Annotated in this window: 64 protein-coding genes, 1 tRNA gene and 1 pseudogene (1 of these 66 cut by a window edge); 17 read left to right on the top strand and 49 right to left on the bottom strand. The window is 52.6% G+C overall.

From position 1 onward, the window contains the following. Positions 1–263, top strand: partial view of a c-type cytochrome gene (locus tag ACPGUT_RS05730; protein ID WP_423989362.1) — the 3' portion only. It extends 163 nt beyond the left edge of the window; 263 of the gene's 426 nt are visible here — the last part of the coding sequence; its start codon lies off the left edge, out of view; its stop codon occupies positions 261–263. A gap of 28 nt (positions 264–291) precedes the next feature. Here the strand turns inward: ACPGUT_RS05730 and ACPGUT_RS05725 are convergent, their stop codons facing one another. Beyond that, complete coding sequence (locus ACPGUT_RS05725; RefSeq protein WP_423989361.1) at positions 292–858, bottom strand: Crp/Fnr family transcriptional regulator; 567 nt, start codon at positions 856–858, stop codon at positions 292–294. A 64-nt stretch (positions 859–922) separates the two neighbouring features. Here ACPGUT_RS05725 and ACPGUT_RS05720 point away from each other — a divergent pair, with 64 nt between their 5' ends. Next, positions 923–1,444, top strand: coding sequence for a hypothetical protein (locus tag ACPGUT_RS05720; protein WP_423989360.1), 522 nt, complete (start codon positions 923–925; stop codon positions 1,442–1,444). A gap of 269 nt (positions 1,445–1,713) precedes the next feature. On the opposite strand, the gene ACPGUT_RS05715 is transcribed toward ACPGUT_RS05720, so the two are convergent. The 11 genes from ACPGUT_RS05715 to ACPGUT_RS05665 form a co-directional block, all read right to left on the bottom strand. Next, positions 1,714–2,520 carry a DNA adenine methylase gene (locus ACPGUT_RS05715; protein ID WP_423989379.1) on the bottom strand — a complete coding sequence of 269 codons (807 nt, stop codon included), beginning with the start codon at positions 2,518–2,520 and terminating at the stop codon, positions 1,714–1,716. 287 nt (positions 2,521–2,807) lie between these two features. After that, complete coding sequence (locus ACPGUT_RS05710) at positions 2,808–3,020, bottom strand: helix-turn-helix domain-containing protein (RefSeq protein ID WP_423989359.1); 213 nt, start codon at positions 3,018–3,020, stop codon at positions 2,808–2,810. Beyond that, positions 3,020–3,217 carry a hypothetical protein gene (locus ACPGUT_RS05705; protein WP_423989358.1) on the bottom strand — a complete coding sequence of 66 codons (198 nt, stop codon included), beginning with the start codon at positions 3,215–3,217 and terminating at the stop codon, positions 3,020–3,022. Before ACPGUT_RS05705 ends, ACPGUT_RS05710 begins: the two co-directional genes overlap by 1 nt. Positions 3,218–3,219: 2 nt before the next feature. After that, a complete protein-coding gene (locus tag ACPGUT_RS05700; RefSeq protein WP_423989357.1) occupies positions 3,220–3,417 on the bottom strand; it encodes a hypothetical protein in 198 nt (65 codons plus the stop codon). 164 nt (positions 3,418–3,581) lie between these two features. Continuing rightward, positions 3,582–3,980, bottom strand: a complete 399-nt coding sequence (locus ACPGUT_RS05695) for a hypothetical protein (protein ID WP_423989356.1) — start codon at positions 3,978–3,980, stop codon at positions 3,582–3,584. Continuing rightward, a complete protein-coding gene (locus ACPGUT_RS05690; RefSeq protein WP_423989355.1) occupies positions 3,980–4,777 on the bottom strand; it encodes a lysozyme in 798 nt (265 codons plus the stop codon). The genes ACPGUT_RS05695 and ACPGUT_RS05690 overlap by 1 nt, the downstream gene beginning before the upstream one ends. Before the next feature lie 97 nt (positions 4,778–4,874). Continuing rightward, positions 4,875–5,246, bottom strand: a complete 372-nt coding sequence (locus ACPGUT_RS05685) for a hypothetical protein (protein ID WP_423989354.1) — start codon at positions 5,244–5,246, stop codon at positions 4,875–4,877. A gap of 186 nt (positions 5,247–5,432) precedes the next feature. After that, complete coding sequence (locus ACPGUT_RS05680; protein WP_423989353.1) at positions 5,433–6,455, bottom strand: phage late control D family protein; 1,023 nt, start codon at positions 6,453–6,455, stop codon at positions 5,433–5,435. Further along, entirely contained in the window at positions 6,446–6,655 is a 210-nt protein-coding gene (locus tag ACPGUT_RS05675) for a tail protein X (protein ID WP_423989352.1), read from the bottom strand. Before ACPGUT_RS05675 ends, ACPGUT_RS05680 begins: the two co-directional genes overlap by 10 nt. Beyond that, positions 6,655–7,077 carry a phage tail protein gene (locus ACPGUT_RS05670; RefSeq protein ID WP_423989351.1) on the bottom strand — a complete coding sequence of 141 codons (423 nt, stop codon included), beginning with the start codon at positions 7,075–7,077 and terminating at the stop codon, positions 6,655–6,657. The genes ACPGUT_RS05675 and ACPGUT_RS05670 overlap by 1 nt, the downstream gene beginning before the upstream one ends. Before the next feature lie 11 nt (positions 7,078–7,088). Further along, positions 7,089–9,899 carry a phage tail tape measure protein gene (locus tag ACPGUT_RS05665; protein WP_423989350.1) on the bottom strand — a complete coding sequence of 937 codons (2,811 nt, stop codon included), beginning with the start codon at positions 9,897–9,899 and terminating at the stop codon, positions 7,089–7,091. 48 nt (positions 9,900–9,947) lie between these two features. Here ACPGUT_RS05665 and ACPGUT_RS05660 point away from each other — a divergent pair, with 48 nt between their 5' ends. Then, positions 9,948–10,166 carry a hypothetical protein gene (locus ACPGUT_RS05660; RefSeq protein ID WP_423989349.1) on the top strand — a complete coding sequence of 73 codons (219 nt, stop codon included), beginning with the start codon at positions 9,948–9,950 and terminating at the stop codon, positions 10,164–10,166. 151 nt (positions 10,167–10,317) lie between these two features. Here ACPGUT_RS05660 and ACPGUT_RS05655 read toward each other — a convergent pair whose 3' ends face one another. The 25 genes from ACPGUT_RS05655 to ACPGUT_RS05535 form a co-directional block, all read right to left on the bottom strand. Next, positions 10,318–10,677, bottom strand: coding sequence for a hypothetical protein (locus ACPGUT_RS05655; RefSeq protein WP_423989348.1), 360 nt, complete (start codon positions 10,675–10,677; stop codon positions 10,318–10,320). A 12-nt stretch (positions 10,678–10,689) separates the two neighbouring features. After that, positions 10,690–11,196: a phage major tail tube protein gene (locus ACPGUT_RS05650; protein ID WP_423989347.1), complete on the bottom strand. Its 507-nt coding sequence runs from the start codon at positions 11,194–11,196 to the stop codon at positions 10,690–10,692. 97 nt (positions 11,197–11,293) lie between these two features. Continuing rightward, positions 11,294–12,472 (bottom strand): phage tail sheath subtilisin-like domain-containing protein, encoded by a 1,179-nt coding sequence (locus tag ACPGUT_RS05645; RefSeq protein WP_423989346.1) that lies wholly within the window; start codon positions 12,470–12,472, stop codon positions 11,294–11,296. 143 nt (positions 12,473–12,615) lie between these two features. Beyond that, positions 12,616–13,161, bottom strand: coding sequence for a DUF4376 domain-containing protein (locus ACPGUT_RS05640; protein ID WP_423989345.1), 546 nt, complete (start codon positions 13,159–13,161; stop codon positions 12,616–12,618). Between the two features lie 2 nt (positions 13,162–13,163). Continuing rightward, a complete protein-coding gene (locus tag ACPGUT_RS05635) occupies positions 13,164–15,041 on the bottom strand; it encodes a phage tail protein (RefSeq protein ID WP_423989344.1) in 1,878 nt (625 codons plus the stop codon). A gap of 9 nt (positions 15,042–15,050) precedes the next feature. Further along, entirely contained in the window at positions 15,051–15,701 is a 651-nt protein-coding gene (locus ACPGUT_RS05630) for a phage tail protein I (protein ID WP_423989343.1), read from the bottom strand. Beyond that, the gene (locus ACPGUT_RS05625; RefSeq protein ID WP_423989342.1) at positions 15,694–16,650 is read right to left on the bottom strand and encodes a baseplate assembly protein; all 957 of its coding nucleotides are present in this window, start codon (positions 16,648–16,650) and stop codon (positions 15,694–15,696) included. Before ACPGUT_RS05625 ends, ACPGUT_RS05630 begins: the two co-directional genes overlap by 8 nt. Next, positions 16,647–17,036 carry a GPW/gp25 family protein gene (locus ACPGUT_RS05620; RefSeq protein WP_423989341.1) on the bottom strand — a complete coding sequence of 130 codons (390 nt, stop codon included), beginning with the start codon at positions 17,034–17,036 and terminating at the stop codon, positions 16,647–16,649. Before ACPGUT_RS05620 ends, ACPGUT_RS05625 begins: the two co-directional genes overlap by 4 nt. Then, positions 17,036–17,278 carry a hypothetical protein gene (locus tag ACPGUT_RS05615; RefSeq protein ID WP_423989340.1) on the bottom strand — a complete coding sequence of 81 codons (243 nt, stop codon included), beginning with the start codon at positions 17,276–17,278 and terminating at the stop codon, positions 17,036–17,038. Before ACPGUT_RS05615 ends, ACPGUT_RS05620 begins: the two co-directional genes overlap by 1 nt. Positions 17,279–17,298: 20 nt before the next feature. Then, positions 17,299–17,592, bottom strand: coding sequence for a PAAR domain-containing protein (locus ACPGUT_RS05610; RefSeq protein WP_423989339.1), 294 nt, complete (start codon positions 17,590–17,592; stop codon positions 17,299–17,301). Beyond that, positions 17,592–18,062, bottom strand: a complete 471-nt coding sequence (locus ACPGUT_RS05605; protein WP_423989338.1) for a phage baseplate assembly protein V — start codon at positions 18,060–18,062, stop codon at positions 17,592–17,594. The genes ACPGUT_RS05610 and ACPGUT_RS05605 overlap by 1 nt, the downstream gene beginning before the upstream one ends. Further along, positions 18,062–18,835: a hypothetical protein gene (locus ACPGUT_RS05600; protein WP_423989337.1), complete on the bottom strand. Its 774-nt coding sequence runs from the start codon at positions 18,833–18,835 to the stop codon at positions 18,062–18,064. Before ACPGUT_RS05600 ends, ACPGUT_RS05605 begins: the two co-directional genes overlap by 1 nt. Then, positions 18,835–19,203 carry a hypothetical protein gene (locus ACPGUT_RS05595; protein ID WP_423989336.1) on the bottom strand — a complete coding sequence of 123 codons (369 nt, stop codon included), beginning with the start codon at positions 19,201–19,203 and terminating at the stop codon, positions 18,835–18,837. The genes ACPGUT_RS05600 and ACPGUT_RS05595 overlap by 1 nt, the downstream gene beginning before the upstream one ends. Further along, positions 19,203–19,583, bottom strand: a complete 381-nt coding sequence (locus tag ACPGUT_RS05590) for a hypothetical protein (RefSeq protein WP_423989335.1) — start codon at positions 19,581–19,583, stop codon at positions 19,203–19,205. The genes ACPGUT_RS05595 and ACPGUT_RS05590 overlap by 1 nt, the downstream gene beginning before the upstream one ends. 109 nt (positions 19,584–19,692) lie before the next feature. After that, on the bottom strand, positions 19,693–20,685 hold the full coding sequence (locus ACPGUT_RS05585; RefSeq protein WP_423989334.1) for a major capsid protein: 993 nt from the start codon (positions 20,683–20,685) through the stop codon (positions 19,693–19,695). 12 nt (positions 20,686–20,697) lie between these two features. After that, the gene (locus ACPGUT_RS05580) at positions 20,698–21,081 is read right to left on the bottom strand and encodes a head decoration protein (protein WP_423989333.1); all 384 of its coding nucleotides are present in this window, start codon (positions 21,079–21,081) and stop codon (positions 20,698–20,700) included. A gap of 2 nt (positions 21,082–21,083) precedes the next feature. Continuing rightward, complete coding sequence (locus tag ACPGUT_RS05575) at positions 21,084–22,139, bottom strand: head maturation protease, ClpP-related (protein WP_423989332.1); 1,056 nt, start codon at positions 22,137–22,139, stop codon at positions 21,084–21,086. A gap of 805 nt (positions 22,140–22,944) precedes the next feature. Continuing rightward, complete coding sequence (locus ACPGUT_RS05570) at positions 22,945–23,220, bottom strand: hypothetical protein (RefSeq protein ID WP_423989331.1); 276 nt, start codon at positions 23,218–23,220, stop codon at positions 22,945–22,947. Further along, positions 23,217–24,800, bottom strand: a complete 1,584-nt coding sequence (locus ACPGUT_RS05565) for a phage portal protein (RefSeq protein WP_423989330.1) — start codon at positions 24,798–24,800, stop codon at positions 23,217–23,219. The genes ACPGUT_RS05570 and ACPGUT_RS05565 overlap by 4 nt, the downstream gene beginning before the upstream one ends. A 2-nt stretch (positions 24,801–24,802) precedes the next feature. After that, positions 24,803–26,755: a phage terminase large subunit family protein gene (locus ACPGUT_RS05560; RefSeq protein ID WP_423989329.1), complete on the bottom strand. Its 1,953-nt coding sequence runs from the start codon at positions 26,753–26,755 to the stop codon at positions 24,803–24,805. Next, the gene (locus tag ACPGUT_RS05555) at positions 26,755–27,441 is read right to left on the bottom strand and encodes a hypothetical protein (protein ID WP_423989328.1); all 687 of its coding nucleotides are present in this window, start codon (positions 27,439–27,441) and stop codon (positions 26,755–26,757) included. The genes ACPGUT_RS05560 and ACPGUT_RS05555 overlap by 1 nt, the downstream gene beginning before the upstream one ends. A 168-nt stretch (positions 27,442–27,609) precedes the next feature. After that, a complete protein-coding gene (locus ACPGUT_RS05550) occupies positions 27,610–28,179 on the bottom strand; it encodes a phage tail protein (RefSeq protein ID WP_423989327.1) in 570 nt (189 codons plus the stop codon). Positions 28,180–28,409: 230 nt separating this feature from the next. Next, the gene (locus ACPGUT_RS05545) at positions 28,410–29,072 is read right to left on the bottom strand and encodes a hypothetical protein (RefSeq protein ID WP_423989326.1); all 663 of its coding nucleotides are present in this window, start codon (positions 29,070–29,072) and stop codon (positions 28,410–28,412) included. A gap of 577 nt (positions 29,073–29,649) precedes the next feature. Further along, positions 29,650–31,527, bottom strand: a complete 1,878-nt coding sequence (locus ACPGUT_RS05540; protein WP_423989325.1) for a DNA primase family protein — start codon at positions 31,525–31,527, stop codon at positions 29,650–29,652. Continuing rightward, entirely contained in the window at positions 31,520–31,729 is a 210-nt protein-coding gene (locus ACPGUT_RS05535; RefSeq protein ID WP_423989324.1) for a hypothetical protein, read from the bottom strand. Before ACPGUT_RS05535 ends, ACPGUT_RS05540 begins: the two co-directional genes overlap by 8 nt. Before the next feature lie 324 nt (positions 31,730–32,053). Between ACPGUT_RS05535 and ACPGUT_RS05530 the strand changes: the two genes are divergently transcribed. Next, positions 32,054–32,314, top strand: coding sequence for a BrnT family toxin (locus ACPGUT_RS05530; RefSeq protein ID WP_423989323.1), 261 nt, complete (start codon positions 32,054–32,056; stop codon positions 32,312–32,314). After that, positions 32,301–32,606, top strand: coding sequence for a BrnA antitoxin family protein (locus tag ACPGUT_RS05525; protein ID WP_423989322.1), 306 nt, complete (start codon positions 32,301–32,303; stop codon positions 32,604–32,606). The genes ACPGUT_RS05530 and ACPGUT_RS05525 overlap by 14 nt, the downstream gene beginning before the upstream one ends. Before the next feature lies 1 nt (position 32,607). On the opposite strand, the gene ACPGUT_RS05520 is transcribed toward ACPGUT_RS05525, so the two are convergent. From ACPGUT_RS05520 to ACPGUT_RS05505, 4 genes are all read right to left on the bottom strand, one after another. After that, positions 32,608–33,726: a DUF7146 domain-containing protein gene (locus tag ACPGUT_RS05520; RefSeq protein ID WP_423989321.1), complete on the bottom strand. Its 1,119-nt coding sequence runs from the start codon at positions 33,724–33,726 to the stop codon at positions 32,608–32,610. Further along, positions 33,726–33,917, bottom strand: coding sequence for a hypothetical protein (locus tag ACPGUT_RS05515; RefSeq protein WP_423989320.1), 192 nt, complete (start codon positions 33,915–33,917; stop codon positions 33,726–33,728). Before ACPGUT_RS05515 ends, ACPGUT_RS05520 begins: the two co-directional genes overlap by 1 nt. Then, the gene (locus ACPGUT_RS05510) at positions 33,914–34,231 is read right to left on the bottom strand and encodes a hypothetical protein (RefSeq protein ID WP_423989319.1); all 318 of its coding nucleotides are present in this window, start codon (positions 34,229–34,231) and stop codon (positions 33,914–33,916) included. Before ACPGUT_RS05510 ends, ACPGUT_RS05515 begins: the two co-directional genes overlap by 4 nt. 96 nt (positions 34,232–34,327) lie before the next feature. Continuing rightward, positions 34,328–34,786: a hypothetical protein gene (locus ACPGUT_RS05505; protein ID WP_423989318.1), complete on the bottom strand. Its 459-nt coding sequence runs from the start codon at positions 34,784–34,786 to the stop codon at positions 34,328–34,330. Positions 34,787–35,205: 419 nt separating this feature from the next. On the opposite strand from ACPGUT_RS05505, the gene ACPGUT_RS05500 reads away from it, so the two are divergent. Beyond that, on the top strand, positions 35,206–35,538 hold the full coding sequence (locus ACPGUT_RS05500; protein ID WP_423989317.1) for a helix-turn-helix domain-containing protein: 333 nt from the start codon (positions 35,206–35,208) through the stop codon (positions 35,536–35,538). Between the two features lie 246 nt (positions 35,539–35,784). Here the strand turns inward: ACPGUT_RS05500 and ACPGUT_RS05495 are convergent, their stop codons facing one another. Next, positions 35,785–36,507 carry a hypothetical protein gene (locus tag ACPGUT_RS05495; RefSeq protein ID WP_423989316.1) on the bottom strand — a complete coding sequence of 241 codons (723 nt, stop codon included), beginning with the start codon at positions 36,505–36,507 and terminating at the stop codon, positions 35,785–35,787. A 200-nt stretch (positions 36,508–36,707) separates the two neighbouring features. Here ACPGUT_RS05495 and ACPGUT_RS05490 point away from each other — a divergent pair, with 200 nt between their 5' ends. Both ACPGUT_RS05490 and ACPGUT_RS05485 read left to right on the top strand, forming a co-directional pair. Continuing rightward, on the top strand, positions 36,708–37,373 hold the full coding sequence (locus ACPGUT_RS05490; RefSeq protein WP_423989315.1) for an NYN domain-containing protein: 666 nt from the start codon (positions 36,708–36,710) through the stop codon (positions 37,371–37,373). Between the two features lie 489 nt (positions 37,374–37,862). Next, positions 37,863–38,117: a helix-turn-helix domain-containing protein gene (locus ACPGUT_RS05485; protein WP_423989314.1), complete on the top strand. Its 255-nt coding sequence runs from the start codon at positions 37,863–37,865 to the stop codon at positions 38,115–38,117. Here ACPGUT_RS05485 and ACPGUT_RS05480 read toward each other — a convergent pair. Together ACPGUT_RS05480 and ACPGUT_RS05475 are read right to left on the bottom strand one after the other, a co-directional pair. Then, a complete protein-coding gene (locus ACPGUT_RS05480) occupies positions 38,109–39,077 on the bottom strand; it encodes a site-specific integrase (RefSeq protein ID WP_423989313.1) in 969 nt (322 codons plus the stop codon). The two genes, ACPGUT_RS05485 and ACPGUT_RS05480, sit on opposite strands and share 9 nt — an antisense overlap. Positions 39,078–39,237: 160 nt before the next feature. Then, positions 39,238–39,324: transfer RNA gene (locus ACPGUT_RS05475), tRNA-Leu, on the bottom strand. Between the two features lie 190 nt (positions 39,325–39,514). Here ACPGUT_RS05475 and lipB point away from each other — a divergent pair. Further along, a pseudogene (gene lipB, locus ACPGUT_RS05470) lies at positions 39,515–40,180 on the top strand (lipoyl(octanoyl) transferase LipB); the annotation flags it as partial. Positions 40,181–40,197: 17 nt separating this feature from the next. Here the strand turns inward: lipB and ACPGUT_RS05465 are convergent. Next, positions 40,198–40,905, bottom strand: coding sequence for a hypothetical protein (locus tag ACPGUT_RS05465; RefSeq protein WP_423989312.1), 708 nt, complete (start codon positions 40,903–40,905; stop codon positions 40,198–40,200). A gap of 211 nt (positions 40,906–41,116) precedes the next feature. Between ACPGUT_RS05465 and ACPGUT_RS05460 the strand changes: the two genes are divergently transcribed. From ACPGUT_RS05460 to ACPGUT_RS05445, 4 genes are all read left to right on the top strand, one after another. Next, complete coding sequence (locus ACPGUT_RS05460) at positions 41,117–41,590, top strand: c-type cytochrome (RefSeq protein WP_423989311.1); 474 nt, start codon at positions 41,117–41,119, stop codon at positions 41,588–41,590. 52 nt (positions 41,591–41,642) lie between these two features. Beyond that, positions 41,643–43,697 (top strand): hypothetical protein, encoded by a 2,055-nt coding sequence (locus ACPGUT_RS05455; protein WP_423989310.1) that lies wholly within the window; start codon positions 41,643–41,645, stop codon positions 43,695–43,697. A 490-nt stretch (positions 43,698–44,187) separates the two neighbouring features. After that, positions 44,188–45,858, top strand: coding sequence for a cytochrome c oxidase subunit I (locus tag ACPGUT_RS05450; protein ID WP_423989309.1), 1,671 nt, complete (start codon positions 44,188–44,190; stop codon positions 45,856–45,858). Between the two features lie 32 nt (positions 45,859–45,890). Then, a complete protein-coding gene (locus tag ACPGUT_RS05445; protein WP_423989308.1) occupies positions 45,891–46,442 on the top strand; it encodes a DUF2244 domain-containing protein in 552 nt (183 codons plus the stop codon). A gap of 41 nt (positions 46,443–46,483) precedes the next feature. Here ACPGUT_RS05445 and ACPGUT_RS05440 read toward each other — a convergent pair whose 3' ends face one another. Then, positions 46,484–46,765: a hypothetical protein gene (locus ACPGUT_RS05440; protein ID WP_423989307.1), complete on the bottom strand. Its 282-nt coding sequence runs from the start codon at positions 46,763–46,765 to the stop codon at positions 46,484–46,486. Between the two features lie 198 nt (positions 46,766–46,963). Then, complete coding sequence (locus tag ACPGUT_RS05435) at positions 46,964–47,416, bottom strand: GatB/YqeY domain-containing protein (protein ID WP_423989306.1); 453 nt, start codon at positions 47,414–47,416, stop codon at positions 46,964–46,966. Between the two features lie 226 nt (positions 47,417–47,642). Here ACPGUT_RS05435 and carA point away from each other — a divergent pair, with 226 nt between their 5' ends. After that, positions 47,643–48,812, top strand: a complete 1,170-nt coding sequence (gene carA / locus ACPGUT_RS05430) for a glutamine-hydrolyzing carbamoyl-phosphate synthase small subunit (RefSeq protein ID WP_423989305.1) — start codon at positions 47,643–47,645, stop codon at positions 48,810–48,812. Between the two features lie 156 nt (positions 48,813–48,968). Next, a complete protein-coding gene (locus tag ACPGUT_RS05425) occupies positions 48,969–50,957 on the top strand; it encodes a glycosyltransferase family 2 protein (protein ID WP_423989304.1) in 1,989 nt (662 codons plus the stop codon). On the opposite strand, the gene ACPGUT_RS05420 is transcribed toward ACPGUT_RS05425, so the two are convergent. After that, positions 50,958–51,608: a GntR family transcriptional regulator gene (locus tag ACPGUT_RS05420; protein ID WP_423989303.1), complete on the bottom strand. Its 651-nt coding sequence runs from the start codon at positions 51,606–51,608 to the stop codon at positions 50,958–50,960. A gap of 125 nt (positions 51,609–51,733) precedes the next feature. Here ACPGUT_RS05420 and ACPGUT_RS05415 point away from each other — a divergent pair, with 125 nt between their 5' ends. Both ACPGUT_RS05415 and ACPGUT_RS05410 read left to right on the top strand, forming a co-directional pair. Further along, the gene (locus ACPGUT_RS05415; protein ID WP_423989302.1) at positions 51,734–52,396 is read left to right on the top strand and encodes a pyrimidine 5'-nucleotidase; all 663 of its coding nucleotides are present in this window, start codon (positions 51,734–51,736) and stop codon (positions 52,394–52,396) included. Positions 52,397–52,434: 38 nt separating this feature from the next. Beyond that, entirely contained in the window at positions 52,435–53,619 is a 1,185-nt protein-coding gene (locus ACPGUT_RS05410) for a UbiH/UbiF family hydroxylase (protein WP_423989301.1), read from the top strand. 89 nt (positions 53,620–53,708) lie between these two features. Here the strand turns inward: ACPGUT_RS05410 and ACPGUT_RS05405 are convergent, their stop codons facing one another. Further along, positions 53,709–54,839, bottom strand: a complete 1,131-nt coding sequence (locus ACPGUT_RS05405; RefSeq protein ID WP_423989300.1) for an aminotransferase class V-fold PLP-dependent enzyme — start codon at positions 54,837–54,839, stop codon at positions 53,709–53,711. Positions 54,840–55,072 lie beyond the last annotated feature (233 nt).

The raw sequence follows: 55,072 nt of genomic DNA, 5'->3' as shown, positions 1-55,072 counted from the left end.
ACGCCGATGGTGTGCTTCCAGCACCGCCACATGATGGGACGGGCCACACGTGGCATCACGATGATGAACTGCTGTTCGAATACACCAAGCTCGGTGGCGCTGCTGCATTAGAGGTCAGGGGTGTCACTGGTTTCAACAGCGGAATGCCCGCATTTGGTGAAACACTCACCGATGATGAGATATGGGATATCCTCGCCTACATCAGATCAACTTGGTCTGAACGGGAACGCGAAGTCCAAGCCAGCAGGACCCCACCACACTGATGGACAACTACCCGAAAAGCACTGGACGCTATGACAGCGTATATTTTCCACGACAAACACGGATCATGCGACCGTCGTCACACAGTCCCCGCAATGCGCGATAACAAGCTTCATGGCTAAGATTGATGCGGGTCGCCAACTCGGTGACCGTTGCATCGAAGTAGCCTGCCTTAACAGCCGCCAGTATGCGTTCTTTGGCTGACGGGATTGCCAGCAACTCGATATGTGCGCGGTACTGTTGAACCTGAACAGCAAGCAACCTTGTGAAACCTTCGGAGAACGCAGGATTGGATTGCATCGTTGCAACGACATCCGCCTTTGCGATCTTCATGACATTTCCAGCTTCGGTGCATACCGCATCACAGTGGTAAGTCGCCGAGAAGACTGATGCCTCCGCGAAAAACCCGCCCGACACTGCCCTGTGCAGGGTCAAGGTATCGCCCCCCAGCCCAGTTCGTTGCAGTGTCACGCATCCAGATACAACACGGTAAAGCCCCGATGTGGTTTGGTTCTGGCGAAACAGCACGTCACCTTTTCGCATGTCTAATGTGCGACGTGCATCGGCGGGTAGATGGGAAAAGGGATCAGAAAACATATGATCCAAATCATAAGTGATAAGTTTGAAATTGGCTAGGGTGATCAAGAAATAGGAGTGTTCAATGAAACTAGGTCTTTTATCAGCAGCGATGATGTTCGTCGCAACCAATGCCATGGCACAACATGCGCATGCGTCAGGATCACCTAGCGAAACAGGTCAATCCCAGTTCGCTGCGATTGCCGAGATCGTCACACTGCTGCGTGACAATCCCGAAACGAACTGGGCGCAGGTCGATATCAAAGCACTGCGTGATCATCTCGTGGATATGGACAACGTGACGACTAGGGCGTCGGTTGAACGAACAGTCGATGGAATGAGTGCGACGTTCGTGGTCACTGGCGATCAGGTGGTTGCAGCATCGATCAGGCGCATGGTGTTGGCACACAGCCCGATGTTGCAGGGGTCATCGGATTGGGCCGTCACTGCTGGGGAAATGGAAGGCGGTGCATCGATGCTGGTTCAGACTGGTTCAGAAGAAGAGTTGAACCAGGTGCTGGGATTGGGTTTCTTTGGGCTGATGACAATCGGTGCGCACCACCAACAGCACCATCTCATGATAGCAACAGGGCGATCACCTCACTGAACAAAAGCCCAAAGCAGACCTCCAGAAACTAATGTGGAAAGGCCGGTTTGTCCACTCACCGACGTTTCAAGCCGAAATAATGCTGCGCGATGCACGAATGGCCGCAATGACGGGCCGCACCGCAGCATCTTGGGGTGGTGGTGAAAGGCAGCAATGGGCCGATGGTGCGACTTTGCAAAGTACACTATCTGCCCATAGCGCTCCCTCCGAACATGTTGCTGCGAACGCCCTTCCCGCCCGATGTATCGCCGGGAAAGGGCATGTTTTTGCTACAGCAAGCCCGTCTTGATCTCGCGGTTTGAAATAATCAGCTCGCAGGCATCTGTTGCGCCAGCCTGAGCTACTGAATATTTCAGGCGCACTTCGTCAAACTGAAATGCTGAGAACACTTCTCTGATCTCAGGTGTGTCGTTGATCGAGAGAAGAAATGCCCCTTTTAGGCTTGCAAGTTGTTCTGCCATTTTTGCAAATTGATCACGACCAAACATGCCTTTGCCATAATCACTTTCACCACCAAAGTAAGGCGGATCCAGATAGAATAAGGATTCAGGACTGTCATAACGATCCACCAATGCCGACCAATCAAGGGTCTCGAACACAACACCCTCAAGGCGCTCATGTGCAGCATCAAGAATCGGTTCCAAACGAGACAGGCTAAAACGTGGCCCACTTGTTGGTGCAACACCAAAAACCCCATTCACCTGACCACCAAAGGCCAGTCGCTGCAGATACAGGAAACGCGCAGCGCGCTCGAGGTCCGTCAAGGTTGCTGGATCCACAGATCGTAGGCGATCAAATTCACGCCGTGACGCAATCTGAAACCGCATAACTTCCATGAGCTGCGGATAATGACGCTGCAAGATGCGGAATAGATTGATGATTTCACCGTTGAGGTCATTGGCAACCTCAAGACGCGGACGCCAAGAACGGCGCAGAAATACACCACCCATTCCGACGAATGGTTCAATGTATGTTTTATGTGGGATTACATCGATCCGCTCAATGAGAGTACGATGCAAAGTTTTCTTGCCGCCCAACCACGGGGCGACTGGTGCGGCAGCGCGCACTTTTTCCATTGTCATTTTGGATGATTCCAGATTAAGCCGCTGACACACTCGCGAGTGTCGGGCGGCGATATCTTAGCGGACGTCGATGCAGCTTTGTTAACGCATGCTGCATGGTATGCAGTGTTTCAGCACTGCTTACCCCCGCCCCTATATAGGGCGAAGATGGATTTATTTCTATTTTTCGGATGGGGTTTCACATTTAACCACATAGTGGCGTGCCACACTCAGCGTGACAGGCCGCAACGCAGCCTGAACCGATACGACCGGATCAATCTAAATGACAGGCGAACTGTTTATTATTTACCGTCGGGCCACTGTGACGGACGGTATCCATCTCGGAGCCATTCCAGAACCCGGCAAGCAATTGGATTAGGGTCACGCGACGTGCTGGCTGCACCATCGGCTTCCCACTTTCGAATTGTACGTGGATCAGTATCTAGTATTGAACCAAGCTCAGCCAAGGTTAGGCCGAGCTTTTGGCGCAGTTTTTTGAACTCAATATTGTTCATTATAAAACATCCTCACGATCAAAGCCGTCTTCTTCAAGAAACCGAATAGCCTGTGCTCTATCAGTAGTGGCGACAACAATAAAGCGACCACATGGTGATGGGCGTATGCAACACACCAGAGCAATCGCCCCCTCAATACGCTCTGCATATTCTACCAAATTACTACCCCAAGGGGCTATCACGTACAGAATATCCATGCTTATGCCTCCACACCGGATGTGTCGACATCGGCGTAAGCGTTAGCAGTGAACCAACCGCTTACATCAGTATAGGCAATTATTGTGCCGTCTAGTGCATAAGCTTCTTTTACTAAGGAGTGGGGTTTCTGCACCCATTCTGCGTTCAGTATTGAAACAATCTTGCAGGCTTTTCCGGGGGTCGTTTTGATGAATGACATTTTAAATCCTTTTCCGTGGCGGGCTTCGTTGCCCTGTACACTCAATATAGGGCCGTTGGCCCTATCACTCAAGTCGTAAACCAAGATTTACTCAGTAAACCTGAACATTTTGAAAGGGAAAAAATGACGTAGACCTGAAGAAGATCCCCCACCTGCAGAGATTATTATCGGAACGCCTTGATCGCACCGACACCCGATCCGACGTAGAACAACCATTTGATCATGTCGCCAGCCCATAGCTGCATTTGCGGCGTCGGCAGGTTCGCCACATTCCAGGCGAACCCAAACACACTGTCCAGAATGACCGCCGCCCACCAGAGCGCCAGCGGCACGATGAACATCGCTGCAAGGATCCAGAACCACGGGAATGACAGTTTGGCTTTGTTGTAATCCGCCATGATTTGCGTTTCTTGGACGGCCTGGCGCGCGAACTCGACGGCAGTCTCTGCGCGCAAACGGTCACTGTCGTTTGCCAGTTCTGCCCGGCGTTCCATGTGGCCAATGGCTTTGTCGACCATGCCACCGAACCCGATCTTGATCATGAACGCGATGATACCGGACATCACGCCAGCCCCCGCATGCAGAAACCATGTTCATCCGCCCGGCGCATAACAAGACCGCGCACGACACGCTGACCAGCCTTATTCCACCAGGTCAGCGCTTCGCACGCCCCAGCGATGTCAGACGCGTTCAGGCGGCGCACAGCGGTGCTGCGCCCCGCCCCAGCCTTGCCAACATTATAAGCAAGACTGGTAAACGCGACATCACGATGCACCGGCAATCGCTGCGAGATCGTCTCGGACGTCAGATATTCATGCAGCCCATCGCGATAGGCCATCAGTTGAACGGCCAACATCGCGTCACATTCAGCCTGGCTATATTGATCCCCCGGCTGCACGCCTTTGGTTTCACCATAGCAAACCGTCCAGACCCCAACGATGTCTTGGTAAGCCACCAAACGCAGCCCTTCCCAACGACCAACAAAGGGCACCGCGACCGCCAAGAATTGATCCGCATCATCATCCACCAACTCGACAACGTCAGGCCCTGCAAGCGGAGTATCACCGCCACGCCAATCACCAAACATCAGCGCCCCAACAAGGACCGCTGCGATCAGGGCCACAGGAACCGGGCTGCGCGTCGTGGTGCGATCAACTTTCGCCTGTGTCAGAAGCCGCCCAAACATCCCGTAAAGCCACGCAAACAGCGCCGCAAACCACCAAAGGCGCGGGTTGGTATCGACCCCAAAGCCATAGAAGATGAGTTCAGGCAGCAGCAGGAACGCACCCGTCAGGTAGAACCCCCACATTGAATGTGAACGCCATGCGATTTCTCGCCAGTTTTCAACAAGTTTAAACATTGATAGTCCTTTCATATGAAACAGCGCCCGACCATTCGGGCACAAAAAAACCGCTCGAAAGCGGGTGGGTATTTTCAGAAGATGGGCAAAGTCAGCTTTAATCTTTGGGCTTATTCTTACCCTTTGCAGGCAAAATCCTATCCAGCCCGCGATCTGTGATTGCGTCCGCGCGCGAACTCAGCCGAGACGCCACCTTCAAGATAAGCGGCAACACAAACGACGACACCAAGCCCGACACGCCCATGATCAACACCAAGGGGGCTTCAGGCATCCATACATCAGCGGCCGCAGCAGCCATGACCGACACAAACAGGCCTGTCGAAAATGTGCCGAGGAAGCTTAGAGGTTTTGCCCGTTGAACCATGCCGGTTTCAAGCACACGAGATGCTGCAAACGCACCCGCCAAGGCCATTGCGAGGCCACCCAAGAACAGCTCAGGCGCATAATGTTGCAAGCCAAGTGCTGACATCAGAAGAACCATCAATTCATTTATATATGTTGGTGGAGGTGACGGGTTCACAGCATTACTTCCTTTTTACTTTTGTAATAATTTCGTACATCGGGATGCGTCAGAGCCTGTCCCTGCATCCAACTTCCGACGATTGGGAACGCCACACAATTGCCCGCCTTCCAACATTCAACTATTCCGCCGCTTTCAGTTTTTCACTTTCAGCTTTGTGGCTTTCAACGTCCCCTTAAAGGAGGTTTGAAGCCCACTTGATTTGGAGAAATTGTGTTTCACCATGCCCAAAATGAACTGCTTTCCGTCAATCCCCGGTCGCACCCCAAGATAAGAGAGAGGCTGTCCCGCCATCAAACCTGGCCGACCTGAGATCGTACATGTGGTGTTCACGAGGCCACGCAACATTTCACGCGCAAAGGCTTGCGCCCCAGCCAGCGCCTCTGCTTTCGTTCCGAAGGCTTCGCGAATGACATGTTCACCGCTGGCGTCTGGATCACCGTCAACGACAACCTCTTGGCGTTTGGCCCCTGCCCGATCCTGATAGAATGCCTTCACCTTGCCAAACCGATCCACATCAGTTTCAGACGTCCGACAACTGTCCGCGATAATTGCCTCAAACACGATGACAGCAGCGGGCACCTCGACCCCATCTGCAGTCTTACCTACTCCACGTTCCAGCCAAAGCAGCGCACCATTCTTTATCGTGAACAAAGCCCCATGGCGCTTGGCCAAGCGTTCCAAAAACTGAAGATCGGATTCATCTTGCTGGCCAATCCATTTGTAGACATGAGACGACACAACATCTGATATCTTGACCTCCAGATCATAGGCACCCGCGATTTCCGACACGATGTCTTTGACCGATCGATCATCCCAATGCCTCGATCTTTGCGTCTTCATTTCAGAGCGTAGGTCTGCAGAATGCCCGCCAACAGAGATCGTGTAAGGGTGGCAATTGTAATCCACGCTATCGATCACATAGGATCCAACAAACCCGCCACCCCCGTCATTTGGTTGGATCGTCACATTGGCAACGGCTCCTCGGCGCGGACTGTCAAAATGCGGTGCAGCATCGTTAAACACCAATCGCAACGTGTCTGAACGGATGCCCTCGCGGTCAATGATTTCAAGGCTTATCAGACGTTTGAAAAACAACCCCGATACAGGCACACCATCGATATCAACATGAATCTTTGGATGCGTAATTAGTCCCATAGTTTCACCGCCCCCTTGGATTTATTCAGAACAACGTCTGGCAGTGTAATTCGCACACCAGCAGGTGGGCGATGTGCAATGGGCGTAATATCCGGGTTTGCCTCCAGAACCCTTTCAACGGCACCAGCCTGGCGACCATAATGGCGGGCGCAAATCAAATCCAAAGCATCATTTTCTTTGGTGATATATGTGGACGACATCACATCCCTCCCAAGAGAGAGCGTAAAGAAAACCCCGACCCCATGCGTTTCAATCCAATCGAATAGGCATTCCGCCTTGGCGCACCATGGCGATCATGTACCGTGCGGTCTTCATCAACGGTTTGGATGGCATGATTACCAAATACCTTTCCGCCTAAACTCACGAATATTAGCGGAAACCCGTTTTTCGCGGCCAGGCGCACCCCTTCCAAAGTTCCAGCCCCACCCCATTCAGCGGGGAACAAAACCCCGTTGATGGTGATGGTTTCAGAACGCGGGCCAGTCCATTGCAGCGCGTTCAGGCCACCTACGGTTTCAAGTTCCGCCCAGGTCGTATCCAGCTTCCGACTGACATCTGTGTAGCTAAAGCCATGTGACTTAAACATAAACGGCCCAAGGGCCATGGTGACGGGTCCAGACATATGATGTCTCCTTAATCAGAAAAGCTTGCAGCAAGGGTCGCCGAGATACGGTCTCCCAATCGCGCCTCCAAAAGATTGACCAACCCTTCAGGATCAGAAACGCCTGAGGGTGCCGTGATCTGAATGCTGCCAATTTCCACGCGCGTTGTGGTGGATTGACCGACTGGTGCCCCGCCAGAGGGCATCGCCGCAGCCGACCCCGCAAGTGCCGAAGATGTAAGTGCAGCAAGACCAGCCGCTCGAATACGGCCACCACCCTGTAGAGATTTGCGCATAACACTTTGCGCCTGGGCGACATTCAAAATCCCACCCGATGTTGACGGCACAAATATCTCAGAACGTGGTGTATTTTCATTCACGAGATAGGGCCGCCCTGCAGCAACAGGACCACCCAATGCACGCTCCCCTCCATAGCCTCTGTCAGCGCCACGTTGAAAGGGAGCCGCCCCACCTGGCACTTCAGAAGCAGCGCCCGGCACTGCGGCGAACATACCCCCAAGATTAAAATCGGGTATAATTGCGGACCAATCCCATGAAGGTAAAAGATCGATCCATTCAAAGTTGAACCAACTCATCCAAGGAATATCCTCAATGATATCGCGCCATGTCGCTTCCCCGCGAAGAACTTTCCAAGCGGACATCAAAGCCGTAGCGGGCAAGAACACAGTCCAGCGGATCTGATCAATAATCCATCCCCACTCAAACCCCGGCGTCAAACCATTGAGCCCTTCAACAAGGCCGTCGCGGCTGAGGTATTTATCCCAGCCAAGCGGTTTGATGATGGAATTCCAAGCAAAGTATCCAATCTCTGCAGCAAAAATTGCCCAACCAATAACAGGGATAAACCGCAAGGCCCCACGGCCCAACCATTTGAGCGGTGTAATCAACCGCCCCCAGCCCGATGCATTCATGCCAAACCGCCCCAAGCGGCCAAACATAGATCCCCAGTTAATTGCAGGAATTAAACTTGCGCCCCAACGTAGAGGAGTAATCAGTCGTGCCAACCTAAAACGGCGCATTCGTCCAAGCCGCCCAAATCGTCCGGTCAAGTTAGAAACCCCACCGCCAGCAAACATTGCACGCGCACCAAGGCCAACCAACCCAAACCGCAAAACGGCCAGAGTGCCAATAAGCCCCGCAGCCACGGTCAACAAAACGCCACCGGCGACAGCCATGGCCCCAAGGGCAAGGCCACCGATAACCAACCATTTCGTGAGCTTTGGGTGCTCCTTCGTCCAGATCACCATCTTATCAATAAACACCTGAGACTTTGTCAGCAATTCATTGAGAGCGGGCAAAACCACCTCACCAACACTCACCCCCAATCGTGTCATTTGATTGCGCGCCAACTGCATATTATTCGCCGTGGTTTTCGATCTCTCAGCATATTCAGCCTCTGAGCTTCCAAGGTATTGCGTCTCATCCGCAACCATGCCCAACATCTCAGGCATGAGTTCCATGTTGTTCAATAGTTTGGTCAGCTCACGCGCCTCATCACCAAACAGGTCTGACATCGTAGAGGCCCGCAGATGATCCGGAAGCTGATTGAGGCGCTGCAACACATCCATTGTGGTGCCCACAGCGTCCTCCTGCATACTGCGTGCCACCGCACCTGCATCAAGGCCCAGTTTTGTGTAAGCCGCAGATTGACGGTTGGTCGCGCTTTCACCTTTTGTCAGCGCCCGCCCCATATTGCGAAATGATGTTCCTGCCGTATCCGCCCCGGCACCTGCCGCGATCATCGCCGCACCAATCGCGAGTGTTTCCGTACTATCGAACCCAAAGTTTGCACCGTCGGCACCTGCGCGGTTTAGAAAGTCCAACGTCTGGTCGGCCCGCGCTGCAGAGTTGTTTGACAGATGGTTCATTGCATCAAACAGCGATCCAGTTTGGTCCAGATCCAGATCCATAGCCGTTTTTATGCGGGCCATCGATTCACCCGATTGCCCCGCGGATATATCAAAAGCCACGCCAATTTTTGCAGCCATTTCAGCAAAGCGGGTCAGTTCATCTTGAGCCACGCCGGATTGCCCACCTGCAGCAACAATTTCAGCGAGACCCGTTGCAGCAATTGGGATCCGTGTCGACAGCTGCAAAATATCCTCAGACATGGTTTTGAACGCTTCAGGACTTTCAAAGTCCACGACTTTGCGCACATCTGACATCGCGGATTCAAATTCAACCGCTTGCATGATCGGAGCCGAAAGGCCTGAGATGATACGCCGCCCGGTTGCCATCGCGGCATTGCCAACAAAGCTAAGGTTTGCAGAGCGCGCCAAGGTGCGATCCATACGCGCACGACCCGCAGTTAAGCGATCCTGCATGGTCTTCAGGCGTTCCATGCGCTGCGTTTGGCGCGCAAAAGCGCCGCTGGCTCGATCCAGATCGTTGCTCAGACGGCGCTGTTCCCCTGCGAGATCCCCAGTATTGATACCCGCAGAGCGCAACTTGCCCTGCAGCGCTGATAATTCCGTTTTGTTTCGCTCGTGAGTGCGACGCATTCTCTCGTCAGCGCGTTGCGCACGATCGAACTCTTGCGTCATCTTCTTGGTTGGATTTTCGGTCGCATTTATTTCCGCGCGCAGCTCTTTTAGGCGCTGGCGTGACTTCCGCACTGCAGCCTCGGACTGACTGAATGTGGATTGCGCAGATTTAAAGTCTTCAATCAGGCGCAAAGGGCCACGCAAATCCTGCAGTCGCCCCATTTCCGCACGCACCTTGGCTGCAAAGCGACCCGTAACACCCGACATATTCCGGATTTTTTCTGAATATTCGTCGACTGCTTTAATTCGAAGTTCAGTCGTGATCCGCTTGCCAGCCATTGTGTTGCCCGCCTTGAGTTTTTGTCAAAAAATGCCTAGATTAAAGGCATGGATATTTTTGCGATGTTTTTTGCTGTTTTGATGATTGCCGCCGCTATTGGTGCGACAATCCCGCTTGGGGTTTATGCGGGGGGCATATGGGGCGCTGGAGCCTTTGCATTGCTGCTTGTCACCCTGTATCGCGCCTTCACAGATGAAAACGGCCCGGATGGATCGATCCAACCGGGCGCACTTAATAGCTTTCAGCAACCGCTGTCTGACGACTAAGCCTATTCAAACTTCAGACGGGTTGCATCGAACACTTTTTGTGCAGCTGCATACCACTTCTTAAAGCTGGAAATCTTCATCGCCAGAACTTGTGGCAGTGGCGTCGAAAATACCGACGCCACAAAACCAGCGGCAAAGCGCAGATCTTCTGCTACTTTGCCGGGGGTTCGTTTCCCGAAGGCTCGTCCCCCGAGATTGGATCATCTGATATGCCATCCTCATCAGCACCCGATGCAAAACCTAACACCTTTTCAAGGACTTCATTGATCACATCAAGATCGCTGCCCTTGATCTTACCGACGACCTTGTCAGAAACATCCGCTAGGCGCGCAATCCAGAACCGGGTCACCCGCCCCGCATCAATGACGGTCGGAGGTTTTGCAAAACTCGCCTCCAGTTCAGCGTAAGCGAGTTGCGCATCAAGGTCTGGTTCATCAAACAACAAGATCGAATGCGTCTCATCGCCGAGCTTAACTGGGCGTTTCAGGGTGACTTCAATTGGGAATTCCATTTTCATTCTCCCTTACAGCAATAGCGCAGAACGGATGTCGCCGGTTTGACTGACACCATCGATGCTGACGTCAAAATCATCGGCTTCAATCAGATCACGTTGGCCGATCTGAAACTTGAAGTAATTCCAGACAAATTCGAACTCAGCCTCAGCCTTGTCCCCCGGCTTCCACGTTCCCCCGGCGAAGGATTTCATAAAGCCACGCAAATACAGCGTCGCGTTATTGGTCACCCCGTCCTCATCCACAAGCGCACCGGTCACCATGAATGGCTTATCCGATCCGGGTTTCCCGGTTACTTCTACGATTGTGTCTGGGTCAAACCCTGTAAGCTTGAACTTGAGGTCGTCAGTTTCATATCCCATTGCGAGTTGGCGTTCACGCACCATGCCTGCATTGCGAACGCCCTCAGTTTTAACTTTGAACGCGGGGATGCCAACTTCGGACATCTGCCCGGCCTTAACATCGTTATTCACCCAAATAACGCAATTGCGCAAAATATAGGCTGGAGTAGATTTCATTGTATGTCTCCTAGAAGGCCGCTTTCGCAGCAACAGGCAAGCGCCCTAGATAGGCGCCTGCATTATTTCACTGGAATAGAACTCAAAGGAACTTGACCTAAGCCGCGCCCTTCAGCGCAGTTTTTGTCAGTTCCAGATAATATTCGATATTGCGATGCGCGATGAAACGGATGTCTTCCATCGGTGCAGGCGGTTCAAAATCAAGCGACAGCATAATACGGCCAGAAGCCAGTTGAATTGGAGAATTAAGGTCATCATTCAACCAAACCTTGCCACCAAGGATAGCCCCTTCGGCCACAAATGTCCGCATTGCGGAATTGCCCGATTCAATCATCAATTTAAGGTTTGCCGCAGAGAATGGCTTATCGACAAACTCCATATAGGCTTTTTCAATGGCCTCATTGATAAAGTCAGCCGTGCGCCGAACAGCAAGGAATACCCAAAGGTCATCCCCCGTCGCCCCCCGATTGCCCCAAGTAATAAAGCTCTCTCCGGTATTGAGGACCGTATTCACATGGTTTTCATTCAGGTAGTTTGAATGCGTGCCATAGGTGACAGGCCGCGATACACCGCCAATGCCATTGATTGGCCTGTTCGACAGTGAATGCCAAAAGCCCAATGCCTTATCAACACGCGCCTGCACACCAGCAAACCGCGCAGATGCAGGGCGACCAACATAGGCATCAGTGGTCGTGTCCCAAACCAAAACCTTTGGATCCACAACATAGACCCGCTGTGAACCGATCAGCTGACGATACAGGATTGCAGTCGCATCATCTGTATCTGGCCCATCAACGAACGCCACAGCGCGCAAGGCGTCCAATACACCGACCAATTCTGCAACCACCGGATTTGCCACCAAACCGTCACCCGATGTGAAGCCAGGGGCCGCAATCAAACGTGGCTTGATGCCCAACATCGGTTCGCATTTCAGAAGCGCATGCACACCCGTGCGAGCCGTGGAGTCACCAACAAGATTGGACATGGTCGCCGCAAGATCCACGCCTTCTTCAACGCGAATAACAATGGTGTAAGCCCCAACCTGGTCAAACACATCATCGATGGCGTCCTTCAACGTGCCGGCATCACCAATCCCCTCAGCATCCGTGGGCGTGCCTTTCAAAAGCACCGGGGTGTTCAACGGAAACTTAATTGGATCGGCATCTGGTGCCGTCCCCAACAAGCCCACGACCGCCGTTTGCGCGACTTGCACAAGAACAGGTGTTTCATTAGATTCCGACAGTCGCGTGCCGTGGTGAAAGCTGAGATTAGCCATTGGTCTCTCCTTTGGACATAAGAAAACCCGGCACGCTGGCCGGGGAGATATTGCGAAGCCGCCATATGAGTGAATTAAAGTGGTTCGGTGAATGGCCGCGTGATCAAGTCAACTGCGCTGTTCACCCGTTGAAAACATGCGCCTTATGCACCGCCCCAATATTTATCATCCGCGAAGCTCTGCGGAATTGGGGACATGTCTTTCAGCACCCGTGCCGCGTGAATGTGACGTGATTTATGGGCCATTGCTGCGTTGCCAAATGCCACAACTGTCAGTGGCGACATAGGCACTTGCGTATTGTCAGAGGCCAGCCAAACGAAAGGCGCTTTGGGATCGATCCAATTCACGTCTTCACCTGACTGCCCCGCCACCAATGCCCCGATGGCAGCGGTCGCAGCACCTGTGATATTGGCAAGGCTTTCAGGGTCAGCCTGGAAGATATGGCCCTCAAACTTAAAACCTGCCGTGATGCGCCGATTGCGTTCTTCTGTAATCTGCTCAGGGGTCACTTTAACGGCTGGGATCGAATATTCCCCCTTATCATTCACAACATGACCCGGCCCAACACCCTCAGGCGTTGCGCTATATTCAGCGCCATAGAGGCCGTATTTGACGCGAAACTCATCTGTCGTTTCCACGTCGCGCCATGTTTGCACCACAGTGCCGTTCTCAAGCTTTGAGACGTTCATGTTCACACCTTCCATATTGAAACACTTGAATAGACTTCAATGCCCGAACCGGGGACTGTCAGGCCGAAACTGTTTGCGGAGGTATTTCGCGTGTAGTGGCGCAACGTAAAATCACGGCCACCCGATGGCACAACCAGGCGGCCCTCAACGATACTGTCCGTTTGGAAATTTAAATTTGCCGCCGCATCGACTGAAAATGCATTGGATCCCTCCAACGCGACAACATTATCGGTGGCGTTGAACAAATGAGCTTTATGACCAAACACCCGCGTTGCGGGCGCACGGGCGCGAATGTCATAGGTGCCCTCTGGCAATGTGATCGTGTTCGCCAAAAGAGATGCGCCGGGAATGTTGTTTGCCACCACCGTGTTCAGGTCTCGGATAGTGTTCACCTGCGCGATCGCATTGCCACCGTTGGTGCCCGATGGTTTTTCGTCACGCACATGCATCATCTGGGTTGATCCAGTCGATCCCCCTGTTCCCGATGGGTTGGCCGCAAGATACTGAGCAACCCGCAAAGGGGTCATCATCTTGGTGTTATTGGTTCCAGCCTGCGCCTCAAGCAAAGTGGCGATAACGGGCGAAGCGCCCCCGGTGCCGCCTGTGCCAGAACTCAAGGGCTGATCGGCGGCTTTCATGCAGATAAGGGCCGCGATGTTGCGCGGGCGGGTTTCTGATCCGCCAGTGTTATTTGTGACGCTACCGTCGGACCTTGACTGCCCCGTATGAACGACACCATTACTCCCACTTTGGTCGGTCCATTCACCATCCAAAGTGTGACTGTGCGCTTTAAATTCATCCGCCTGTGCTGATCCCAGCACACGCCCCACATCCACGCCACGCCCAGTATCTAAACCCCGCATGAATTCACCGCGATAATCCGGCAAAAGCGGATCACCACTGACATCGGTCACAACACCAGCTTGCGCCAAAAGATGGGTGCGCAATTCGGGATATGCGGTTGTTACAGCCGCGCCATCACAGATCAGCCAACCCGGTGGGGCTGTATCAGCATGGAACCCCGCGATCTGACCAATTGGCACGCCCGCAGCATTCACTTGGGTGGAAAGCGCTGCGATCTGCCCGGTGATGGTTGCGGCAAAGTTCGGATCATCCCCCAGCGCCGCCGCCAATTCATTCAAAGTATCCAACGCCCCCGGTGCACTATCAATGACAGCGGCGACCACGGTATCAATCAGGCTTTTAGACCGCAATGGCGTCATCATCTTGGTGTTGTTGGTCCCCGCAAGCGCCTCGGCTTGCGTCGCCACAACCACTTGGGCGGGTTGCTGTGCAATAAGTGTATCAAACAAATTCTTAGACCGCAGAGGGGTCATAAGTTTCGTGTTGCTGGCTCCGGCTTGCGCTTGGGCCTGCGTCGCAATGTCAGCAGCCAGTGTGATATCAGAAACAAGATCACCGCCACCCGTTAAGCCAGCTCCTGCCGTAACCACACGCGATGCAGGTACAAGAAGTGAACTTGAGCTCACGGTCAAAACGATATTTTGAAGGTCCGAAAACAAAACACTTAGACGCAAAGTCACTGCATTTGTATTCACAGCCTTTGGCACAGCAGGATCATAACGCGCGATAGCGATCATATCACCATCTGCATCAAACAGACCGGCCTCGCGGATTGTATACGGCCCTTCGGGTTCAGCCAGCAGAATTTCAAAGAACGCGATATTGGGGCTGTTGGGAGACTGGCCTTGAAGTTGCACTGGCTTACGCCCCTGCTCACTCAAGAGCGTCAACTCAGGCCCTGCAGGAAAACGATCCCCATCCCCCCATGCGATATCTGTGATATTCAAAGCCGCGCCGCCTGCCAGCGCCAGGGCTTCTTTATTGCGACCGATATCGGTCAAAATTGCATAACTCATTTTTGCCTCTTAAAGAACTGACACACCAGTATCGGCGTGTATTTGAGTGGATGGATGAACAACGACGTAACGCCCCGCAGAAAGCGCAGGAGCTGCTGGAATAAGCGGACTGGCATCCGCAAAAATATGTGTTGAGGGGAAAGCGCCTATAAACACCGGGCTTTCTGCACTGACAACGGCATTGATAGTCCAGCCGCGCGAAACCGGAGCATTGCCTCGAATGACCGCATGAACATTGGAGACCGCCAGCCCCCCGGTGATAAAATCCAACTGCCAAGGCGATAAAGGTGCGTCCAAAATTGCACGCACCAAAAACGTGCCACGCACACCAGAACCAGCCGGTTGCCACCATTCAACGATTTCTGCGGTGACCCCGACTGCGGCCAAGGAAAGCTTGATCGCATAAGGTGTTCCCTTAAAGCGATGCACTTCCGAAGATGCTTGAACAACATTCTGGCGCACCTCAAGCGGCCAGTCAGCCCCCCAAGCATCAACTGAGTTTTCCCAAGCCAAGTGCTCAAGAAGCGCCTCAGAGACCTTCCTTGGATCCTTTGAGATCGAGGCAACAGGCAGCTCAAACAAGCGTTCTTCCAAGATATCCAATGCCTTCGCGATATCCGTGGCCGTCTTTGGCAGTAAGGATTGCGACCGATCAAACATCACGCCATCCCCCAGGGGCTGCTTGCGCGATGACCGACATCGATGTCAGATATGGCGCCTCAAAAGGACCAATATCGATATCCATCACTGGCTTTGTAATCACCACATCTTTGACACCATCCACACTGAGAGCTGCCGCCAGGGATGTCCGATATAGTTTTCGCCCAATGCGCTGGCGATTATCAACGAAAGCATTGGCTGAAGCTTCGGCTTGCAACAAAACCGCGTCCATCGAAGCCGATGATGAAACATATAAAACGGCCTCGATTTCATATGACACAGGAGTGGCCGAAATCACGGTCAATTTGTCAGCAACCGGGCGGCGCTTATCAACAGTACAATTGTCAAATACAGCCTGTAAAAGCCCCGCATCCGCAGTGCCATTCCCGACCGACGATAGGACAACCATTTTGGGTTCTGCAGGCGGTATTGCAGGGATTAAATTATGATCCGGACCATAGACTGCGACATCAGAAACACGATCATCCGCATCCAATGCCCAATAAACATAGGATCCCTCTGTGCCGTGTGGTGAATATGATTCAACGACCAATTGGATCCGCGCCCTAAACGTTTCATCCCGTTCCATGATGATGTTATCGGGGTCAGTGTCATCTATTACTTTGCGCAAAACACCCCGGTTTGCACCAATTTGATCAAGATCTGTGCCACGGGCCGTTGAAAGAAACACTGATTTTATGGCCGCGTTGATCTGATTTGACAGGTATAGTTCGCGCGCCGCCGCTGCTTCATTCAGATATCGCATTGGACTGGCTGCAATGTTACGCGCCAGCCCCATCACATCAGCAACTTTGGGGGCATCAAAGACCTGCGAAAGTTGCGCTTCTAACTCGACCAGACGTGCTTCCAAGATCGCATCAAAATCAAGCGATGTGATTGATGATACATCCGGCAAAGTTGAAAGATCGAGGGCTGAAAAACGGCTCATGCGGCAAGGCTCCAATTATCCACCCGAGTGCCTTGCACTCGAATAATCTGTGTTTCACCACTTACAACAGTGCTGTCGCCAAGATGGGCATTCGGCAGATAACTACCGGTTAGTTGCAGGCTCATAATGCCGTCAGCACCCGCTGAAAGCGCAACGTCTGTTAACTCAAAGCGCGGCTCCCACCGGTCAATCGCTTCTGCAACAGAAACGTAAAGCGCGATGATGTTGGCATCATTCATGGGCATATCCACCATATTGGGAACATCAGACCCGAACTGGCGCATAAAAACGCGCGTATTCAGGCGCGTTACCAGAATGGTTTCAATGCTTTGGGCAACATGCGCCCAACCATCGATCACAGCCCCCGTATGGTGATTAAGGTCCATTACTTACCTGGCTTTCCCACGGCTTTTCCCGTCGCGTGTTCGGTCGGTTTTTTGACCATCGGATCATCCAACCCGCCAACTTTCTCTTTGCGCGGCCCGGGAATTTTCAAACCCGTGCCGTAGGGGGCCAGATAATATTTTGCGGCGCGCTCAGTCATCTGAACAGGATCACCAACCTTGCGGTGTTGCCCCTCGATAAAACGTGTTTCAGTCACTTCATAGCTTTTCACTTTTGCAGTCATGGTATTTCCCTTTCAGATTATTAGCCCCCCGCGAACACATCGCTGGAGGCGCTGGCCACAGATGACCCACAGCTCACCGGGTCACCAATTCGACCAATTTGTTTGCCATTCACGTAGACAGTTCCTGAACCTGCCCCCAACACGCCAGCATGCGTTTCTGGAATTGCAGGACAGGTATGCGCCCCCCAACCATCGCCTTCGCGATGCACAGGGATCGAATTGACATAGACGTTTGGACTGCCTGAAACGCTTGCACGAGGCGGCCAACAGCCATGGCCTGTGCAACTGTCGCCCATGCGCGTAACAGCGGGCATCAGTTCAGATCCACGCGCGGTGAAGACACCGTTACAGATGCAGCCGTCATCACGAGGCTACTCGCACCAACACTTATCGACAGTGTGTCACCACCAGCAGTCACTGAAATTTTAGCCGCCCCCACCGAAAGCAAAACGAACTCATCTCCCGCACTGGACGGACGGCCATTCGCATCAGAGTTCAAACTCCCCTGAATGCTTGCATCATGAAGATCACCACTTTCAGATGTGATCTCTACCTGTTGCCCAGTTGACGGCGGGTTATGCGTTTTATTCGCCCCTGCCGATGCTTCAACCCATGGTATCCAGCCCGTAAGCATGGGTTCCGCGCCATCGGTTAACCGCACGCGAGCCAACCCATTTTCCGCATCAACATCAGCGATCACCCCGGTTCGGCTTTGAGATCCGATGCGGCGCTCTAGGTCCGATATTCGCCGCCGTAGGTCATCAATGGTTTCCGCCACCCCCATCAGCTTCGGTCCACCACGAGTGTGGGCGGCGCAATTGGCGTGCCTGCCGTGACACCCGCATGCGGATATAACGTCAGCGACTGAGCATCCCGTGTCGTCATGCCTGTTAAAGCTTCATAATTCGGACCTTGCGCCCCATTTGGTTGACCCAAGAGCAATTGGAAAAGGTCCAACTGCTTCATATTCTGCGCAGCCATCAGATCCATAAGACGCTGCCAAGAACTGTCCGCTGCAAACACCTGCCCCAAAGGTGGATCGGCATAGGCTTCAACCGTCAGTTTCACCTGGCCACAAGCAAGGCGTACATTCTGAGACGCATTGCTTGAGCGCACCACGTCTTTAGAAATCAACATGCAAAGGCCACCAAAGACCTGCGCCCAGGGATTATCCGAATCCGTCAAAGTTCGACAAATTTGGCACCCAACCACATCAAGGACGGCCTCAAATTGGGCATCTGTCGCAGGAATGCCCTGAATGATTTCAGTTTCACCGGTTGCTTTGTTCGTTTCGCCCATTGTCAGGGACACACCGCAGTTGAAAATCAACTCAACCCGACCGTTTGCACGCAACCCAGTACTGCCCAGATCAACGGCTTTCGCCGCATCGGAATACACCGCGATAAACGGACGTTCCTGATCAGAACGCAACGCACCATCAGCCGTCAGATCAATAGCAGAAATCTGGCTGTCCAACACGTTGTCACCAACCAAAGTTCCACCCGCTTTAAGCGCTTCAACCGCTGCTATGCGCAGGGCCATCAAAGCCAATGACATCAAGCATCTCCCAGTTCACAGATCAGGCGAAGATGCGAACGATCATCAACTGATAGGATTTCAAAAACAGGCTCACCCTCACGATCTAACGCAATAAGCTTGTCACCCTTGCGTAACTTCAAATCTGGATAGGTCACCCGATCAACGCGCAGATATCCCCCCGCAGCCATGATCCCTGACTTCGCACTGCTTCCCCGCCCGAAGTTCATCTTTTCCGGATCTCGATCACCCGTTCGAATAACCGCGGCAAATTGCACTTTTGGCCGATCAGGATCCGTCAAACCCGATGCAAGCGGAAGATGTTCCAGCAGTTCTGCCCAAACATCATCCACTTCCTCCCTCAACTCATCACGCAGGGATTTATCCATCAGGCTTGCAGTTCAGCCAAGGCATCTTTTGCCGCCGTGAGTTCAAGCTCCGCTGCTTCAATCGCCTCAACGCCCTCAGCATCATCAAACAACGTCTGAGCCTCTGTCACAGTCAATTGTGCAGCGGCAATCAGATCAACCAATTCTGCAGCTGCGATCTCATCAGCCGTCGGCGCATCAGGTTTCTTCGCGGCGGCTTTCTTTTTCGGCGCGTCACAATAATCCGCGATGCGATCTTGAACGACGCTGTCAGCATAGAAAGCCGGAACATGAACTGGCTTACCGATCTGAACCTTCATATCCTCATCTTCGCCAGCCATCTCAGCCGGGATGATCGCAGCGCTTTTGAAAGCCACCCATTTCTTTTTCACATTTGCCATGATTGTCTCCTGTTGCGGTTGAATGCCAATGCGAAACCCGCATGAGGATTCAACCAAAAGCCCGGCGCATTTGCACCGGGCCTGAGTTTGGTCAGTTCAATAAATCTGTTTAGATTATCAGTTTGCGCAAAACGCCGGGCTGCGTACAAAGCGAAATCGCGTTCATCTGACTGTCCAGATGATAACCTTTGTCGTTGTATTTTGCCTTCATACGCGAATAACGCGGCAGGCCCACAGTGTTTGGCAAGCCATTCCAGTCACCCGGCGCAAAGCGCGTGATAAACAGATCAGGCACACCAACGGGAAATGCCCGTGCTTCATTATCGGCAATGAATGCGCCATTTGCGTTTGCAGCCTTGGCACGTCGACCTGTGCGAAAACGCTCAAAGGTGACATGGCCGATGGTGAAGATATCCGGGGCCCCATCGCGCAACCGGTGACCTTCATTGTCAGCAAGGTAGGTTTCGCGAACCTCTTTCTGATCCCAAAGAGCCGCATGGAAGTCACGCCCACACATAGAGTGAATATGGCCATAAGACGCATCCAGGGTATCTTCGATGGCAAAGACCACGTCGCCTTTAATCTTGCTTGCAATCCCTGACACCTGGCTGCCCAAACCCAGCACGATGGGCGCAGGAACAGCGATGCCAAATTCATCATACAGGTTGTGCAAAATCTTGCCTTTGCCCGACAAAATGATGCCTTTTGCAGCGCCAACACGTTGGTGTTCCAAAGTGACATCCATTGAACGCGCATGGCGTTTCAATTTACCGTCAATCCGGTTTTCCATGACCTCAAGGTCACCATCAGTGCCAAACATACGAACGCCTTGGACCTCATCCGCATTCACAGAGTCATTGATCTCGAAGTGGTCAACTTCAAATGTGCGGCTTTTACGATCTTCATCATCGATGGTTTGTCCAGGACCACCACGCGCCGTTGGCTCGATGATATCCAGTTTGCCATCCAGTTCTTCCACCTTCACGGAAGTTGTTGGCACACCTTCTTCATCAAAAATCCCAAGCGCGCCCATCTGACCGGGCACAAAGGGTTGGTTATTCACAGACGCCGTCAGCGTTACAATGTCGAATTCTTCTTCCATAGGAACTCTCCCTTAGCGCGCGCGGATGCCAACAGCGTTAAGCTGGGCAATCTTGGCGTCAATTTTGGCTTGATCATCAACTGACGCTTCAAACGTCAGCATTGGCAATTTGACTTCGGCGTCACGGTCAATCGCTACGACCTCGACATCGGCGTCCGTGGCATCCACGGAATATCCGAGAATGGCGGTGGCCACTTCGGCACCTTCAATCCCCGCCACCAAAGCATTTGGTGAAGGAACAAAATGGCCCGCTGTTGCAGTCAACTCGCCGATTGGCGTACCTGCGCCAACTTTCCCGGTTCCTGCGGGAATGGTCACACTGTTGCGTGAAATCTGGCCCGAACCTTCCGACAGAAGGAACGCAAGGGCACGTGTTTTCAATACCTTATGCGACATTGTCAAACCTCTTTCTTGGCGACGCGAGCGCCGTAAATGCTTGCCATATCGATGGTTGCGGTGGCTTTCTTTGGTGCCGGGGCACCGCCACCGGGCTGTGCCAAATCAGCGGCAGCAGAGCGGCGCGCCTGATATCCCTTAGGATCGGCAGGTTCTTCGCCTGCAGCTGCTGGCGCATCCAATGCGGCGGCTTTCAAAGCCATGATCGCTTCATCTGCCGGCATGTCAGTGTCAAAGGCCAAATGCTTGGCAAGACCATCAAAGCCCTGCGCTGCATCATCTCCCGTGATGGCCTTAATCCGGGCCTTCACATCGTCAGAGGATACCGTTGCCGCCGTTGTTTGCTCGGTAGCTGGTTCCCCTGTTCCGGGTTTTACTTTCATAGTGGATTTCTCCTTATGTTTGGGTTGGTTTTTGGCCGCGGATGCCGCTTTTTGTGCTTTTGGTTTGAGGGACCAGTTTTGCTTTTTGGCCATCGCGACAAGTTTCTGCGGGGCATGGGCGTATTGACGAAAATCAAAGGCCGTCACTTTTGATGATTTCGCGTCGACAGCATCCGTGGCAAAGCCCCGCTCAACCGCTTCTTCACCTGACATCCACAATTCCGCCTTCATATCTTCACGGATCGATGCGACGTCTTCACCAGATTGCTCTGAATAGATTTCAGCCATCAGCCCAGCCAGTTTGTTCAACTGTTCAACTGACTTTTCGTGCTTCTCTGCATTGCCCCAAGTGCTGCCAGCCGGATCATGGATCATCATCATCGCCCCAGCCCGCATTGAAATGCTGTCACCGGCCATCGCAATGATGGACGCCGAAGATGCAGCCATTGCATCAATGACAATGGAGACCTTGCCTTTATGCGCTAACAGCGAATTATAGATGGCGATCCCATCGTCGGTATAACCACCGCCAGAATTGATCCGGACGGTAACATCCGCATCCCGCCCCAGTTCAGCCAGCGCATCGATGACGTCACCAGCCGTAAAGCCGTCGCCCCAATAGTTCTCACCAACGAACCCGTAAAGCACGAGTTCGCCATCCACTAAAATGGTCATCATTGTCTCCAAGATTGATTTGAACTGAAAGAAGGCTTAACAAGCTGTATGTTCAACGAAATCTATTACATTCTTTCAGTCGCTGGTGTGTTTGCTGTTCTTGATGCTATGGCGCCGCCAAAATCAAAAATTCAAATCGCAGATTTTGTATTCGGCCTACACGAGGTTTCCGCATCCCAATTTGAAAAATCTTTAGTTTCAATTTGGGTGAGCATATTCTTTCAGGATACCAAAATAAAATGGTCGAAGGTATTTTTACTCTCTATCTTCACCACGTTGGTTGTCGTTTCTGTTGGAAATTTCTTTAGCAAAGGGTTCCTGTACCGTGTCCTAGAAAATCCGCCATTTCTGGTTTTTCTGATTTTGGGCTCAGTCCCGCTAATGATCGTAAACTTATATATAAGTCGAGCGATCTATTTTGGACCTACACACCATATCCACCCAATAATTCAATTGAGTTTGGATTTACTTTTTTGTGCTATCAGTTTTCTGGCCGTTTATCTTTCTTTTGTGCTGTTAAGTCCTTATTCGAGAGGTCTTGCTTACTCGCTAGGCGGCTTGGAAATAAGGGACATTACCGACGCTTCGTCCATATCCTTGTTTATGAGTTTTATCTCATCAATGATATTCCTATTGATGAGGATCATCATCGTTTCGACATGTTTCGCCATTAGGTCATTTGTTCTTATTACACGCGCAAATTTCGAGATTGCCACATGGACCAACGCTTATTCAAACCCTTTGACGTATCTAGCAATACTGTTCTTACTATGTATGAACATCTTGCGCTGGATAGGAGTCTTCATCAGCACTTCCCTATTCTAAAGCGTTTTGCGTAACGGGTTCGCTTTGCGCCGCCACCTTGCCGGGCGCATTCACTTTCGTAATGTGTAGTCAACGCAGCCAAGCGACGATCATTTGCCCGCATGAACGTGACTTCTTCACCATCGATGCGCACTGTTTCGCGCACACCACCAACCGCCAGCTTCAACTGCATTTTCTTCAACGCCGTCACAACATCGCAAGGCTTAGAAATATCAATCAGATCTGTGCCAATTTTGACCGTACTGGTGATCGTCATTCCACGGCCTCCATTTGCACAACCTGCTGATCAGGCTTTGCCGCATAAGGTGAATCCATTCCGGCCTTTAAATAACGCAGGTGCTCCCGTTCACGTTCTTCAAACAGTGCATCGCTATCAACGCCGAGATCCCCGGTTTCAATCGCGATTGAACTTGTGCCGTTTTCCAAACGCTCACTTGATGCCCGCGCAGCCTTCCAATCATCTGCCGTGGGCTTGGCTGGCCCTTGCCATGACGCGCAGCAGATACGGCGACGATTGGCACGAAACGCGCCATAGCCTCCTTTAAACGGGATACGCCCCTCGCCGATTTCTTCATCAAGCCAGTTTTCATATGACATCTGACAAATCGGGGCCGCGGTACGTTCACGCCGACGCATCACAACAGACCAGATCGATGAGTTCTCCATCCGGACACTGGAATATGTTGCGGCGGTGTAATCCATGGTTAGGCCACCGTAGGAACAACCGATTGTCCGCGCCATGTCGCGCGCCAAGCTATTTGAGAATGGCAGGAAGTCTTTGCCTGGCACATTTGCGGTTTCTAAGGCTAGTTTTTCCCCTGGTCCTAAATGAGACACCTGAGGATCAGCACCAACCGAAATCCGGCTGTCAGCAGCGGCCCCCAAACTGCCGGACAAATACCCCAGATATTCCTTACCAAATGCGACACCATCATCGCCCTGCTCTTTTAAGACCTCCAACGCCTCATATGCGTCCGCACTTGGCGTGTCGCTGGTGATCGTAATGGCGAAAATCGTTTGCAGCAGCGCCATTTGCAGCGTTGCATCATCCAACATTTCCGCTTGGATATGCTTGCGAAACGCTGGTGCCAGCTTTGAGATCCCGCGCACATCATCTGCATCCATCGGGTCAAAGACATGCAAAACCATTGGCCGACCATCGGTATCAAACGCTGCATAATCCCGCTTAGATTTCACACCATCTGAATTGGTTTCAAAACGATAAGAAACCGGACGGCCCTTGCCATCATGACGGACCCCCTGAAACAACCCGTCATGCGTGCTTGTCTCCTGAACCAGTTTTTGCGGCGATACCATGCACAGTTTTGTGCCCGTCGTAATGCCGTAATGGCTGCGATCAGCGTCATCAAAGAAATCAAAAACCCCTGTGACTTCCCCAAATGCAATGTCCCAACGCAGGGCAATATCAACCATCTGCGGGCCATTTAGTTTGCCGCGCATGTCGCATTCTTTTTTGTCGAGCCAATAAGCTTTCCAACGGCGTTTTAGCAACCGGATGAAAGCAGCCTTTTCCGCATCATCATAACCCAAGCCCGTCAAATCAGGGTCCGGCGTCAATGTAAGACCAACCCCAACTGTGTCGGCAATGACTTGATCACAAGCCCCTTTCAGGCGACCTGAGTTCTGAATCAAATCCATCGCAAGGCCCGCACTGCGCGACCATGCCCGGCGAATATCATCCCGGCTGTTGGTCAATGGTGCAACGCGAGATGCAATGGCGCCGCTTTTTGTGTCCCGCAAATAGCGAGCTGTCGTGCGATTGGCAGCAGAGGATGCCACCAATGGCGTCCCATCAGGTCGAATTAGGCCAGTCACAGCTATCTCTTCCTCCATTTGTTCTGAATGCGTTTCTTCTCAGCATCCGGATCATTCTGCGGTTCATCTTGTACGTCAGCCGCCACATTGATCTGCGTGGCCAAAAGTAAATCGTCAAAATCTGCCTGAACATCTTCTGGCGGGCATTCACGTTCCGCCATTAAGCGTTCCCACTCCGCATCTGGGAGGCTGCGAACCCCCAATCGTGTGGCTGCGGCTTCAGCCTGCAAATGCGTGTCCAAGCCTTCGTTTGCCTGGCTAGGATCTTTCACCCAAAGATAACGTGTGAACCCCGACTTGGCTTTTACAGCCTGCCGGGATTCCGCCGTAATCTGGCGATAAAACTCATCGTCCAAACCTCTCGGCAAGCCAATAAATCCACGCTCTAGCGGATCCTCTTTCTTCAGATTGCGATACAGAGCCATCTTCATGACCGCAGATGCAAAGTTGTAAAAACGCTTTGAATAGCGAACAATCTTGCCGCGCCGGTTGCGCTCTTTTTTCACCTGCGCCAGCAAAGGCGCGCTTTCAGGATGCACACCGCGCACCATGATCACCCGACCTGCTGGATGCTTGCGCGCCCAATCCCAAACGTCCTCGGTGTAGGCATTGCCATCTATCGCCAGAAGATCAATCTTGATCTTGCGACCATAAGCATTCCGAAAGCCTTGTTTCAGCAATGCATTCAGGTTTGACTGGCAGATCTCATCGGAGATATGCCCGTTGTAGACGCCGTATTCCACCACGGCCCGGCGCTTGTTTGGCCCCCAGGCAACCACCTGCCATTCAACACGATCCCCTTGGCAATCCACTCCACAAGTCAACAACGGATAGCCCGCTGGAATTGTGCCGTGATCATAATCGGCCTCAGATGCCCGGTCCCGAAGATCCTCCCATGGTGGAGATTCACCAAGAATCCGATAAGCCTTACCGACAACGTCATTCCAAAATGTCTGTTCTTTCAGCGGATCGCCCTTGGCAGCCAGCCAAGAACGCGCGATACGCTCAAATGATTGCAACGGCGAATAAGCAGACCACAGATAAAACGAACGGTGGAACCGCTTCATTTTTGGATTGGACGCCCGCCACTCAACATATGGGATCATTTCGGCGCGGTGGTGGTCTTCAATTACGCACCCACATTCAGGGCAATTAAAATGCGCTTTCTCTGGATGATCTTCATCCAAGTTTTGGAACATGTTCTCCCATTCAAGCACATGCATGTGCCCACAATGCGGGCATGGAACATAGGGGTATTCTTGGCTCCCGGCCTCAAAGTTTGTAGTGATGCGACAGCCTGGAATAACCATTGGCGTCGAGATCTTGAAAATCTTGGCAAACTCACGGCCCTGGCTGCGGCTGTCAGCTTGGTTCTCAGGATCCCCAGCCGAGTTCATATCCCATTTTGCAAGGTCATCCTGAACTTGTCGGCTCATGGATACCTGCGAAAGTGACGCGGGCGAGTTCGCACCAGAAATCAGAATGGCACCGCGACCATCGCGGCGCTCTTTATAGGTTACAGAATCCTGCCCATCGCGGGCTTTCATCGGAAAGATATTGCGAAGAGACGTCGTGCCTTTCAACATCGGCGACAGTTTCATCTTCGACCAACGCCGCGCGTTCTCTTCAGTCGGGTGGACATAGAGAATATCACCGGGATCCATTTCCATGGAACCACCTGTGAAGATGTTCGCAAGCACCGTACCACCAAGCTGCGCGGATTTTGCCAGTGAAATCAGGCGACATGCATCCTCTGGTGACAGAGCCCTCAGTATTTCGTCGAAATAGCGAAAGCGTTCACGGTTATAAGGGCCGGAAAACTCGCTTTCACGCTCCGAGAACACAATGTTGTCTTCTGCCCATTTCAGGTAGTCGACTGGCGGCGGTGGATCCAACACATCAGCCAAGACGTCATGCAGCATCCATTCCGCGTTTGTGACTGCGATATCTAGCATCACCCATCCAATTCTACAGAGGTCATCGTGGCCTTCTCTAATTCCGTGATCCGCGCCTGTTCCTTTTGGGTCGCGGCCTTGCGAACCTTCCGAAACTCATTCTTTAGCGTATGCAAAACATCGCGTTGCGGCACGTTGAACTGTGACGCGGTGATCGCGGCAAAATCAGTCAATGCACCTTCAAAAATCTGCAACATCATGCCCGCCACACGGGACATTTGTTCGCGCGCATCATCCGACGACATCAGCAAGCCCTGCTGGAGTGCTTCTTCAGAAGCACCAATGCGGTTCTTGCGGTGTTGTTCTTCCAACCGCGCGCGCTTCAGCTGGTCTTCAACGGTATCAATCTTTGGTTGCTTTTGTGTCGGGGCTGCGGGCGGTTCAACAGCCACGGCCTCGGGTTTAACGGGCAAAAGATCAGGTTGAACCTCAGTCGGCACCGCCTTCTCATCCGCAACCGCCTCGGTCGACGTCCGCGTTTCAATCCCATTCCCAAGTGACTGCCCGATATCTCGGTTTTGTCGCACTTGCTCAACGGCCAAAGTAACATTGATCTTAGCCTTGCGTCCTTCCCCAACCAAAGCCGCAGAAGTAATCGTTCCCCGCTCCAACCATTTACTGACTGCAAATCGAGAAACCCCCATATGCTCTGCAAACTTTGCCTTTGTCAGAAGTTGAGGCTGCATGTTGACACCACCCTTACAGGTTTGTTGACAGGATGTTGTTGACACGCCCCCAGTTTGTTGACGCTTCACAAAACCCGTCTGACTGGCGAACCCTCGGGCAGCTCACGCCCCGCGTGCGGCAGAATAGATCTACGGTCCCTAAGTTTTTGGGGGCCGCTTACTTAGCATTTATGCTTTGATCAGGCGGTTGATTTCATGGTCAAGGCGGCGTGGCAGAACGTTCGACACCACATCATCAAAAGCTTTGGCCGTTGCGCCTTCAACCATCTCGATTGGGATGAACACACCTGACTTCAGCTTTTCTAATTCAGTGCGACCACCGATGCGTTGGAAGACATGACCATTCAATCCCTGCGCAACGACACGGCCACGATCAAAGCTACCACCCTTGATGAATGATCCTTCAAACAATTCACGCTTACCACGCACATTGGCAGTCACGCCCCGCAGGGTTTCGCGCGCTTTGAAGTATTTCAGTGACACGTTGCCGCCCGATGCCGTCAGGCGATACTCCAAATCTTGCCATGACGACCTATCGACCTTCACAGCTTTACGGATGGTCTTTTGCGGCAAGCCTGTTTGCTTGGAAAGTTCCCGAACAACCTTCGTGCGCGCCATATCCCCAGTGCGATTTAACGCCCTATTGATTACTTCACGGGCAGGTTTCTCCCCCAAAGCCCCCAACAAATTGTCGAATTGCTTCAAGCCTTTGACGTCAACCTCACCAACTTTGAACATTGAACACCTCGCTTCATAAGCTATCAGGCAGATCCTGCCCTGCGAGCATTACCCCGCGATACATGGCGCACCTCCTCAGTTGGATTGGTTAGATCCATCCACTCAAAGCAGTTCTTTTCAGACAAATTGACATCTACAAAAGCAAAAACGCCCGCCGGTTTCCCGTGGGCGCATTTCGTGATGATAGGTATACAGTTAAATCCGGTGGTCCTAACTGTCAACACCCTTTCTCAAACCCCTTGCATGCGCCCTAGAGCGGCACAGAGAGCCGCACGAAGCGTCATTCTGTTTTTTCCGGTCGCACGCCAGCCATGGGCTTCTAACACGCCGCTGAGGGGCTTTTCTGCGATACACACCATATCGACAAGCACAGTGGACGTGATCATCTTGCGCCCAATCTCGCGTAATTGAATGTCGCCAACCTTGATACCCGCCACATTGGCCGCAACCCGGCGCTTCGTTTCCATTGCCAGACCCTCACCAATGGCCGCGCGAAACAAAGCAAGGCGTTCTGTGTCGCGCATATAGGCGTCCATGAAATCAACCTTACCTTGCCCACCAATATGATCACTAAAGGTGCTGGAACACTTGATGCCAGAGCCCTCAATCCGTTCGCAGAGATCCCGGTAGTCGCGGGCGATTTCCACTTGCGCTGCAGTGAATGGGACAACGCCGCCCTTTCGCCGTGTGGCCTGTTCGGTCATGACGTCAAAGATATCACGCGCGCGCCCAGGGCAGCCACTGCGATACGGCATGGTCGACAATTCAAAGTCACCCTCCCCCTTCGACAAGACCTGAACTTCACGAAAGGGAACAACCTCGCCACGGCCCGGCGCGACCGGCAATTCCTGACTACATGTGTCTGGCGCAGTGCCAACCGCGATTATGCGCAACCGTTCAACCTTAGCCGCCCGTTTGCGGCAAACATGGCAACAGAGATGAGCTGGGAACTTTACCCCCTTTTTATCAGTGCAACAGGCTTGGCTTACCGCTTTTTGTTTCATCGCTACTCTCTCAATTCAAGATATTGTTGTTTCGTTGTTTTTTTAAACAAGATGTAGAAGTTGTTTGTGAAGGTTGGGGCGCTTGGGGCAGAACTCGGAAAAACGGGGCAGAACTATGCTGGCATATTCGAAGTTGTAACCATCTGAAAACGCGCAAGAAAAACGCAAGGCGGGGCGCGCGGGGCGCATAGGGCACAAATATGTGACTTACACGTGAGGCTTATTTCCCCCAGACCCCGGAAGATACACGCACGCGCGAACCCCGCCAAGTTCTGCCCTATGCGCCCCAAGCGCCCCAAAACAACCGCAAACGATTGTAAATACGTGTAATTTTCTAAGGGAGTATTCTTGAAGATACGCCCCAAAACGGGGCAGAACTTTGAGACCTGCCCCGAAATCAATCGAATTAGAATGTAGGGGTGCGGGGTGCGGGCGGCGCTTTGACTTGAATATGCCGCCCGGCACATCACAACGGGTGGTGTCCGCTGGACGACGACCCGTCGTCGTCATCATTTCGTAACATCGGAAGACCCTTTTGGTCTCGCGGAGCCGCATCAAGGCGCGCCTGCATATCTGCAGTCAATCGAACGCCTGTGTATCCCCAGTTCCCATTGCGCTTGTGTCGCGTATAGGACTTTCTGCTGGCCGGGTGCATATATTTGCCCGCCCGCTCTTTCAATTTGCGCTGGAGGTTTCCCGGTTGCCAAGCATGTGACGTGTTTTCAAGCAAATACAGATAACAGGCATCCACGAAGTCACGCGCGCGAAGGAAGTCACCTTGACCATCCATCACACAACCCGTGGCAAGGAAATCACCAACCGGGTCGCTGTCTTTGCGATATTCTTCGGTCGCCAGGACAACCTTCTCAGGTTCTTGCAACCCACCTTCCAGATAGTCCTTCAGACCCGCAATCATCCAGTTCAGGATTCCGTTGCGTTCTTCGTCAAACAGCTTGTCGCCAAGCATCTCGTCACGTTCATGCGCCGGGATCTGAACATCAAAGGGCATCAGCAGCGGACGCCGCCAGATACCATCATCCGTGCCCCGGATATCCAGCTTATGGTTGCCGGTGAAGGTCAGCTTGAAATACGGCGTGAATTCAACGAAATCAGAATGCAGCGTGCGCACCAGCATTTCATCGCCACCAGTCATCTCTTTGACCTTCTGTTCCTGCAGGCGCTCACCCTCTTCCGGCTCATTGGTCAGCGCCGCACGGGCACCAATCAAACGAAACAGATCAGGCGTGGCATCAGAACCAGATTTGCGGTTCTTGCCCGTCAGGCTTTCGATCTTCACCATCGTGGCGTAATCGCCCAGCATGCGGCGCATCAGGTTGGTCAGCAATGACTTACCGTTTGCCCCCATGCCATAGCAATATAGGAACTTTTGAATCGGCAGTGCTGACATGGACAGCCCAAACCAGCGCGCAAGAAATTCGCGGTCTTCCTTATCCGGCATGATGCGTTCAAGAAACGCGTCAAACTTCGGACAGGTGGCCGATGGGTCATATTCCACAGGCATCATTTTTGTAATGTATTGCGGGCGGTTCTTGCCAGCGATCGACACTTCGCGCTCATGCGGCAACTCAACAACACCCGCACGCTTTGGCGCTGGCTGACCAGCTGGCGTAAAGGCCGCGTCATGTTCATCCACTTCGACCGAGAACCGCAGCAAGCCGCTTTCCGTGTTCACCGTCATTGGGTCCGCGTCGAGATCCTCAACAAGGCAGTGCAGACTGGTGACTGTTTCTTCCAGCATGCATTTGATTTTGCCGTTATTGCCGGATGAGTTTGCGAATGTCAGGTGCCGTTGTCTGGTGGAACCCTTGCCCCACAGATCAGACGTCAAAGACGCCTTTTCTTCTTCCAGCTCTTTTTTGCGCTCAGCATCAATTTCACCGTTCAGCTGCTCTCGAATATTCTCAAGCTTCTGCTGCTTGCGCATCTCGCCACCATTCAGCGGCACAAACGGGATTTCAGCGTTAATGCGTTCATGAATGGTCTGACCGAGGCGGCGCACTTCGATGCCGTCTGGGTCCAACTTCCAGCGGCGACCATCCCAGATATGCCAACCGACACGCGGCACATATTTGGCATTCTCGCCGCAATACAAAGCAAACCGCTGGCCATTGCCAACATCATTCAAGGGCAGTTTTGCCCCATCCATTTCAGGGACAAAATCATATGGATCGATATCATCATAGTCCGGGGTGTGGGGTGGTGCGCCTGCGCCCTGCCCTGCTTCCGGTTCATCCTCTGGTCGTGGCAGCAAGCCTTCCACAGGCTCAACCATTTCTGGGTTTTCAAACGCCTTGCGCACATTGTTCAGGCCATCTTCAGACATTCTGCGCCTCCTTCACTTGAAGGGTGAGGCTTTTGGTCAGGGCGCTGATCGTGCCGCGCAAACGGCGCGTTTCGAGATCCCGCGTCGGGATACCGTCGAATTCTTCTGTGACGATTTCAAGCGCGGAAACCGTTCCGGCGATATCGTTCAGCTTAAGGTCAAGGGTGGTGTATAGGTCAAAATAGGTATCATTGGCAGGCATCATAGGCCTCCTACGGTTGGATTTAACCGACCGCCGAGACGCCAATCTCTGGTGGCCAGATGACACAGGATTGGCGTTACCGCCCGTAGGAACGGCGAACCCGAGGGTTCTCCTGCGCATCTGACCATAATTTAAGCCGCGTCGAGTTTCGGCGCGGCTAGCAGAGCACCTACGTATAGACAGGACGCCAATCCCGACAACAGAGCATTTCCCCTGCTGCACGGTCACATTGCCTGCTTCAAGTGCATTAGTCAATATCGGAACGACACCATTTAATGTATATACGCTATTGCAGGTACTGCATTTAATGTATATACAGTATATATGGAAACATTGATCACATGGGACGAGCCGAAACGGCAGATGAACAAAGCCAAGCACGGCTTTGACTTCGCTGATCTGACGCTTGAATTCTTTGAGGCCGCACATATTGGTGACAGCCGCGACAATCGCAAGTTTGCCATTGGTAAGCTGGACGATGGCACCATCGTGGCCATCTTCGCTGAACTGGGCACAGAAGCCATCTCGGTGATCTCCATGCGCCCCGCCAGCAAAAAGGAAAGGGAAGAATATGCCAGAGTTTGACCCGGCACATGCCGCAAAACACGGATACACAAAAGCAGATTGGGATAACGCCGATAGCCCGGAACTGACAGACGAAGAACTGTCCCTGTCCCGTCCGCTTTCGGAGGCTTGCCCCGAGTTAGCCGCGAAGATTGGCGCTGAGATAAAGCGCCGGGGCCGCCCTGCTTTGGACAACCCAAAACAGGCTGTGTCAATCCGCTTGGATGCCGATTTAGTCAAAGCACTAAAAGACAGCGGCAAAGGCTGGCAATCACGTGCAAATGAAATGTTGCGCGCCGCTGTGGGGATGTAAGTCATTCAGCCCCCACCAGCATATCATTCAAATCAACCCCCGGCCCGGCCTTGACGATCCCACCGCGCAGGCCGGGAACAACAGTCATCGCTCGAAGCAAGCCAGACATCAGTTTTGCATGTGTCATATTGGGTTCGCTGTCACCGTCCATGATGAAGTAAAGGCGCTTCACCCAGGGCGGCGGCACAAAGGCATCAAGGTCGTCCATATCCGGCAGGCCGGAATAACGCTGGCCTTTGATCTTCTGCATTTTTCCGGACATATTGCCCAGGTCCACGCCCGCCCAATAAGCAGCCCCCGGAAACGGAACAGCCAGCATCGCGGTCAGCGTGGTTTCAATCCCCTCGCCCATCACCAGCGTATCAAAGCCCTTCGGCTCAGACAGGCGGATCGCGCCAGACTTCTTAGAACCGCGCACCATCTTTGCGGGCATATCTTCACCATGCCATGTGATCGATGCCTTGCCATGCAGCGCTTGCGGATCGATCCACGTTTGATGAACTGCGGTTAATTCGTCACGCGGGTTTAAGATGCCCGCAATCATGCAAGGCCCGCGATGCACGACCTCATTCTTGCCGTTGATCTTTTTGACGTATGGATGATCATCAATGAAGCGCAGCGCATCCGGCATACCGATCGGCAAATCATCAACATCGATGCCGCGTGCAGCCAGATAGGCAGGGACAAGGCCATCATGCCCGTTTTCCGCTGAATTCCACGTGCCAAGCGCAACCTCAATAGAACGGCGGCGATAATCTTCCTGCTGCTGTTTCTGCTTGCGATCCGCTTCCGCAGCTTTCGCACGTCGACGTTCCATTTCAGCCGGATCGATTTCAGCCGGCGCATTACCGCACATAGCAGTCAGCGCCCCTTTGAAATCCAGACCGAGAACAGCCATCACCAGGCCGACTTGATCGCCGCCCGCAATCCCGCATTTCCGGCACAAGAAAGCACTTGATTGAATGTTGATTGCGAACCGGTCACGACCACCACACAAAGGACAAGGCCCGATGCGCTCTTGCCCCATAGATTTAAGTCCAACAATGCCCAAGCGGTCGATCATCTCAACCATTGGGATTGCCTTGACCTCAAGCAGGCGCGGATCATCTTGATAATCCATCAGCGCCCCCGTTTCCAGTTGTCACCAAGAGCACGTGCCAAGGCTTTATCAAGGCGGTCTCGGAATTTTTGTGTCGCTGTGCTTGTGGTTTCCCCAACACGCACCGGCTTCAATGCCACGCGCAAAGTGAATGCCTGGTCAGCTGTCAACGTGACGGTAACGTCATCGCCGTTGCGGCGAACCCCGCTCATTGCAGATCCGCCCGGTCTTGCCAGTCGTGGCGCTCTTGCTCAATTTCGTCCAGAACCCTTTCTGGTCGGCGCGGATCATCATTCGGAAACAAATGCTCCAAATCAGATTGGAACCGCTCTGCCGCAGAAACCGGATTATCGGTCACGTGATCGATAAAATCAGAAAGCGCCTCCATGCACTCGACCTCATCGCGCATCGAAACAATCGACATTTCAGCAAGCTTCAGACGATCCCGAACCGAAAGCTTGCTGACCTTAGCTTTCAAAGCACAGGTCGAAGCCAAGGAAAAAAATGCGGCGCGGGGATCAGTCATTGGAACCCTCCATCAGATCTACCAACGGCAAGACTTCAACATTATTGAAGATGCCTTCTTCATCGTCACAACGAATGGGATAATCACCGGACTTGATCATTGATCGCTCCCGGGGGCCGCAAGATTTACCGGCCCCTCCAAGCGGTTTCGGGCTTGCTGTAAAGCCAACATAGCTTCGTCAATTTCAGTGATTGCTTGCGCCTTTTCATTGGCGCAACTTGATTGCTCTGCGGAAAGAATGGCCGAAATGGCCTCGCCGCTTTCCTTCGCGATGATCCCCGACTGCGCCACGAGACAACCCTCAGCCATCACAAGGCGACCTTCCAACCGCCGCTGCATCAAACGCGTCACAGGAAAGCGCCCAGAAGCATCCTCCAGCGCAATCACATCAGCCACGGTCCAATCCAGCACGCCGGATGCCTTTTTGCTGATCGTGCCTTTACTTGCGCCACCACCCCAGCGGGCATTGATGGTTTCCGCAACCGCATCAAAACAGCCGAACCAATCAACGATGGATTTCATATTTGCGCGTGAGATTTTGCGGAGGTCAGGCATCAGAAACCCCGTTTCCTATGCAGGAACACTGTGAAGCAGCATAGTGAAAACATGAAACAGAACGAACGATATCAGACATCAAGCCGTACCTACGCAAGCAGGTGCTATGCCGTTGTGAAGTTTAGAAGGCTTCATTGCAAACAAACGCTTAAATTCTGGGCAGTCCGTTTTTACGCCATGCGGCTCACAGAGCTCCTCAACGACATCGCGCCAAGACGCAGGGAAGCAATCTGCAGCAATGGCGTTGGTTACAGAAGCCCTGGAAACTCCAAGCCCCTCGGCCAACGCTATGCGGCCAATTCTATTACATATATTTCCAACATCAGTCATGATGCGCAAGTTGGTACATATATTATGTACTGTCAACCGGTACAAAATAGATATGTTCACTTTTTATGTACTATATGGTGTCTTTAGATATGGATTATGCAGAAAAAGAACGCCTCGCCTTAACCGGTAATGGAGATGCCAAAGCATCCTCAATTCGCGCAAAGGCGGCACGCCTATACACAGGAAATAGCCAAGAAGATGTAGGTGCCAACGCAGGTGTCAAAAAAGCGGCCATCAACAACGTAGAGAAGGCAAGGTCCCTCCCATCACGATCATTAATGATGTACTTTTTTCGTGAACACAGGATCGATTTTAATTTTCTTATCTACGGTCAGTTCTCTCAACTGCCTTCGGATGTCCAGGATCGTCTCTTCGAAAAATTGCAAGACGTGCACAATGAACTGGATCAAACAACCAATTGATATTAATGCCGTATTTTACGAAATAAACTGCAATCGCGTACATTACCGCCCCCAATATTCCCTAGTTAATACCGCCTTGCGGAATAGGTGACGAGGCGCTCAAGACTATTGCCGAGCCGCTTTCTCGATTTGCAAGATATCCATATGGGAACATTCAGGGAACAACAAGGCGCGCAGAAAGAAAAAAGAGGCGGCGTACCACTCACCGGTACGCCACCCACACAAAGGCATCATTTAAAGTATTTACTAGAGAGCTTCCACTGATGAGAATCTAAATACAAACTCAGGATCGGTAATTTTTCCGTCAAAAAAGAGGTTGTGCATACTCATACATGTCTCAGCGTCAGTAAAGAACTCACCTGAAAATCGCACAGCATCCCCGGGAGACATAGCGCTAACAGACGCAAACAGATCGGTCCCTGGCTCAATAAGGGAGTTTGTTCCAATGTCGGAAAGCGCATTATTCCATGTCGAAGCCCAAACGTCATCCCCGACAGTTACAACCAAGACTCCCTTTCCATCACCATTAGCCGAGATGCTATAAATCTCACCCGTCCAGTCACTAATCCGCTTACCTCCAGGAAGGGCATTGCAAAAAGCGGCTGATCTTTCTGCCAAAGCCGCACCCTTCTGCATATCATTTGCCGCCAGCCTAGCTGCAGATCTTGCAGCATCCACAGCCAATAGTATATCGATCTGAGATTGAGGCCTAATGTCTTCCACCCCAACGGGCTCTAGCTGCTCCACATCAATTACATCTTGAGTATCAATTGCCCGCGAGGCTTGAGTTTCTTCCTCAGGATCGGGCAAAATGAGCCCCAATACGGTTAGAGCAACCAAAATGATACCTATCCATTTAAGGATTGTAACAAAGGCACCTGATCGTAATTTCTGCCCACAATGAGGGCAGTTTTTCGCCTTTGATGAAACCTCTTTACTGCAAATTTTACAGTCTACTAATTTTGCCATTCCTGTAACACCTAATGTCTATTTTTGTGTAGCGTGAGCATCCTTGATCAATCAAATGAAGCACTCACGGCCAACCTATAAGCTTCAAAAAAGCACGCCGTAAATGCACTTTAATTTCCTGCAACACCTATGATCTTCATCAACTGAAAATCCGAAAAGTACATTTATTTTGTACTAAAGTTATTGACAGTACATTTTACATGTACCAAAACATCCGTGCCATCCGGAATTCCAACCCTCACATCCAGGAGGAAACTTTCCCGGCCTCCAGACCACTGGCAGAGAGCTTTCTGTTCATGCCTCCTGCCCTTTTAAATCAAGGAATTGATATGTTTTACAACACCGAACGCATAGGCTTGTTTATTGACGGCTACAGCCTTTATCAAACTGTACGCGCTATGGATTTGCGGATTGATTACAAAGCCCTGCGAGACCTATTCGCATCTAAAGGTCGCCTAAATCGCGTCCAATACTTTGCAACAGTCAATGATCACGACCCTGACGAGTTCAACCCCCAGCGCAAAACGTTTGATTGGTTGCAGTACAATGGCTTCGACGTACAAACCATCCAAACACGAAGCTTCACAGGCAGCGATGGTGAGATCCAGTATCGTGGAAATGCCAGTGTTTTGATGACTTGCTATGCGCTTAAGCATGCTGAGCACCTTGATCATGTGGTTATTCTAACGGGCAACGCTGACTTTGCCCCTCTGATCACGGCCCTGCAAGAGCGCGGCACGCGTGTGACCATGGTCTCGACCATTAAGAACGGAAGCCTTTGTTCAGACCAGTTACGCCGCAGCGCAGATGACTTCATTGACCTAGAGGATCTGCGCCAACAAATTTCAAAACCGGCCAGCACATAGGCAATCCATCGCCCCGCGCTCATCCACAAGCTTAACAGAGGAAGCAACATGCACGACTATATCATTTGCGATCTCTGCAAGGGCAGCGGGGCTAACAGGACGCGAAGTCATTTCGATGGCGTGACAGCCGAAAATCCCTGCAACAAGTGCGACGGCCACCGCGTCCTAATCAAAACAACCCGCACCATATTGACCAAGGTAACAGAACCTTTTCGTTTCAGCCTTGAAATCATAGACAAGGGCACCCCCAATGACTGACAAACCAATTCTTTTCAACGGCCCTATGAACCGGATATCAGGAACGCCCAAGCAACACACGCTCAGACCGCCAAGAGAGCCACGCAAACCCGGCGCGACACTTGCATCAATGCAAGCTGTGTCACGGCACCAACGCGGAACAGCGGTTACAATGCCCGCAACACCATGGGACGATCAGAAAAGGCTCGAACCAAAACAGCACCAAGGCAATGACGAAATGGAGCTATTAAGATGAGTGCATTTCAAGACGAAATGAAAGAAGCCGTCATGGCGGCCAACGCTCCGCTTTTGGCAAAAATTTTAGAGCTATCTGAGAAAGTCGACACATTAACCGGCGAACACAGCAGCGATCTCTTGACTGTCGCAGAAGCTGCGAAGGTTAAACGCGTGACAGAAGCCACTGTGCGGCAATGGGTTAGCAAAGGGAAAATTGACAGCCAACGTGCCGGATCCAAGATCCTGATTCCGCGAAGCGCCTTAATCTAAGCGCTTCGCAATATCTTCTGCGCTCTCATTATAATAGACCTGCAGCATCTTGATATCCTTGTGGCCGATCATGCGTGCAAGGCTTAACACATCGAGTTTTCTAGATAACCGTGTCACCGCCTCATGGCGGCTATCATGAAACCGAAGGCCTTCGATCTTGGCGTTATCACGCGCCCGTCGAAACAGCGCATCAAGGTTCGCTGACGACAAATCAAAGTAAGTCGGAGCGTCCGGGAGTAACTTCAAAAGCTCAACAGCCGCATTCGACAAAGGCACCTTTCGCGCAGTGCCGTTTTTAGTATCGGTCAAAGTTGCCACACGCTTCTCAAGATCGACCAATTCAGAGGTCAGGCTCAATATTTCCCCAGCCCTCATTCCGGTTTCTATTGCAAAACGAAACGCATGAACGGCGCGACCTATCTGCCTTGATAGATCAAAACCAGCTTGCTCCAACAACTTATCCAATTCGCCGGGCTTCAAAAGGCGATCTCGCGGGCGCGGCTTGGCTGGCTTGCGCACATCAGAAAGCGGATTGACAGAAATCAACCCCCACTCCTTACGAGCCACAGTTAGCACCGCAGACATCAAGTTCATTTCCCGGATCACAGATCCCGGCGAAACCTCACCCAGCCGCATGTCTCGCCACTTAGAAAAGATCAGAGGTGACAATTCTGCCAACGAATTTTTAGCAATATCCTCACCCTTCAATCGCTCCAAACGAACGATTTCCCATCTTGCGCCTTTACGCTTTGGTGACACCTCCCGTGCATATCGATCAAACAAATCCCAAAGCCTACCGGACGCGACCTGCCTGTCAGTTCCCTCTGAAATCTGATATTCTTGCCTAGCAGCCCAATCTTTGGCGGCTGATTTTGTCGGGAAACTCTTCGCACGGCGAACCCCAGCCCGCGCAATTTGTGCTTGCCACTTCCCCGATGTAAGCTTTTTGAATGTGGCCACGCTAGAATCCTGATTACGATGTCATCGTAAATCGTAATTCAGTCGTAATTGAAACACAACTTCACGTATTGTTCTATGTGTGTTCGCATATGTTCCAAGGTGAAAAACCTAGCAAACACACAGTAAAATATAGCTTAGTGTGTGTTTCTTAGTGATACTCTGGTGCGGTCGAGAGGACTCGAACCTCCACGGGTGTTACCCCACAGCGACCTCAACGCTGCGCGTCTACCAATTCCGCCACGACCGCACGTGATCAGGTAGTCTGTGCGCGCTTCATAGCTGGGCCTTACCGGGAAGGGAAGAGGAAAAAACACCTGAATATAAAAAATTCTGGCGCCTGGGATACGCTCAGATGATGCTACCCCCTCCCCCATTTCCCCCCATGGTCATTCTGCTTTTCGCCCGTTAGAAAAGACCTTGCGACAGATACAAGGGGCAAGGACATGGTGGAATGGATTATTTCTTCCGGGCTGGTGGATTATGAAACCGCCTGTCAGGAAATGGAAAACCGGGTTGCCCAAATTGCAGCAGGTGAGGCCGAAGAGGCAATCTGGCTGCTGGAACATCCCCCGCTTTATACAGCTGGAACCTCTGCCAATATCGATGATCTCACCGATCCAGATCGCTTTCCCGTGTATGACAGCCCGCGTGGTGGCCAATATACCTATCATGGCCCGGGGCAACGCGTGGCCTATGTTATGCTAGATCTGACGAAACGTGGGCGCGATGTGCGTAAGTTTGTTCAACAGCTAGAGGATTGGGTGATCGCAACCCTTGCCGAATTCAACGTCAAAGGGGAACAACGCGACGGGCGCGTTGGTGTCTGGGTGCAGCGAGATGACAAACCACTGACAGTCACAGGCGCACTGCAAGAAGACAAAATCGCAGCCATTGGTGTACGTCTGCGCAAATGGATCAGCTTTCACGGAATTTCGATCAATGTGGAACCCGACCTAGAGCATTTCAGTGGTATTGTCCCCTGTGGCATCACGGAACATGGCGTTACAAGCCTTGTGGATCTTGGCCTCCCCGTGACGATGGATGATGTGGATGTGGCCCTAAAACGTTGCTTTATGGACCTATTTGAAACGCAGGCGGAGTAAGCCGCCTGCCCTTTGGATCAATTGCCGTATCCAGACAAGCTTTCATTGGAATTACGGTGATTGAAACTGACACCGTTACCAAATTCATAGCCCACCCGCAGCGCGTAAACATCTACACTTTTATTTCGTCTTGAGTAGTCAAAGTGCCCAGCATCCAGCCGAACAAATAGGCCTGAATCATGCTGCCAACTTCCTCCGACACCATAATATCGGGTATTATTATCACCACCTGAAAACGCGATTTTCCCATGCAGCGAGAAGGCCTCATTGAAGCTATATGTCGCCTTGGCCGCGCTCACCACAGAAAGCCAATCCACATCAATCCCGGAATCTCGTGTAACCCAAGCTTCAAGCCCCCATGGTCCGCGATCCCACGCCAGCTCAGCACCTATGTTAGAATAACGCTGACCACTCCAGGTCTCTTCCCCATAGTGCAAACCCAGCTTCAACTCATCTGTAGCCGCATAAATCCCATGCAAGCCCCAAGATGGGATATTATCACCGATCTCAAAATTTCGATTGCTCACATCCCCTTGGATTCCGAAGCGCCCGAAACTGAGCTCAACAGAAGCGCCATAAATATCGGTCACCTCGCTGAATCCGGTTCCATCTTCGATCAATCCACCAATAAACACTTCTGCGCCCGTGAATTCCTGCGCCATTAGGGATGTGGTCCCTCCAACGCATGCACAGCCAACGACAAGTGCAGCTTTTATCAATTTCATCTAATTCTCTCCTGTACCGTATAAAAACCTGTTACTTCGAATACCCGCGACCTCGAACTGAGTATAATAATACTACATAAGTGTCATGCAAGAGCAACACCACGGCCATAATTCGCCAGCTGTAGCCCTGCGACAATAGCACGGTAACACTTCGACAAGAGCTGCCATATAGTAACGGGAACGCGTGTAATGTACTACTGAAGAGGCAATCATGAACCGCACTATTTTTCTGACGGCAGCTCTTGCCCTCGCCCCGCTGACGGCTTTTGCTGAAGGTGATGCTGCAAAAGGTGAACGCGCCTTTAACCGCTGCAAATCCTGCCATGCCATTGCGGATGGCGATAATGTCATCGTCCGTGGCGGGCGTACCGGGCCAAACTTGTATGGCGTAATCGGTCAACCTGCGGCCTCTGTTGAAGGCTTCCGTTATTCGGATGGTATCAAAACTGCTGCAGAAGCCGGTTTGGTCTGGGATCAGGAAAACATCCTGACCTATGCGGAACACCCGACAAACTTCCTGCGTGAACTGAATGGCGACGACAGCCTGCGGTCCCCAATGGCCCCACAACGTTTCGGTGATGCCGGCGCAGATCTGGCCGCCTTCCTTGCCAGCCACAGCCCTGCCCCAGCAGAAAACGCTGAGACAGAAGCCGAAGCAACCGAAGAAGCCGCCCCAAGCGAATAAAGCGACCTTCTGAAACAACATCCAGGACCCGGCCTTTACGGCCGGGTTTTCTATGTCATACTGCGAAAATATTCCGCGCTCTTATGGCACAGCTATGATCCGAAAATTCTTTATAAACATTGCGGTTCTTACAGCCACATCTTCTTTCCTGGCCACGGCAGCTTTTGCCGATCACTGTGACGGTCAATACCAGCGTGCACAGCATCTGCTGGATCAAACCTACAGCCGCTATGGCACATTATACTCTGGTGGGTATTACAATGGCAGCGTCGGCGGCAGCCTTGAAATTTATCGTCTTCTATCCGGATTGCCAGACGCAGGCATGACAGCACCACATGGCTGGCAAAATCAGCGTAGCTTTACAGATCCGGCCTATCTATCAAGATACGGCCAGTCCGCTGCAAAAGGGGCCTCCCTTGCCCTAATGCGCAACCTGCCCCGAATTTCAGATCCGGATTTCCAGCGCGACACGGAAACGACGAAAACGGACCCCGAAATCATTCTGAACAATCTGTCGCCGTCTGGACCATGGCCCGGCTGGTGGCTGACGCCGGATGCCCTAGGCTTGTCGGCCGTCGAAAGGGTGATTGCGCGCTATGCCTTTGATGATGCTTTAAACTGGTTGCTGACGGTGCAGAATGCATCGGTGCATTCTGACAATGATTGGCACATACGGTCACGGCATGGGCCATCTTCTATGGCATCCAATCACCGGGTCTGGCGACACGCGTTGCAGATGTTTTCTGACAACGGTCAACTGACCTGGTTTGTTGCGGCATGGGTCAATCGGGCCGGTTACAACTATCTGCGCGATCATGTTTCCGAAGACGTCGCCCATCAGATTACGGCCTTAAGAGAACATCAAGACACCCTTGGGAAAGCCGTTGAAAGCTGCAATGCCAGCGAGGATGAATACACGGCCTGGGCCATCGCCAGACTAGAGCAGTTGCGATTGTCAACATATTCAGGGGAAACGCCTAAAAACATGGATCTTCTTCCAGATCACATGCGCGACATCGCGGCAGTTCACCAGGCGCAATACCTTATTTCTAACCCGCGCAGGGGGGACAACGCGGAAAGCAACCTGCAGGCTTTGCAAAGCCTCGCCACCAATCAGGGATTTCCCCACGAAAGGTCAGAAACCTCATTTGCTAGCTGGCTGAATGCGGGGCGCAGCTACCGGGCCAACGACATTCAGGAACTGATCGATATACACGCCGGCGTGCCGCTGCATTCAACCACTTGGCGCCTGCTGAACGTCCTATCTGTTGATGATCTGGTTCGTTTCAGTGCCAGCCGGACAGATTTTCCAGGTGAACAACGCAACATCCTCCAAGTTGCCTTTCTGCGGCTTTATGCGTTGAAACGTGATGAAGAAGCCCTAGATCTTATTCCAAGGCTGGCAGAGCTCTGGTCAGAAGACGAAAGATTCCAACTTACTGCCCCCCTGCAGTCCAGTGCCCCCCTTGAATGGCAGCTTACCCAAGTCGCACAACTGTTACCCCATCCTAGTTTGAGACTGGGTATTTGGCATCAATGGGAGGGTTGGTATGGAAGAAATCAGTCCCCAGAAACATGGGCTCACCGTCGCACGACACCCGATCTGCCACTGCCCCTGCGCATTGGGGAAGAATTGCGCAACGACTTGGATCGCTGGCTGACACAGTCACCGGTTTTACGACATTCTCCGCAACGCCGTCAGCAACAGCGTGGATATGCAATCATACGTCCTGCGACAGGTTTATTGCCGCATCACCAGGCCGATATCGAAGACAACCCTGCGGGAATTTCAGGTTTTGCCGCCTGGGATGAAATTTCCCGTCTTGGCCCTGAAACAGGCCTGTCAAACCGCATCGGACACGAAATCATCCTGAACGCCCAAAGAAAAACATCAAACATCGTCAATCGCTTATGGGCCAATGATGAAGCCCTTGCAGCAGATTTGCGCAATGTCATTTGGCAAGCCAGACGCATGAAAACCGGGAATATGGAAGGGCGACCTCTGGGTCAGGTTGCCTTTCGCCTGTTGCACAAACGCTTTCCCGAAACAGACGCCGCCCGGCAGACACCCTATTGGTATATCTGCCAATGGGTTTGCATCCGGTAACATCACGCGGCCCGCAAGTCGCGAAAAGGTGGCGGGACATATAGCCCGGTGCATCGCCCTGAAACAGGCTGGGCGGGATCACATCTGTGCGCGGGTGTTTTACTGCCTGATAGGCATCAGAATGCCAGAGCCATTGAAAGGCCACCATTAAGGGAACCTTGAACGGGTAAACCGGGCGTTTTCATTCCAGGTTCCTTCCCAATGCCCCCCGCCCCCGAAACATGCGGTGACGGAATCACTGATCCGGACAGCCCTTTGCCAGACAAGCCTAGGCCCCGCAACACCCCCTGCCCAGGCAGGCTTTCCCGGCCCAAGCGTTGAAATCCGGCACCGCCATGCATATTTTTCAATGAAATTCGCAATTGCGACGCTCTGCATCGTTGCGACCCTGCACGATTATCTCTAAGACAGTTTCAAATGCACGGGTGAACTTTGTCCGCTTTTGGGCCGGGTGTCCGTGCTGCAACGAAGATTTTTGGGGAGACTCCGCATGGCAGACGCAGCCATTCACGGCGACGAGCACCATGACGAGCGTGATTTCATCACCCGTTGGTTCATGTCAACAAACCACAAGGACATCGGCATCCTGTACCTGATCGCTGCGGCGTTGGTCGGTCTGATTTCCGTTATTTTCACCGTTTACATGCGGATGGAACTTCAGGAACCAGGTGTTCAGTACATGTGTCTTGAAGGCGCACGTTTCTTCGCGTCCGGCGAAGTCTGTACACCAAACGGTCACCTTTGGAACGTTATGATCACCTATCATGGTGTGTTGATGATGTTCTTCGTGGTTATTCCGGCGCTGTTTGGCGGCTTTGGTAACTACTTTATGCCATTGCAAATCGGCGCGCCTGACATGGCGTTCCCACGGATGAACAACCTGTCTTTCTGGCTGTATATTGCCGGTGTTTCCCTTGGTGTGGCATCCCTGCTGTCCCCTGGTGGCAACAGCCAATTGGGGTCTGGTGTGGGTTGGGTTCTGTACCCACCACTGTCCACATCTGAAGGCGGCTATTCCATGGACCTCGCGATTTTCGCGGTTCACGTCTCTGGTGCGTCATCTATCCTTGGTGCGATCAACATGATCACAACCTTCCTGAACATGCGCGCCCCTGGCATGACAATGTTCAAGGTTCCACTGTTTGCATGGTCAATCTTTGTCACAGCTTGGTTGATCCTTCTGTCCCTGCCTGTTCTGGCCGGCGCGATCACCATGCTTTTGATGGACCGCAACTTCGGCACATCCTTCTTCCAGCCTGGCGGCGGTGGTGATCCGATCTTGTACCAGCACATCCTGTGGTTCTTTGGTCACCCAGAAGTGTACATCATCATTCTGCCTGGCTTTGGTATCATCAGCCACGTGATTGCGACTTTCGCGCGCAAGCCTGTGTTCGGGTATCTGCCAATGGTTTGGGCGTTGATCGCAATCGGCGTTCTGGGCTTCGTTGTTTGGGCACACCACATGTATACGGTTGGTATGTCCCTGTCGCAGCAGTCCTACTTTATGATGGCCACCATGGTGATCGCGGTGCCGACTGGCGTTAAGATCTTCTCTTGGATCGCGACCATGTGGGGCGGCTCGATTGAGTTCAAAACACCTATGCTTTGGGCGTTCGGTTTCCTCTTCCTGTTCACCGTTGGTGGTGTAACCGGTGTGGTTCTGTCCCAAGCAGGCATCGACCGTATCTATCACGACACTTACTATGTGGTTGCACACTTCCACTATGTTATGTCGCTGGGTGCGATCTTCTGTATCTTCGCAGGCATCTACTTTTACTTCGGTAAAATGTCCGGCCGTCAGTATCCTGAATGGGCAGGTAAACTGCATTTCTGGATGATGTTTGTCGGTGCCAACCTGACCTTCTTCCCACAGCACTTCTTGGGTCGACAGGGCATGCCACGTCGTTACATCGACTACCCAGAAGCTTTCGCTTACTGGAACGAAATCTCATCTTATGGTGCATATCTGTCCTTCGCATCCTTCCTCTTCTTCATCGGCGTGATGTTCTATTCACTGCTCTGGGGTAAGAAAGAAACCAAAGCGAACTATTGGAACGAATATGCGGATACGCTGGAATGGACATTGCCATCCCCGCCGCCCGAGCACACATTCGAAATCCTGCCAAAGCAGGAAGAATGGGATCGCAGTCACTCTCACTAATTGGGACACTGATCTGAGGGAAATATCCACAGATGCCATATGAATGGTCTGATACGAATACAGGGGCTCCGGTTAATTCCGGGGCCCCTTTTCATGCGCATATAGATGCGGGCAAACCGATCACCCTAACCGCCTGGCCCTATCGTTCGCTGAAAAAGAAAGATTTTGTGCGCTTTATGGGGGCGACTTGCGCGCTGCTGTTCCTGCCGCTGATTGCGCTTTTGGGCAAAGGCCCGCTTTGGGTGATGTTGCCCTTCTTACTGGGCACAATCGCCCTGATCTGGTGGTTCATTGCCCGCAGCTATCGTGACGGCACATTAACCGAAGTGCTAGAGATCACACCCCAATTGGCCACCCTCACCCGGCGTGATCCCAAAGGCCGCGTGCAAACATGGCAGGCCAATCCCTACTGGATCACCGTCACCCTGCACAAAACATCCGGCCCCGTCCCGCAATACCTTACCCTGCGCGGCGAAAACACACGTGAGGTCGAACTGGCAGCATTTCTGACAGAAGAAGAACGGGTGGAGTTGGCTGCAGAATTACGCCTAATATTAGATGGCTCCAACCCTACTTCACGGTAACATCACGATATAAGAACTGCTTTAATTATCCTTGCAAAGACTCAATATTTCTCAAGGTTGCTAACTAATAACGATGTATTCTCCGACACCATTTCAAAGACCTCAGCAGCTCGCTCGGCTTCATCCACCGAACCGACTATCCGCATTGTAGTAAGAGCAAGTGCTATATTTTCATTCGCGCCTAGGTGCTGAACGAAAACCTCACCAACCTTTTGACAAACGTCAACTTTTGTACTGTTAGAATAAACTGGCGTGCTCATCCCCATCACCGCACTGCCGACAAGTAAAACATAGCCCCATATTTGTGGCCTAATTTTAGTCATTCTTCTCTACCTTTCGCCGTAATAAGGCACAGCTGCAGTAGTTTGATACCCGGTCTCTCCAGCCGTAATTCAACCAAAATTATTGTATCATCAAATTCGGCTACAACACCTAATGCCAATGTATATTCATGCACAATCTTCCAAAGAAAAACCCGCCAGAAAACTGACGGGTTTCAAAATCGGTTAATGCCGGCTTATTTAACCCAGCTTGTCTTTCACCATCGGGCCAACGGCGCCGAAATCCATTTGGCCGGTGTATTTGCCTTTCAGGATCCCCATGACTTTGCCCATATCACGGATTGATTCTGCGCCGACTTCGGCAATCGCAGCCTCTACAGCTGCGCTGGCCTCATCTGCATCAAGCTGCTTGGGCAGGAAAACCTCGATCACGGTAATCTCTGACAGTTCTTTCTCAGCCAATTCAAGACGCCCGCCTTCTTCATAGGCCCGCGCGCTTTCCTGGCGTTGCTTGACCATTTTGCCAAGAATAGCAAGAATATCCGCGTCGGTTACGTTTTCATCTTCCCCCTTGCCGCGTTGTGAAATCTCACGATCTTTGATCGCGGCATTGATCAGGCGTAGGGTCGACAGGCGTGCTGCGTCCTTGGCTTTCATCGCCTCTTTCAAAGCGGTATTAATCTGGTTGCGCATCTGTTCAGTATCCTCATCCCAAAGGGGCACGCGCCTTGCGTGCAGATTTGCGAACCCGGACCCTAGCGAAAGTCACACAAGGTTACAACCATGTTGCATATTTCACGAAACCACATACACACCGCAACGAAAAACCAACAGAAATCCGCCCGATAGGCCGTTGCAGGCCTTGACCAGACACCTCCCTCCCCCTAGGTTCCGGCGAGTTTGAGCTGGAGAGTCGCCCATGTCCGCCGGAACCCCCGTTACCGCACCCGTTAAAGCAACCGCATGCCTTGCATTGGCAGATGGTACAATCTTCTATGGCCACGGATTTGGCGCAACCGGGGACTGCGTTGCAGAGCTGTGCTTCAACACCGCCATGACCGGTTACCAAGAAATCATGACAGACCCCTCTTATGCGGGCCAGATCGTGACCTTCACCTTCCCCCACATCGGCAACACCGGTGTGACCGCGGAAGATGATGAAACGGCCGATCCCGTCGCAGCCGGTATGGTTGTGAAATGGGATCCGACCCAATCTTCGAACTGGCGCGCCGAAGCTGAGCTGACAGAATGGCTGAAAACACGTGGCCGCATCGGCATCGGGGGGCTTGATACACGTCGCCTGACCCGTGCGATCCGTCAGCAAGGCGCACCGCACGCAGCCCTTGCCCATGATCCAGATGGCAATTTCGACACCGCAGCACTGGTTGCAAAGGCCAAAGCCTTTTCCGGCCTCGAAGGTCTGGACCTTGCGAAAGAAGTGACCTGCGCCCAAAGCTATAGCTGGGATGAGAAACGCTGGGCATGGCCTGAAGGCTTCACCCGTCAGGAAGCCCCGAAACATAAAGTTGTTGCCCTCGATTATGGCGCAAAACGCAACATTCTGCGTTGCTTGGCCTCTGCCGGTTGTGACGTCACCGTTCTGCCCGCAACCGCGACGGCAGCAGACGTTCTGGCACATAATCCTGATGGTGTTTTCCTGTCAAACGGCCCGGGTGACCCCGCCGCAACAGGCGAATACGCCGTGCCAATGATCCGCGAGATCCTTGACACAACAGAACTGCCGATCTTTGGGATTTGCCTTGGTCACCAGATGCTGGCCCTCGCGCTTGGTGGCAAGACCATCAAAATGAACCACGGTCACCACGGTGCGAACCACCCTGTGAAGGATCTGGACACAGGCAAGGTCGAAATCACATCCATGAACCACGGTTTTGCCGTCGACAGCCAAAGCCTGCCCGAAGGCGTGGTGGAAACCCATGTCTCCCTGTTTGATGCGTCAAACTGTGGGATCCGCATGGCAGACCGTCCGGTTTATTCGGTTCAATACCACCCAGAAGCAAGCCCTGGACCGATGGACTCCATGCATTTGTTTGATCGTTTCGCAGCTGCAATGGCCGCCCGCGCCTGAACGAAAAACACATCTGAAATCGTATAGTTATCCACAAAACCGCATTCGGCCTGTGGGTAACTATGTGTATATAGCTCTAATTGTATAAAAATTGCATGCGTTAACACACTGTTAACCTGTTTCACTCATGTGTGGACTACCCGGAAGGTGGCCCATATGAACTCTCCTGTTGTTCCGTTTTTACGCCAATCCAATGATGCGGATCTGTCCCGCCCCCAGGCACGCCCCGAAACCGGACGTGTGATATCACTGCGCAATCCACAACAAACCGATCCCCAACCACAGCTTATCCCGCAAGCACAGCCAAACACCGTGCCCCCACTTGAACAGGTGTTGCGGGATCAGAATTCTGTGGATCCCAGACGGCTGCTAGACGCCACAGCCATGCAAGCAAGGCAAGACTGCTCTCTGGGTGATATTCTTTTATCACGACGCTGGATCCGGCAACATGATTTACAACGGGCCGAAGAGGCCCGCTGGAACAGTCAGTATATCAATCCGCTCGATCTGCCCCCTGATCCCCGCCTGATCCGTCAATTTGGCGCAGATTTCTGTCTGAAACATGGTGTGCTGCCTTGGCGCAGGGTTGGAAAAGACATCATCCTTCTGACCAGCAATCCGGATCAGTTCCACAAGGTTACACAAGCTTTGCCCAGGGGCATTGGCCCCCTGTCGATGGCGCTTGCCTGGCGCAGGGACATTCTGGACGCAATTCAATCCCTGCATCAGCCGGAACTGGTTGAAAAAGCAGAAACATGTGTCACAGCAAAGGAAAGCTGCCGCACCTGGGAAAACAGAATATTTGGGCGCAAAACGGCCCTGACAATCATCAGTTTTCTGACCATTGGGGCCCTGTTCCCGGCACTTGTTACCGGCCTGTTGTTTCTTTGGGCGATCCTCACACTTGGCGCTTTTACCAGCTTAAAACTGGCCGCAAGTCTGGCACAATACAAACACAATCGGGCCAAGGCCCAACGCGATCTCCTCGAGCCAAGAACAACCCTGCCCGCACGTCTGCCACGTGTTTCCATACTGGTGCCCTTGTTTCGGGAAAGCGAAATCACCGGGTCCCTCGTGAAACGCTTGGCCCGCCTGCACTATCCACGGGAACTGCTGGAAATCTGCCTTGTGGCGGAAGAAGACGACATCATCACGCGCGACGCCATAGACAATGCCTCCCTGCCCGCCTGGATCCGCCCCGTCATTGTACCAGCAGGCCAGTTGCGTACAAAACCCCGCGCATTGAATTTCGCAATGGATTTCTGCACCGGATCTATCATCGGCGTCTATGATGCTGAAGATGAACCTGATCCGGATCAGATCCACAAGATCGTCCGCCGCTTTCATGAACGCGGCCCAGAAGTCGTTTGTTTGCAAGGGGTTCTGGATTACTACAATGCGAAAACCAACTGGCTTTCCCGTTGTTTCACCATCGAATACGCCACCTGGTTTCGTGTGGTTCTCCCTGGCATCATGCGCCTAGGGTTTGCGATCCCTCTGGGGGGAACAACCCTGTTCTTTCGACGGGCTGCCCTTGAAAAACTGGGACGATGGGATGCTCATAATGTCACCGAAGATGCCGATCTGGGCATACGACTGGCCCGTCATGGCTATCGCGCGGAAATCATACATACTGTGACCCGGGAAGAAGCCAATTGCCGCGCTATTCCATGGATCAAACAACGTTCGCGCTGGCTGAAAGGCTTTGCCGCGACCTGGGCTGTGCATATGCGTGATCCGCGCCTATTGCTCAAACAACTGGGACCACGCGGGTTTCTGGGGTTTCAGATCATGTTTCTTTGCACACTCAGCCAGTTTGTGCTGGCCCCACTGCTCTGGTCACTTTGGCTGGTTCCATTTGGCATCGCACATCCGTTAAACGCCATATTGCCCGACGTCGCTTTCATCGCCATGGCCGCATTATTTATCCTGACAGAGCTGCTTTCCATGCTGGTCGCAATTTTTGCGGTCTCTTCAAAAGAACACAGGTTTCTACGGTGGTGGGTTCCGACATTACCGCTGTATTTCCCCCTGGGCGCATTGGCATCTTACAAGGGATTGTGGGAACTTGTGGTTTCACCTTTCTATTGGGACAAAACCAGCCACGGCCATTTTATCCCTGCCGAAACAACCGACACCCGGTGATCAGCCGTTGCCTTCAGTTTCAGCATTCAGACGTAGACGGGTTTCAAACGCCTTAGAAATATGGGATTTCAAAGCATGTGCTGCGGCTTCGGAATCGCGCGCTTCGATGGCTGTCACAACCGCATCATGTTCATCCAAAGCCGCCTGATCCCGACCTTCCGCAGCCAGAGATGTCGTCGCCAACAGCGCCATGGACCGATGCACAAGATCAAGTTGTTGCACCAGATACCGGTTGCGCGAAGCCTTATGAATCTGATGGTGAAAACGCCGGTTTGCCCGCGACAGCGCATCCGGATCTCCAAGACGTGCGCGGTCTTCTTCAACCATCTGGCGCAACACCCGTATTTCCTCATCCGCGGCCTGCCGCGCTGCGAGCCCTGCTGCAAGACCTTCGAGTTCTGCGCGAACAACATAAAGTTCCGCCAATTGGTTGTGATCCAGCGACGCGACAATCAGGCTGCGCCCATCACGGGTCAGCAAGGATTGCGTCTCAAGCCTTTGTAATGCTTCACGAATTGGCGTGCGCGACATATCAAACCGTTTGGCCAGCTCGCTTTCGACCAGACGATCCCCCGGGCGATAGACCCCATGATCAATCGCTTCCAGAAGCTGGGCATAAGCATCTCGGTTCGGGCTGAGCGCGTCGGTCATGGCATCTCTCATTGCAAAAATCACGCAACAATAGCGCTGCAACCCGGCGGGAACAAGCCAAGTTTCTGCATTGCCGCCCGCCCCGGAAACACAGTAGAAACGATGGGCAACAGGACGGATATCACATGACCCAAAGCGCCTCTCACCGCGACGATTTCAGCCATGTCACCCAATGGGTGTTTGATCTGGACAACACATTATATCCCCCAGAAATGGCCCTATTCGACCAAATCGAGGTCCGCATGACCGCCTGGGTCATGGATGCACTCAATGTCGACAAAGCCCGCGCCGATCACCTGCGACAGCACTATTGGGAAACCTATGGTACAACATTGGCCGGCCTGATGCGGGAACATGACATTGATCCCGCCCCTTATCTGCATGATGTGCACGATATTTCTTTTGACCACATGCAAATCGACCATGACCTTGTCAGCCACATCAAATCCCTGCCCGGACGCCGTATTGTCTATACCAACGGATCCGAACCCTATGCGCGCAACGTTTTAAGGGCCCGCGGCTTAGGCGATTGTTTTGATGCGGTTTATGGGGTTGAACACGCGAATTTCCATCCTAAACCAGAACGCCAGGCCTTTGATCTGGTCTTTGCCCGTGACGGTATTGATTGTGCGCGCGGCGCAATGTTCGAAGATGACGCCCGCAATCTGGCCGCCCCCCATGATCTTGGCATGCGCTGCGTGCATGTCGCCCCAGAAGCTGCGTCAGGCGACCATATCCATCACCACACCACCGACCTGACAGCTTTTCTGTCGCACCTTACCGCTTAGGCCTTTCACAGTTCCGAACACAGGCATAGGGTCGTCTCATGGAACGAATTCAGACTGATATTCTCATCTCTGGCGGCGGGATCGCCGGGATGTGCGCCGCAGCCGCTTTTGGCAGCAAGGGATACTCTGTCATCTGTGTCGATCCCATGCCCGACAATGCAGCGGGCAAGCCGGATCTGCGCACAACTGCTTTTCTGCAACCGTCGCAAAACCTGCTGGAAGCAGCAGGTCTCTGGGAAGGGTTGGGCCCAATTGCAGCGCCTTTACAGGTTATGCGTATTGTCGATGCTGGTGGTGAGGCCCCAGAACCCCGCGTCGTTAAAGATTTTGATGCCGCTGATCTGTCTGATGCGCCTTTTGGCTGGAATTTCACCAATATGGCGATCCGCGAAATCGCGCTTGCCCGTCTCAAAGCCCTGCCCAATGTGGATTTCCGCGCGGGGACTTCGACCCAGCGCATTACAACCCGAAACAGCGAAGCACTGGTCAGCCTTTCTGACGGCACCCGGGTATCTGCAAAACTGTTGATTGGGGCGGATGGACGGCATTCCCCCACCCGTGACGCTGTTGATATCCCAGTAAAGACAACGCGTTACGGGCAAAAAGCTGTGGTTTTCTGTGTCAGCCATGACGCCCCACATAACAACGTCTCAACCGAAGTGCATCGCTCTGGCGGCCCATTTACCTTGGTTCCTCTGCCCGACAGAGATGGCAAACATATGTCGGCCATCGTCTGGATGGATCACGGTCCAGAATGCGTGGCGCGTATGGCGCTTTGTGATGATGAATTGTCTTCTGCCGCAACAGAGCGCTCCGCAGGCATCAACGGTACATTAACCGTCGAAGGCCCGCGCGCCATCTGGCCCATCATCAGCCAGATCGCAGGCCATCTAACGGCGGAACGCACCGCCCTGATCGCTGAAGCGGCCCATGTTGTGCCCCCGATCGGCGCGCAGGGCCTGAATATGAGTCTCGGCGATTTGCGCGTTCTGCTGGAAGCTGCCGAAAAACATCCGCTTGGCAGCCAGGAAATGTTAGATGCCTACGAAAAAAACCGCCATCCTGAAGTACGCCTGCGCGTCACTGGCATTGACATGCTGAACCGCGCCAGCATGGCCGGGGCGCAAGGGTTACGGGATATGCGCGCTGGTATGTTGAACGCGTTTTATGCCGTTGGTCCGGTACGCAAAACCCTGATGAAAGCCGGGTTGGGGATTAAGTAAAGGGGGCCAGCCCCCGCCCCTATGGGACTCCCCCGGAGTATTTTGAGCAAGATGAAAGGCGGCCCGTTTTTGAGGCCGCCTTTATTGTTTTAGCCAAACACCTGATCAAGGGCGGCTTCCAGTCTCGCAACTGAAGCATCCACATCATACAGCTTATCAAGGCCGAACAGCCCCAGACGGAAGCTTTTGTAATCAGGGCCTTCTTCAACCATCAAAGGCACGCCAGCCGCGATCTGCATTCCAAGCGCGGCAAAAGCTTTGCCCATCTGCACATCGGCATTATCCGTATAGCTGACCACAACACCAGGCGCGCCAAACCCGTCAGCGGACACAGATTTAATCCCCCGGTTTGCAAGCGCTTCACGCACACGCGCGCCTTGTTCCCATTGCGCGGCTTCCAGCTTTTCAAAGCCATATTCGCGGGTTTCCAGCATCGTATCCCGAAACGCCTTTAGCGCATCTGTTGGCATGGTTGCGTGATAGGCGTGGCCACCATTTTCATAGGCTTCCATAATCGTCAGCCATTTCCCCAAATCCACAGCAAAGCTGGTGGATTGCGTGGCTTTCACCGCATCGCGCGCCCGATCGTTCATCATGACAAGCCCTGCAGAGGGGGACGCCGACCAGCCCTTTTGTGGCGCAGATATCAACACATCCACCCCACATTCCTTCATATCAACCCAAGCACAGCCCGAAGCAATACAATCCAACACAAACAACCCGCCGTGTTCATGCATCGCTTCGGCAACTGCTTTGAGATAGAATTTTGGCAAAATCATCCCCGAAGCCGTTTCCACATGTGGGGCAAACAGAACGTCAGGCTTTTCTTCGCGGATCCTCGCCACAACGTCATCCACCGGACAAGGGGCAAAAGGCGCATCCACAGCATTGCCCGACCGGCGCGCCATCATCACGGTTTCTTTAGCCGGGATCGCGCCCATTTCGAAAATCTGGCTCCAGCGGAAACTGAAAAAACCGTTCCGGATCACCATCGCGGATTTACCAGTCGCCAGCTGGCGTGCCACTGCTTCCATTGCATAGGTTCCGCCGCCCGGCACCAAAGCCACGTGATCTGCGTTATATACATCCTTCAGGATCGACGAAATATCGCGCATAACCCCCTGAAAGCTTGCAGACATATGGTTAAGAGAGCGATCCGTAAAAACCACGGAAAATTCCAGAAGACCATCCGGATCGATATCATTCAGTAATGCGGGCATCAAAGCCTCCTGTCAGGTGTTTCACTATTCATGACCTGAAAAAGAAGCCCTGAGAACCCCGCATTGCATTAAAGATTTTCACGAAATGCCCAAAAATACCAACCCTGACAAAAAGACCACAGCACAAAATCCTGCAACCTTCACCCGGGTTTAACGCAAGGCATCCGCAGCGGCGACAATGGCCGCCGCATAATCATCTTTGCGTTTCGTAGCGACGCGACAATCATTTGGAT

It is taken from the genome of Halocynthiibacter sp., assembly GCF_049608145.1.
Taxonomy (GTDB): domain Bacteria; phylum Pseudomonadota; class Alphaproteobacteria; order Rhodobacterales; family Rhodobacteraceae; genus Halocynthiibacter.
The sequence above is the reverse complement of the archived record's forward strand: the minus strand, read 5'-3'. Positions and strand labels throughout refer to the sequence as shown.

Bases quoted from the DNA above. Each gene is read 5' to 3' on its own strand.
- ACPGUT_RS05725 (WP_423989361.1), bottom strand. From the start codon at position 858: ATGTTTTCTGATCCCTTTTCCCATCTACCCGCCGATGCACGTCGCACA.
- ACPGUT_RS05720 (WP_423989360.1), top strand. From the start codon at position 923: ATGAAACTAGGTCTTTTATCAGCAGCGATGATGTTCGTCGCAACCAAT.
- ACPGUT_RS05715 (WP_423989379.1), bottom strand. From the start codon at position 2,520: ATGGAAAAAGTGCGCGCTGCCGCACCAGTCGCCCCGTGGTTGGGCGGC.
- ACPGUT_RS05710 (WP_423989359.1), bottom strand. From the start codon at position 3,020: ATGAACAATATTGAGTTCAAAAAACTGCGCCAAAAGCTCGGCCTAACC.
- ACPGUT_RS05705 (WP_423989358.1), bottom strand. From the start codon at position 3,217: ATGGATATTCTGTACGTGATAGCCCCTTGGGGTAGTAATTTGGTAGAA.
- ACPGUT_RS05700 (WP_423989357.1), bottom strand. From the start codon at position 3,417: ATGTCATTCATCAAAACGACCCCCGGAAAAGCCTGCAAGATTGTTTCA.
- ACPGUT_RS05695 (WP_423989356.1), bottom strand. From the start codon at position 3,980: ATGTCCGGTATCATCGCGTTCATGATCAAGATCGGGTTCGGTGGCATG.
- ACPGUT_RS05690 (WP_423989355.1), bottom strand. From the start codon at position 4,777: ATGTTTAAACTTGTTGAAAACTGGCGAGAAATCGCATGGCGTTCACAT.
- ACPGUT_RS05685 (WP_423989354.1), bottom strand. From the start codon at position 5,246: ATGTCAGCACTTGGCTTGCAACATTATGCGCCTGAGCTGTTCTTGGGT.
- ACPGUT_RS05680 (WP_423989353.1), bottom strand. From the start codon at position 6,455: ATGGGACTAATTACGCATCCAAAGATTCATGTTGATATCGATGGTGTG.
- ACPGUT_RS05675 (WP_423989352.1), bottom strand. From the start codon at position 6,655: ATGTCGTCCACATATATCACCAAAGAAAATGATGCTTTGGATTTGATT.
- ACPGUT_RS05670 (WP_423989351.1), bottom strand. From the start codon at position 7,077: ATGTCTGGACCCGTCACCATGGCCCTTGGGCCGTTTATGTTTAAGTCA.
- ACPGUT_RS05665 (WP_423989350.1), bottom strand. From the start codon at position 9,899: ATGGCTGGCAAGCGGATCACGACTGAACTTCGAATTAAAGCAGTCGAC.
- ACPGUT_RS05660 (WP_423989349.1), top strand. From the start codon at position 9,948: ATGGATATTTTTGCGATGTTTTTTGCTGTTTTGATGATTGCCGCCGCT.
- ACPGUT_RS05655 (WP_423989348.1), bottom strand. From the start codon at position 10,677: ATGGAATTCCCAATTGAAGTCACCCTGAAACGCCCAGTTAAGCTCGGC.
- ACPGUT_RS05650 (WP_423989347.1), bottom strand. From the start codon at position 11,196: ATGAAATCTACTCCAGCCTATATTTTGCGCAATTGCGTTATTTGGGTG.
- ACPGUT_RS05645 (WP_423989346.1), bottom strand. From the start codon at position 12,472: ATGGCTAATCTCAGCTTTCACCACGGCACGCGACTGTCGGAATCTAAT.
- ACPGUT_RS05640 (WP_423989345.1), bottom strand. From the start codon at position 13,161: ATGAACGTCTCAAAGCTTGAGAACGGCACTGTGGTGCAAACATGGCGC.
- ACPGUT_RS05635 (WP_423989344.1), bottom strand. From the start codon at position 15,041: ATGAGTTATGCAATTTTGACCGATATCGGTCGCAATAAAGAAGCCCTG.
- ACPGUT_RS05630 (WP_423989343.1), bottom strand. From the start codon at position 15,701: ATGTTTGATCGGTCGCAATCCTTACTGCCAAAGACGGCCACGGATATC.
- ACPGUT_RS05625 (WP_423989342.1), bottom strand. From the start codon at position 16,650: ATGAGCCGTTTTTCAGCCCTCGATCTTTCAACTTTGCCGGATGTATCA.
- ACPGUT_RS05620 (WP_423989341.1), bottom strand. From the start codon at position 17,036: ATGGACCTTAATCACCATACGGGGGCTGTGATCGATGGTTGGGCGCAT.
- ACPGUT_RS05615 (WP_423989340.1), bottom strand. From the start codon at position 17,278: ATGACTGCAAAAGTGAAAAGCTATGAAGTGACTGAAACACGTTTTATC.
- ACPGUT_RS05610 (WP_423989339.1), bottom strand. From the start codon at position 17,592: ATGCCCGCTGTTACGCGCATGGGCGACAGTTGCACAGGCCATGGCTGT.
- ACPGUT_RS05605 (WP_423989338.1), bottom strand. From the start codon at position 18,062: ATGGGGGTGGCGGAAACCATTGATGACCTACGGCGGCGAATATCGGAC.
- ACPGUT_RS05600 (WP_423989337.1), bottom strand. From the start codon at position 18,835: ATGTCATTGGCTTTGATGGCCCTGCGCATAGCAGCGGTTGAAGCGCTT.
- ACPGUT_RS05595 (WP_423989336.1), bottom strand. From the start codon at position 19,203: ATGGATAAATCCCTGCGTGATGAGTTGAGGGAGGAAGTGGATGATGTT.
- ACPGUT_RS05590 (WP_423989335.1), bottom strand. From the start codon at position 19,583: ATGGCAAATGTGAAAAAGAAATGGGTGGCTTTCAAAAGCGCTGCGATC.
- ACPGUT_RS05585 (WP_423989334.1), bottom strand. From the start codon at position 20,685: ATGGAAGAAGAATTCGACATTGTAACGCTGACGGCGTCTGTGAATAAC.
- ACPGUT_RS05580 (WP_423989333.1), bottom strand. From the start codon at position 21,081: ATGTCGCATAAGGTATTGAAAACACGTGCCCTTGCGTTCCTTCTGTCG.
- ACPGUT_RS05575 (WP_423989332.1), bottom strand. From the start codon at position 22,139: ATGACCATTTTAGTGGATGGCGAACTCGTGCTTTACGGGTTCGTTGGT.
- ACPGUT_RS05570 (WP_423989331.1), bottom strand. From the start codon at position 23,220: ATGACGATCACCAGTACGGTCAAAATTGGCACAGATCTGATTGATATT.
- ACPGUT_RS05560 (WP_423989329.1), bottom strand. From the start codon at position 26,755: ATGCTAGATATCGCAGTCACAAACGCGGAATGGATGCTGCATGACGTC.
- ACPGUT_RS05555 (WP_423989328.1), bottom strand. From the start codon at position 27,441: ATGCAGCCTCAACTTCTGACAAAGGCAAAGTTTGCAGAGCATATGGGG.
- ACPGUT_RS05550 (WP_423989327.1), bottom strand. From the start codon at position 28,179: ATGTTCAAAGTTGGTGAGGTTGACGTCAAAGGCTTGAAGCAATTCGAC.
- ACPGUT_RS05540 (WP_423989325.1), bottom strand. From the start codon at position 31,527: ATGTCTGAAGATGGCCTGAACAATGTGCGCAAGGCGTTTGAAAACCCA.
- ACPGUT_RS05535 (WP_423989324.1), bottom strand. From the start codon at position 31,729: ATGCCTGCCAATGATACCTATTTTGACCTATACACCACCCTTGACCTT.
- ACPGUT_RS05530 (WP_423989323.1), top strand. From the start codon at position 32,054: ATGGAAACATTGATCACATGGGACGAGCCGAAACGGCAGATGAACAAA.
- ACPGUT_RS05525 (WP_423989322.1), top strand. From the start codon at position 32,301: ATGCCAGAGTTTGACCCGGCACATGCCGCAAAACACGGATACACAAAA.
- ACPGUT_RS05520 (WP_423989321.1), bottom strand. From the start codon at position 33,726: ATGGATTATCAAGATGATCCGCGCCTGCTTGAGGTCAAGGCAATCCCA.
- ACPGUT_RS05515 (WP_423989320.1), bottom strand. From the start codon at position 33,917: ATGAGCGGGGTTCGCCGCAACGGCGATGACGTTACCGTCACGTTGACA.
- ACPGUT_RS05510 (WP_423989319.1), bottom strand. From the start codon at position 34,231: ATGACTGATCCCCGCGCCGCATTTTTTTCCTTGGCTTCGACCTGTGCT.
- ACPGUT_RS05505 (WP_423989318.1), bottom strand. From the start codon at position 34,786: ATGCCTGACCTCCGCAAAATCTCACGCGCAAATATGAAATCCATCGTT.
- ACPGUT_RS05500 (WP_423989317.1), top strand. From the start codon at position 35,206: ATGGATTATGCAGAAAAAGAACGCCTCGCCTTAACCGGTAATGGAGAT.
- ACPGUT_RS05495 (WP_423989316.1), bottom strand. From the start codon at position 36,507: ATGGCAAAATTAGTAGACTGTAAAATTTGCAGTAAAGAGGTTTCATCA.
- ACPGUT_RS05490 (WP_423989315.1), top strand. From the start codon at position 36,708: ATGTACCAAAACATCCGTGCCATCCGGAATTCCAACCCTCACATCCAG.
- ACPGUT_RS05485 (WP_423989314.1), top strand. From the start codon at position 37,863: ATGAGTGCATTTCAAGACGAAATGAAAGAAGCCGTCATGGCGGCCAAC.
- ACPGUT_RS05465 (WP_423989312.1), bottom strand. From the start codon at position 40,905: ATGAAATTGATAAAAGCTGCACTTGTCGTTGGCTGTGCATGCGTTGGA.
- ACPGUT_RS05460 (WP_423989311.1), top strand. From the start codon at position 41,117: ATGAACCGCACTATTTTTCTGACGGCAGCTCTTGCCCTCGCCCCGCTG.
- ACPGUT_RS05455 (WP_423989310.1), top strand. From the start codon at position 41,643: ATGTCATACTGCGAAAATATTCCGCGCTCTTATGGCACAGCTATGATC.
- ACPGUT_RS05450 (WP_423989309.1), top strand. From the start codon at position 44,188: ATGGCAGACGCAGCCATTCACGGCGACGAGCACCATGACGAGCGTGAT.
- ACPGUT_RS05445 (WP_423989308.1), top strand. From the start codon at position 45,891: ATGCCATATGAATGGTCTGATACGAATACAGGGGCTCCGGTTAATTCC.
- ACPGUT_RS05440 (WP_423989307.1), bottom strand. From the start codon at position 46,765: ATGACTAAAATTAGGCCACAAATATGGGGCTATGTTTTACTTGTCGGC.
- ACPGUT_RS05435 (WP_423989306.1), bottom strand. From the start codon at position 47,416: ATGCGCAACCAGATTAATACCGCTTTGAAAGAGGCGATGAAAGCCAAG.
- carA (WP_423989305.1), top strand. From the start codon at position 47,643: ATGTCCGCCGGAACCCCCGTTACCGCACCCGTTAAAGCAACCGCATGC.
- ACPGUT_RS05425 (WP_423989304.1), top strand. From the start codon at position 48,969: ATGAACTCTCCTGTTGTTCCGTTTTTACGCCAATCCAATGATGCGGAT.
- ACPGUT_RS05420 (WP_423989303.1), bottom strand. From the start codon at position 51,608: ATGACCGACGCGCTCAGCCCGAACCGAGATGCTTATGCCCAGCTTCTG.
- ACPGUT_RS05415 (WP_423989302.1), top strand. From the start codon at position 51,734: ATGACCCAAAGCGCCTCTCACCGCGACGATTTCAGCCATGTCACCCAA.
- ACPGUT_RS05410 (WP_423989301.1), top strand. From the start codon at position 52,435: ATGGAACGAATTCAGACTGATATTCTCATCTCTGGCGGCGGGATCGCC.
- ACPGUT_RS05405 (WP_423989300.1), bottom strand. From the start codon at position 54,839: ATGCCCGCATTACTGAATGATATCGATCCGGATGGTCTTCTGGAATTT.